This window comes from Paenibacillus sp. FSL P2-0322, assembly GCF_037975315.1.
GTDB lineage: Bacteria > Bacillota > Bacilli > Paenibacillales > Paenibacillaceae > Paenibacillus > Paenibacillus polymyxa_B.
In genome coordinates, this window is sequence record NZ_CP150243.1 from 3,791,781 (window position 1) to 3,849,451 (window position 57,671).

A 57,671-nucleotide genomic window follows, 5' to 3' on the forward strand; every position below is an offset into this window, starting at 1 on the left:
CGTCTTGCGTTAATGATATCGTCCATGCTCACACCTTCCACGGAGGCAAGTCAGAGGCGGTTTCTTCAACCACAGAAACGTCCGGCAGTTGCAGAACTGTCCCGGCAGAAAAAACAGAAACGTCGATGTAGTCCAGATTCAAATTCATGATCTGTATCATCAACGTTTCATCGCCAAACACCTTATAAGCAATCATGTCCCAGGTATCGCCCTGGATCGTGGTATATTTCGTCATAGGCTTGTCCTCGCATCTTGACGCTTCATTTGCTTGTACTGCTGACGGAAAGAAGGTTCTGCAGCTTTGACCGCCTGCGTCACTACTTCTTTATCCGCGTTCCCTTGGATTACAATATTAAAGTTAAGATTCAGATTGTCACCGTTTCCGCCTGGGTTGTAGCCCATGAGTCTATTGGTTTTTTCCAGTAGATTCATGGATCTAGGCTTGTTGTTGATCGGAATTGCGGCTTCCCAGCCAGCCTCACCCATAATGGACGGACGGTTGGTAATATCTCCATCCGCAAGCATTGGAATTTCGGGTATGCCTAAACTTCCTATTGTCTCGCCTCCGAGTAAATCGGGCATAGTGAAACTAAAGCTGTTTACTTTCTGGATGGCTGAATTGATAATTGCGATGACATTGTTAAATGCCGCTTTCACGGCTCCCGTGATACCTTCCCAAATGCCCACCGCAACCTCTTTTATACCTTGCCATGCTAGATCCCAGTTACCCGTGAAAACACCTGTCAAAAAGTCAATCACACCGCCCAGTACATCAATAATTCCACCTATAACAGGCTTGAGAATGTTGATAGCACCAGTTACAGCAGTGGTGATAACGGGCCATGCCCATTTAAATATACTGACCAATCTATCAATTACAGGCGCAATACCTGTGTTGTATATTGCCATAATCAGACCACCGACCTTGCTAAACAGAGCTCCTATTTTAGGCAACCATGCAGCCAGTACAGAACTGACCTGAGGCAACAAAGTTTTCGTCAAATATCCAAAAACTGACGTAAACACAGGTCCAAGCTTGGAAGAAATAGAAGAAGATAGTTTCATAACCAAAGGGATTATCGCATTGAACGCTTGCTTACCAACCTTCATAAGTGGAACAAGCAGAGAAGCAACAGAATGCAATGCTGGGCCGATCCCGGTGACGATAGATTCTATTACAGGCGTGATAGATTTGCGAAGATCACTCAATCTGTCTACAATCTCTCTAAAATCCAAACCAGCCCCAAATGTGAAAGCTTCTTTAAAATATCCTTTAATATCGCCCATGATTGGCTTGAGACTTGCAACAAACACTTCCGCCTTGCCTCGTATATTATCGAATATATCAACCGCACTATTTGATATTTGAATAGCCTGATCCGGGCTGAATCCAATGGACTGCAAACCTTTATTGATTTGTTGTACTCCTGATATATCACCAGTACCAATTGTGATGTTGTAAGCTACATCACCTAATCCTTTAAGAATATCAACATAGGGCTTTAATCTGGACAATCGATCATTTATATCGGTAATAGCACCGGATAGCTTGTAGGCATTCTCCTCACTCAGTCCTATTTCCCTACCGATATTGCTTATTCCGACCGCAGCAGTATAATATCCTGTACTATCCCATGTATTTTGAAGTAACTGTCCAGTCTTCATAATGATTTTACTAACCCAACTCAAACTGGTTCCTACGCTTGAAAAAAATTTGTTAATCATCGGTCCTGTTTGATTAAACCAGTTACTAAATTTGTTGAAGGCTGGCAGCAGCAAGTTAGAAACAGGAATAATGATCGACGTTAATAACTGCCGACCAATGCCCTTGAAGGCATCGCCCATGCTGCTATATTTTATTTTCGCCATCTCGTCAATCGTGTTTTTTGTCTTATCGAACTGCTTTTTAACATTGCCATAAGACTTGATTACGCGAGCTTCCAAATCTTCGGCTTGGGTACCAAACAACTGCACAGAAACAGCATTCTTCAAAACCGGGTCCTTCACAGCTTCAATAGCCTTCACGGTTTTCAGGAATGCTTCCTGTGCGGTCTTACCGCCTTTGGCGAATGCTGCTGTCATTTCTTTACCGCCGAGCCCGATGGATTTGTATGCCTCTAATGATGATTTAGATCCGTCTTTTGTACGGATACCAAATTCCTTAATACCGTCACCGACTTTATCACATACTGTTCAGCAAGGCTCGCTACGCCTTACCCGCCACTAAAGGCAGCTGCATGTTTCCATGCAGATCAGACTATATCAAGAACTCCTAAGAGTCCCCTCCCATTTCCACGCGCTTGCGTGTACTCGGTTTCTCACCGATAGTCGTTGCACGTTCCCGTATATCACGGTCTTCGCTCATGATTTCCCTCGTCTCAACGTTAGGGTTTCCCATGAATTAGAGAGGTTTCGGTATGGCGTCGCCGCCATAAAGCCCTAATAAAAAGGTTAAAGGCCCCGGCATCCAGACCTGCAGAAAAAATATCGAACATACCTTCTGCGCTGAATCCTAATTTTGCAAAGTAGGCCGAATATTCATTGGCGCTGTCCAACAATTCGCCGGACTTGTCCAGCCCCTTCTGTGCGCCCTGTGCAAGCAGATTGTAAGCCTGCTCCGATGTGATACCAAAGTTTTTCATCATGGTATCGACGGTCTTAATAGACTCATCAACATCCAGATTTTCGAAGGTGTCTCGAAGGACAATCGCGCCTCGTGCTGATTTTTCTAGTTCAGGCCCGGTTTGCTTCAAGACGTTTTTCGCCTTACCGACGACAAGCGCTAGATCGTTCCAATCCTCACCTAGCTTCTGATTGTACAGATTCTTGGCAATGTCTTTCATGCCCTTCATTTGGGCCTCTGTCTGCCCTGTGCTGGCCTGAATTTGAAGCATGGCCTTCTGGTATTCGTCCGCATATTTAAACGCAAAAAAGCCGCCCGCAGCCACGGCAGCTCCCGCCATCATCCCAGCTCCACCAGCGGCAAGTAATGTACCGCCGCCCCCTGAATCATCTCCGCCAGATCCACCGCCACCACCGCCCGAAGGACCGTTAATGCGTTGGATATCTCTCATTCGCTTCTCTAATTCTTTAATCTGCCTTACATACGCTTCAATGTCGTTTCCGAATTGGTTTGAAGGCATGCGAATGCGGGCTATGTCTGCAAGAAGCTTCTTCATCTCTCGCAGATCTGGAATAACAATTTTCAATTCGCTAATCATGTTCTGGAAAACGTCTTTGGGGCCGTTTATTCGCTTGATATCTTTAAATTCATTTTCCAGTTTTTTAAGATCTTCTCGGATATCTTTGACGATATCACCTGTGATCCGCATAGATTGAATGACTCGTATTTGCGCCTCGACTGCTCTTGCGTCTGCCATCATCGGTTCGAATACTTTCGCGCCTATCCTCAAATGTCCAAGAGCCTTGAGCTTGTGTTCAAGCCCCTGCACATTAACCTCTAGCGCACGGGTTATGTCTCCCGACAAGCGCATGGACTGGAGCCGTGTAAGCTCCGTCTTCACGTCCCTGATATCATCTTTGAGAGGCTTAAAGACGTTTTCCCCAACCCGGTTGGCATTAACGCTTTGCAGCTTAGTATTTAACTGCCCAACTTCTTGCTGCAAATTGGTAATCGCTCCAGTAGGCATCTGGATATTTTTCAGTTCTTTAAAGCTATTTTCAAGACCATTTACTTTTTGAATCGCCTTATCAAACGCACCAAAGAAGCTCTGGTCCAAATTAGCCGCGAGCTTCATCGCCACATCATATTCGCGTCCCACTATCTCACCGCCCTCTCTTTCGGGCCTTTTCAACTTCCTCTAGCGCCTTCTCTTTTTTAATTGCATAAGCAGAAAAAGCGTCCTGCCATTTAGACAGGTCGCTTATCGGTTGATCCAACCAAAAATCAATGCTGTTTCTGGTTTCTATTGATAAAGTCAGTACAATTTCCCGGATATCAGATGCAACATCTTCACTTGCATCTATAGCAGCAAAAAATTCTGAGCCATAACAGTCACTTTAGAAAAATAGTTGCCCGGAAGTTCGAGAATCAACTCCATCGGAACACTTGCAGCCTCAGCACATACAGCAGCTTGCAATTCCATACTAATTGCCTTGACAGGAGTTTTCATATCATCAAGATCCAATCTTTTAGTAAGTGCAATCATCTTACGACCATTGATTTTATTAAAATCAAATTTCAATTCCGTATATTTTTCGCCTTCAAAGTCCCAAGGTTTATCGAATTTAAGCGTATATTGTGAAGTATCTTCTACCTTCTCCACTGGTTTCAATTCTGCCTCTTTAGCGATATTAGTCATGTTATAATCCTCCATATTTTAATCCGGGTCAACGCCCGGAAATGATTAATTCCCAAGCGCCTGACGGATTTTTGCGTAGTAATCGACACCATTGATAACACAAACAGAGTTGTATTTATCAATTTCCACCTTGACCGCTCCATTAAGTGTGATCTTGATATAGGTCACTTCAAATTCCACAGAATTGTCGGACGTCGCTCCTGGTTCCAAGCTGCCCAAAGACATTGTTTTGGGATTACCGCGAAATGATACCTTGTACGGTACAACATCCAACTGCCCGGTTAAACGGTTCTGCACCTGGATAGCTGCCCGTAAATCTATGGCGTGGATCTCTTGAGCAAAAAGGGAATAATAACTTTCTTCGTGAGTCCTGAAATTCAGGGTAGTAGACATGGCATCGAATTGGGCCATAGTCGGAGTATTGACAGTACCGTTAATACCCCCGCCTGTCACGTCCTCAGCTAGTAATGTGATTTCGGGAAGGTCTACGGTTGTAGTCCCCAAATACTCCGAACCATTACGGTAAGCCTCATATTGTATCGTCCGTTGACTGATCTGCTCTTTAGCCAATGTTCAAACCTCCTTTAAGCTGCGAACAACGATGCAAAGTAAGAAGCATCGTATTCCAGTACAAAATCAATATCCTGACCCGGAGACGGCGGCGTGATGTACACATGAAATTTCATTTTGCCATCAATCAGATTTTCTATTGGGTTTTCCGAAGCGTTAAATTCAACACGTCCACCCAGCAAGTAACCTGCAGCTACCAGACCATTGATCCAGACGTTCACTGAATCAGTGATTGCCTCGATCATCTTCTTATTGGTTGGATCATCAAGGTACTTCCAGTAGGTTAGAGTCAGCGTATTACCAATCCAGTTGAACATACGGCGTACCGGTATAAAGCTAGATTGCGGGTCTTTAGCATCCGGGTAAACTCCTGTCCGGTTACCCCACACTACAAACCCTTCGACAAAATTGAGTGCTGTTACGATCCCTTGCGCATTAAGATACTGCGCTTGCTGTGGACCAAGTAAAAAATCACGATCTGTCAAAGCAGTACCGTCAATATTCGCGTTTGTATTCGACGGAGAAGTCGAAGGAATGCCGCCATTATCAACGTCAGATTTAACGGTTGCTGCAGCCACAACCGTAGACATGTGGTATTCCGAACCGTCCTTGGTAGCCAGCGGATAGGTGTTAATCTGCTGTGGGTCCGTATAAGCATTGTCCTTCTTCCACTTCGCAATCTCGGTATATACAACGTTGGATGGCAGATCTGTGAGGGCCGTTGCTTTAAAGTGCCCACCGTTAAGCGAGTTGGCTTTTGCAACCATAATCGCACCGACCACAGGATTATGTGAAAACCCCGGTGCAGCAATTAGACCGGGAACAATTCGGAACAGCGGGAAAATTTGATCCAGCAATTCCAGCCCCGTAGCAATACCTGTGTCAACATCCATACCGCCGATAATATCCGCAGATGTAACTTTGCTTTGGTCCAGTTTGCTGTAACCAACTTTGACCTTTGCACCAGATGCCAACGCGCCGGAAGCGATACGAGATACCACCAAATGACCAGCTTCGTTAAAGGAAAGAGCGTAATCGGTGCCTAGTATATATGTGGTCGCCCCATCATCAGATGTGACCAGCACAGAAGTTTTAATGATCCCCTGCACCGCAACCGTAAGCGTGCCATTAACCAACGTATAAGAAGCCGCCGTGACTGAGGTTGCATGCTTCACAGGGTCCAGAACGTTAATAAAAACGACTGGCGATTGTTTCGAAATTTTAAAATGGAAATGCATGAATTCAGAAAGGGTAAAATCATCCCAGTCGTCCGAATATCCGAACGCAGCAACCGCGTCAGCCCACGATTCGCACAGAATCGGCTTATTTACTGGTGTAGCATCAAGCGTACTAAGGTTGATCGGAGCTGTACCGAATACAACAGGCAATGTGACATTGAGCCGCACAGGGGTTATGACAGATGCGGGCTGTTCAGTGATAAATACACCATGACGTTCAGCCACTTAAATTCCTCCTTTTTGGATCGCCTCAACCACAGCGGCATAAGCAATGTTATGAGTAGTTCCCGGCTGGTCCATCGCCACTTTAGCGGCTGCCAGATTAGTAACCGGGACAAACAGTTCCGTGATGGCAGGGACTTTGTCTGAAATGTCACTTAGATATGCCGGGAACCCACCCAGTGAAATGAAATACTTCGCCAGTCTTCCACCCGGAAGATTGGGACCAATGTAAATCAGTTGTTCGCGCTCGGTTGTTTGGACCGGCTGAACAGGAACTACAGACGAACCGTCTTTCTTATCTTTTACAGGCGGCTTTTCCGCCTGTTTAACGTCTTGAATTTCTGTTTTTTCAGTAGTCAATCTGAACACCCTCTCTTATTGCAGGAATGATCCAACTCATGTCCACATAGCCGAAAAAGTAAGGGTACATATCTTCTTCCTCGAAAAGTGAACATGTGAGCTGAGGTTCCAAAATAAATTGCTTGTCCAACGTTCGGTTGGAAAGAAAGTGCTGTCTGATACGCTGTGTGATATTAAGGACAGTATCTTCACCGCGCATGTCCAGCCCTTCATCAATGATTCCAACGCTCAACATAATGGCGCACGTTGAGTTTTCGGTGTCCGAAACATCGACAACATCACCCACACGAACAAGAATGAACGGGTAATGATCGTCATCATCTTCTTGGCTTTTTGCAGGCAGGTTCTGCGCGTAAATGTTTAGTTTGGACAACTCACCACGTGCATTCAGATATGTTGAGTCAGCAAAAAGACGCTCCAGTTCTTTGACCAAAGCGTCTCTAAGCATAAATGGGGTCATGGTTTCAACTCCCTATCCAGTTCGTGCATAATACGTTCCTCGAAGGTTTCTCGGGCTTTCTGCTCAACAGGAGTACGCACTTTTTGCTGATTGAACATTTCTGGAGCTGGAGGACCGTACAGACGGCGAATAGGCAGCCTCTTCTTTCCTTCACGGACGAATATCTTTACTCCGTTTTTGTCTGCCACAAACGCGCCCTTGATCCCCTTTACCGCTCCCCCTTTTTTAACAGCCGCCTTCAAAACTTTAGGCCGCTTTCCCGTTGCTCGTTTCGGATTGAACTTGTATTTATCCAGTCCAGTTCCCCGGCTGGTCGAACGCACTACGCTTGAAGTAGATGAAGCGCTGGCCTTGGTGGTTGACAATGTTTTATTTACATCGCCTGATTTGATCACATATTCCTTTGCGATTTCTTTTTTTACATTGGTTCGTGCATTAGATGCAACACGGTTCATCGCTCGGGACACAGCCGTTTTAGCTTGAGCCTTGACCTTCTCGTAGCGCTTCTTCATCACCGCAAGCTCTTTGACATCGACGCGAATCATGAGCCTTTACGCCCCAACGTGATAGTAACCATATTTTCATCATCTTGGATATCTGTGACCGTATAGGTACGTTCGTCGAATCTGATTTTGCTCTGCAGCACAGGTAACCTGCCAAAGTTCAGCAGGAAGTCGGCACGCTGGGCATAAAACAAAAGATCGGCATCGTAAACGCCATCTGTTGGATTCGAGGCGCTACTTTTCCGATCTCTCAGTTCATCATCATCAACAATAACCAACATTTTGACAGGCGGTTCAGATGTGGCAGGCAGTCCGTTTTTCGGCGGACTCATAAAGGCGATTTCATGCCAGTCGGCAAACTCACGTTCATTCAAGAAAACGGACTTCACATCCCGCTCGATCTGATCCTTAAAACTGAACGGTTTTATCAATTCAGTTTGAATATCGCTCATGACGCGCCTCCTAACCCCTTATTCCGCAGGCTTGGCGGTATTCTTCTTGTCATCCTCTACCATTCCAAGATCAATCAGTCGTTGAATCGCCTCTTTGCCAATACTAACAGGGACCTCTTCACCAATTTTGTAATTCTTATCGTTGTGACGGATATTCCACGTTGCTATATGTGCCATCTCTGTTTTCCTCCTTTTTAGTTAAGAACCTTAGCTACATACCATCCGTCCACATTTTGCGGAACGACGATAGGACGGGCCAACATTTGCAAGTAACGAGCTGCAGGTTCTTTAGTAGTCCATGATTGCGGCGTTACCTTTGCCTTGACATACTGGAACTGACCGTCATCCCCCATGATCAAGTTAGCTCCATAGTTAAACTCAAACGGTTTTCCGTCTGGCAGTAACGCAAGTGTTCCAGCAGGAATGTAATCCTGCTCTTCACCTTCTTCGTCGGTGTATGAATTGGTGTAGGACCAGATATGAATAGCAGCCTGACGCAAATAACCATGATATACAACGCCCTCTGGCAGAATGTCTTGGTTCAAATTACCGACATCAAGGGTTTCTTTTTCTGCTTTGATCATTGCAAGCAAAGTAGGATGACTAGTAATTGCAGATCCAACTTCAAAAGTGGTCAACACCCTACGCATGGTCAAGCCACTTTTTCGCATGACCTTCATTTTCTTCTCTGTGAGATAAGCAACAACATCAAAAGTTGGGTCCGAGAAGTCTTTTCCTGAAAGAACTTCCTTGTTGGTAAAATCCCAATCCAATTCCTGATTCACACCTTCACCGATTTGCGTTGTCTTGCCCGTAAACATGGTTTCGGACAACTGTTGAATCTTTCGGCGGTCGATTGTGCTTAACAATTCAGCCGTGTCTTCGATCAGGAGTTTCTGCGCCCGAACATCCGGAGAATCCGGGTTATACAAAGTCTCTCCAGCACGTCTTACTTTAAGATCGTTCCGAGTGATGACACGCATAGGTTTAACTAGCGCAGGCTTGTACTGTTTGGCTGTAAATCCAGTGCGCAGTACAACCTTACCTGGCATCAATTCATTGACATAAGGAGCCAGCGGACGGTGACCTTTTTTAGTCTGGATTTCAATTTCATCGGAGTCGAACGTTTCCCCTTCGGATGCGTATGTGTCCAGTAGGTAATAAGAATCCTGTGGAAATGATTCGACTACACGGAATAACTGCGGAAATGCGTAAATATCTTTTGCCATAATGTATTAATCCTCCCTATTTAACTACTCGTTTTGTGATAAGACCGATGTTACGCATGGCGACTTCGTGTTTTGCAACTGTATCAGTGCCGCCGAACTTGAGAGCATCACGATTAAACTCACCAGATGTGTAAGCCACGGCCCGAGCATCCTTGGTTGTAGCGTCGACCTCTTCGTCTGCCAAGATGCAGTATGGATTCTCAATACCGCCCGTCTTACTCGAATCTACTGGCACAGTGATCGGTGTTCCTGCGTACGGATCTGTTTCAGCGAGTTGGCTTTCTCTGCCCAAGACAGTACCACGTTTAACCACTCCAGACCCCGCTTTGACGATAATTGCAATGACCGTTTTCGGTTCGACTCCACCTGCGTACAGATTGTCATACGGCTGGCTTTCATAAGCTGGCATTATTTACGACCTCCCTTTTTGTTTTGGAGCTGCTTTGCATACTCAATCATGTTGTTGACGGCTTGTTCGTTTTCAGCGTCATCATTTGATGCACCGACAGTGATTACAGGCGCTTCTGGGGATACATTTTTCACACCGCTGTCGTCCGAATCTTGTTGGCGTTGCGTCCCCTCTTGGCCCACACGCGTAATTGATGCTTGAACGATTTTCATAGCCACATCACCGGCGGTTTCGCCATTTGTGATGGCATCTTTAATAAAAGGCTTGGCTCCAGGGGCGCCCTCCATATTTGTCAGTGCGCTAATACGGCTGCGTTCGGCTGTAGTAGCCAGACTGACCACCTCGTTGTACAAGTCTGGGTGCTCGTTTTTCAGTTGGTTTAAATCCATCGGTTTGTTTTCTCCCTTCATTTGGCTTATCTGATTTTTCAGTCTTTCTGCTGTTAATCCAGTAGGTGCGCCACCTCTATTCGTGTTGACGCTGGCTAATGGAGTCTTGGCGTTCAGGTCAATAATACCTTCTGGTCCTCCGTCACCAAGAGCTGGAGACTGTGAGATGAACCCGCCTTTAGAAAGGAACTCGTTGCGTATTTTGTTAATGACTTCTTCGGGTATAACCTGACCTCCAGCGGCGCTATTCGTCGTTTGTGGGACCGTCTCAGAAAACATGATCTCATCAACGAACCCTAATTCCTTCGCCTTCACCGCGTCCATCCAAGTTTCCTGATCCATCAGGCCAAGCAATTCCTCTCGACTCATGCCCGTTTTGTTGACATAAGCGTTGGCAATAGAATCATCAACAGACTTGAGCATGGTTGCCGTATCATTCATGTCATTGCGGTCACCCCATGCGGATGTAGATGAATTATGGATCATCATCTGCCCAGCAGGAGACATGAGGACCTTCTTGCCCCCCATAGCGATAACAGAAGCGGCAGAGGCGGCAAAAACAACCTTAACCGTGGAGTTTCCGTGGTAATCTCGGAGAGATGTGTAGATTTCTGCGCCGGAATAAACATCACCCCCGCCTGAAATAATTGTAATTTCAACATCTTCGCCGTTTGCTTCATCCAAAAAATCCGAAACAGCAGCAGGGTTAATGGTTGCAATGCCGAACCAGTCATAAATCCAAACCACGCTTTGACTCACAACAGTTCCGTTAAGTTTGAGCTTCTTCGCCATCTTTTTCTTCACCCCCTTCCTCATCGTCGTTGTCTTCGTCGCCCTCATCAGACGGTTCAGATGGCATAACTGGAACTGGTGCAGCTCCTTCGGTCAGTCCCAGTTCCTTGAGTCGTGCTTTCTCATACGCACGCTGTTGAATGTTTTGTTCCCATGATCCGCCGTTCAGCTCGACCGTTTCCTTTGTGGCTGTACTTAAATTGTTCTCAATCCGGGTAACAGCAGCGCCTACTTCCTTGGTTGGATCAAGTAAACCCTGACTTGGTCCATGCCATTCAGCCCGTGTGTAGGCAGCAAAAATAGCCGGGTCATCAAAGATGCCAGGCGCGTTTATTCTACCTTTGGTTACAGCCTCAACAAACCATTCTTCATAAATAGGCTGGCAGAGCGTTTTAGCCAGCCAGGAACGGCGCATGCGGTACATTTTCCAAGCTTCCAATAGTGCTCCACGGCTCGCTGAGTATGAAGATGTGAATTGCTTGGTCAGTATTTCATATGGCAGTTCAAGAGCTGCTGCAATCTGTTTCAGCAGCGCCCTGACGAAAGCCTCGTAGTTCGGATTCGGCCTTGATGGGTCAGCGAACTGAACGTCCTCACCAGGGTCCAGATAAACAATTGCACCGCGACCCATTTTTATATTGTCGCCGCCTGTTCCCGGTATAGGTTCTTGATACTGATTGTCAGTTTCCGGTTCATTCATACCATACGGATCTTGCCCATCGTCTCCTGGAGTTTTTACAAACACGGTGTACATTGACGTTATAACAGCAGCCATCAATTCCGCCTCTGTATACTGGTTGAGGAGTTTTAAAGATTCAATAATAGGCGCAATAATCGGTATGCCCCGGCGTTGCCCTGGTCGCTCCGCTTCAAAAAGATGGATTACATTCAATCGCCCCGTCTGCTTGCCATACTTCTCGACCCGGACCCATTCCCTTTCACTTGTCAGGTCAAACCTACTGCTACCCGGATGACGGTTGCTGAAATAGTACGCAACCACCATACCGTCTGCGTCAACCTCAACGCCAGATTGGACCCGATCCAAATCGTCCAATTGCACATTAAAAGGAGTATCACAACGGTCAGCTTCAACTAGGTTGATTCTGAGGTCATAAACCGCATGATCTCTCGGCAGCATTGGCAACAAAGCGAATACGTCCCCGCTCATGAGGGTTGACAAGAAAGCTAGGGCTTGCAACTCGTAAAAATCATTGAGCCCTGCCGCATCGCATTTGCTTGTTTCAGCCCACAATGCCCATTCCCTGTGTATGCTCGCCCTCAAGTCTTCGCTTTCCTGATCGCTGAGTTTTAGAAATTTGGAATCAAAGGCAGGGTTGAGGCGTAAGCCAGTACCAACGATGTTCGTTCGCAAACCCTTGTGAGCTGCTGCAACAACGTCAGATCCCATGTGTAAGTCTCTGGCCCGGGCTCTAAGCTCGTTAATATTCTCATGAATATCTGCATCAGCGTCACCAACTGGCGTTTGCCACATGACCATTGACGATTTTGTGCGGCTAGCTCCATGCCTGCCGTATCCTTTTCCACCAAATGACTCTTTGTAGCTATTAATAACTGCCTGAGCTGCTTCATGCCTTGCAACATCCAGGCGGGACGCCTCTCTTTTAGCCGCAATTCCCGGAGCCACAAAGTTTAGAGTCTTGTCCAGCCAGTTCATCGGTCAAACGGGGTGATTCCTCTTACTTTGCTTCTGCGTTTCACTCCCGGATTCTCCAAATCGTCAACGATGCGACCATAATATCTCTTGCGTTCCAATACCACGTTCATGTCTGTCCGTGTCATAGACCGACCAGCGATGGTGTATGATTTTCCTGTAGCGAGTGCCGCCTCAGCGTCACACCAAAGCTTGTACATCATTTGAGCCTCGGCTAAAGTCATTTTTGGCATATCCCCTGTTCACCTCCTTCACATAATTTACAAGCTGCTAGAAACATTCCTTTTCTTCTTCCGCTGTTGTGGCCTTACCGGACCAGTAACCACGCTTCCCGGCTCAGGTAACGGCAGGTCAAAGTTCGGATTCATCATTTCAATTGCTGCACGGTTATAAACAGCAAGGTCAAGGGCTTCATTCCGCGCCCTGGTCTGAACCCAAACGGTATAAGGAATCCCGTTTTTGTAGCGGGTGACCAATTGCTCTGCCGTCAACTGTTTGAAATATTCTTCGTCATATACGAACGGGTCCGGGTTATCTGGATTCGGAAGTGGAAACCGACATGACCCAGGCTTTCCAGGTTCGATTGTAAGCGACGAAAATACCTTAGCCTTACCTTCGGCTACCCCAAGCCGGATAACCGTAGCACGGTGGACGTTGTTGTCTGTGGTGCCATTCAGAAGTGGCGTATGTGTACCGTCGCCGCTGTCCTCACCTTTAATCGCGTATATACCGCGTGAGGCACGAGGTTTGCACCACTTATAAACCTCGCGTGTGAAGTGTCCACCTGAGTCCATCAATGTTCGACGTATGCGAAACTTCCTGCCCGCTGCATCCTGCCATGTCCGGGACAGAAATTCGTCCAGATCATCCCAAACGTCCTGCAATTTCAGGTCACCATATACCCGGTGATACTGTATTCTCCAGCTAGAATAATCTTTTCCCCAGCCAATGACGTCAATTTCGAACCGATTGTCCTGCGTGTCCACCGCCGCAGTGAGGAATTTCACGCCCTCTGGAACCCGATGCATGTACATTTCACGGCGATTCAGGAGCAATTCATGTTCGACTTTTTCTCCTTCTTCCTCCCATGTCTCAGCCATCTTCGTGTTGAAAAAAGTTTTAAGGAGCTGCGGACCACCACGATGAGCCTTTTTGAAGTCGTTAACGATCTTCTTCCAGGTAATGTTGATCGTTCCCGCCAAGCTGTTCAAATGGAATCCGCGCGTGGTTGGGTGTTGTTTGCGAGCAACCCACTTGCCACGGTTCGCATAGTCCCGTTTCCACTCATGTTCCTCATGCATCGCGCCGCATTCTTTGCATACGTGATGTACAGACGTGCAGCTTGACGTTTCCTCGTCATACTTGAACTTGATCTGTTGCCATTTGAACGGCTGGTAAGCTTCGCATGAGGGGCAAGGCACACACCATTCTTCCATAGTGCTATCGTTGTAAAGTGTTTCGATCCGTGACGCGCCCTTGATGGTCGGGGTAGATACAAACACAAGCTTTTTGTTGTAGAACGTCTCAGTACGGGCAGTCACTAGGGAAACCGGGTCCCCCTCCTTACCTGCCGACACCGGGAAACGGTCGATTTCATCCGCGATGACCACTCGGATCGGCTTGGAAGCCAGGGAAGCGGGTGAATTCGCCCCTGCGATGTTGATCCTGCCGCCAGGATAGGACTTGTATAGGATTGTGTTCCGGCTATCTCGGCTTTTATCTTTTGTAATTAGCTTGGATAATTGCGGCGAATCCCGATACATCGGGGTCAAGCGGTCGTTGGAAAAGTCCTTCGCAACGGTTAAATCAGGCTGCACCACCATAATTGGAGCCGGATCATGGCCCGTAAAATAACCAATTGTATTGAGTTGGACAGCCGTTTTTCCGAGTTGAGCCCCCCACATCATAACGACCGACTCCACATTCTTGTCTGAAATGGCTTCCATCGGCACTTTCTGGAACGGAGAACGGCTTGTTTTCCAAGGTCCTTTCTCTGCCGAATCCTCGGGGGACAGAATCCGGTGTTCGTCTGCCCAATCTGCGATACTGATAGGTTCGGGAGGGGTAACCAGGCGTACGGCTTGTTGCAGGACCTTGAATGTCTGCCTGCGCTGCGCGTTCATTCTTTCTCCGCCAAAGGATCGTATTTACCAAGCTCGGTCAAAGCTTCATCAATCCTATTCTCAAGCAAGATTCTGATCGCTTTTTCATCCGTCATGTAAGCTAGTTCATTCGCAATCCTCGGCGGCAGTCCGCGCAGCCGTTCACGGAACGAAACAAGCAGCTCCCCCCAGGCATCCAGCACATCCCCCGTCGTATGCAGGTTGCCTCGCATCTTTTGCAGGTCCAGCATCGCCATTTCCTTTTTTATTTGCTCATGCGCCGCCTTTTCTTCTGCGAAACTTACCTTACCTTCCTCAGATGTCCCCGTCACATGCCGAATATATGCCTGAACGGAAGCAGCAAGGTCGTATTTTCCCCGACTTACCTGTGTAAGCACTCCATCTCGGGTTAATTGCCCGATCCATTGCTTGGTTTTGCCCACAATTGTTGCAAGTTCACTGGTCCCGACGATGCCCTCCGGCCTGTTCTCTCCTTTCCCCATATCTGACCACCTACTTTCCATTTATTCATCAAAATCACGGCACGCTATCAGACGCATTTTAAGCACCTTTTTAGCGGCGCATTAATAGAAGGGATAAATTATACAAGCACAATATAAAAAGCCCTCAGCAGGGATTACACGAAGCCTGCGGGGCTAAAAAAGGAAAGTGTTTTTCAAAATTAAAATCTGGACGTTTTTCGGGCTCATGCGCACCCGTACCCATTTTTAAGCTCCAGAAGGACCCGTTTTCCTCTCAGTCAGCCAAATTCGATTCACGCGCGCCCCTCCTCCTTTTTAATCTTTTAATCTTTAAATCTTTAAGACCTTGGTATAAAGGGTTAGGGCCAGCTTATGTTCATGTGCATCGAAGGAAGTGGTTGATGCACGAGTATTTTGACTGACTGTACATCCACCTTGTTGTCTTTAGCATACCGTTCCACCTTATCTGCTATCTCACGTTTTAATTGATCAAGGGGTATGTCATTCTTTAAATTAACATCCACTCTCAGTTCTCTGTTCTCCAATAGATTCATCTGTAAGTAGTAATTCTCTTCATGTTCCACAATCATCGTTATCATCCTTTCTGTTTTATGTATGAACAACAAATACACCGCCTTTTATGCAATGGGTCTTGTCCATTCAATAAAGCGGTGTATGTAATATATATATATTTCTTTAATTTTCTTTAAATCTTTCTTTAGAGGATGCGCTCTAATGAAGGAAAAGTTTCAGATAGTGTCATGGGTGTCACTATTAATAGTGTCATGGGTGTCACCAATATAGTGTCGTGGGTGTCACCATTAAGTATTAATTGTCTAGGGGGTGTATTATACCCCTCATATTTCACAGGAAACACAGTTAATCATTACTGCACATGGGATATAACTATATACTTACTAATGCGGTGTATATTCGTACACCTATGCAGTTAATATCATGGTCCTTCTATGATCTCCTCGTTGAATTTCAGAAGATTTTTGCGGCCCTCTTTCCCCTTCACCAAGAAACTCGTATCCACCAATGTTTGAATATCCCGTATAATCTGTCGGCGGCTACAACCAGTCAATTCCGACAGCTCAGTGAGCGACAGACTACAGTATTCACGATTCCAACCGTAGGTCCAGCGGCACACAGCTAAAACAATTTTCAATTGTGTTGCTGTTAACTCTGCTCCTAGGATGTAATCGTAACTCCGATTTGGGAAGCGTGTGAAGTGCTCCATATTATTCACATGCTTTTCTTATATTTTCACGGTGAATGACGTACCAATCACCATCAACAATTATCAATTCTCTTTCAACCAGACTGGAAATCAAATTACGGATCGTATCCAAACTCCAAAACGGAAATATTTCAACCCATTGCGCTTCTCGAACCACAACCCAGTGGCGACCATTTGAAAGGTTTGTTTTCATCGCAGCGTTATTGCTTTCCCAATCTATCAGGAACTGAATAAATATTGACTCTTCTAATCCGATTGATACTGCAATAAGTATCTGAAACGAAAGTCCAAACTCTCGAAAATCAGGGCTGATTTCAATTGAACGTTCAACCTTGAACAAGTCGTCAAATTCCATGCCAAGAGCGGAACAAATCTTCTCGCAGAACTTAATCCCGGGATCTCTCTTCTGATTGCATACCTGGTTTAAATAAGACTGCGTTACCCCAGCCTCTTTGGCTAGGGCAGACTGAGACAACCCCCTCTTGGCAAGAATGCTGGAGAACTCGTTAACATCTTTAAATACTATTTTCATATCAATACCCCCATATCAATCTATATACTTATTATATACTACAAAATATATTAAGTAAATTGATATAGAGGTATTAATGATAGTTATTACGGTGCCAAGACACCCGCAGTACGTAACTTACCCAGCAAAGAATTAAAGTCTCCAACAAGACCAGCCACATCCGTAGCTGTGCTATTGGCCTGTGCTGCTGCCTGCTTCACTGTACCGTTTGCTGCTGTTGTAGCTGCACTAACAGGCGTGCCTGCTCCTATAGCTGTGCGAGCTGCAGCCGCGTCTGCCACTGTCATGAGTTGCTTACCTAGTGCGGTCGCTCCTGATATATCCGCAACTGCTGGAGTGTAGTTGCCTGCCTTGGCATCTGTAACTGCTGTACCAACCTTTAGATTCGATGTACCTGCGCCAATGGCTGTACGGGCCGCAGAAGCATCAGCTACTTTCAGGAGATTCTTACCAACGTCACTTGCGTCAGTAATGCTGTCTACTGTTACAGAACCACCGCCACCACCTGACAGTCCAGCCACAGGCAATGGGTTATTCTTGCCCACAAGTGACAGCTCGCCGTTCTCTCCTTCAATGTAAATGCCCTTGCCTAAAAAGCTCTTATAACCATCCAATTTGCTCAACTCCGCTTCTATGTTATTGGGATTTGATAGATACTGAAATGCTTTGTTCTTTTCAGTACCGATAATGCTCATTTCCTTCTTGGCCTCAACCAAGTGATTCACATCTACCACCAACTCCCGGATTTCTTCCACTTGCATGAGCGGTTCAAGAAACTCCGGTATATCTCCGACAAAGCTTCCATATTGAAATAACCCGCGCGATGGAATCGGCGGGCCAATGTAAATTAATATGCTTTCTTCTATTGTTAACACCTCCTTCCTGGTGGAATTAGGGCAAAGAAAAAAGCACCTTTTGGGGTGCTTTACCATCATTTATTGTTTTTTAGATGTTCATCGTACTTTTTTAATAAACTCACTGTCGCGTTTAAGGAGGCATTAACAGCAGTACTTAAAATACTTGTCATTAAAATACTCTGTTCGTTCTTATCTTTTTCAGCTTTTTTAAACGTCTCGTAACTATTCAGAAGCTGTTCTTTTATCTTACTATTAACTTCTTTGGAGACCTCTGTAACAGCCTTTTCAAAATCGAATTCCAAGTTCATCACCTCCCATTTCCATCTATTGGTAGATGGAAGAATGGATTTAATAATATAGGATTCAAGACAGCAGTCGCTTAGGAACATTTTATTCTCTGATAGAATCTTTATCCCTAATTAATTTTCTCAAGGTTTTCCTCTTCATATAAAATTTATTACCTATCGAGTCATATGCGTATAGTCGCCTTACATTAACATCAATAGATTCAAAATTTTCAAAAACAGCTTGATGCAGATCACCTGGTTCAAGTTTTTTAGGAAGGCCAGGAACGTTAATCAAGAAACGGCTCATACCATCGATTTTTTTTGTGAAATCGCCCCCAAAACCCGCTAGGTATACAGCTTTTGTCCCATAATTAACAAATTCATAATAAAGAACTTCATATGGATTATCATAGATATTTGTTGTGAATCCAAAAAAACCTGTGACTCTAATTTTACCCTTATCTCTAATTGTATTCACAACATTCCATATAAAAACTAAAGTAGAGATAAGGGCTGCATAGCCAGCAATAATTAATGTAATGATATCTTTTTGAGTCATCCTGTCTTCTCCCTTGAAAAAACGCTGTTAAGCAAACTACAACTTTAACCAGTCTCGTACTTCCTTGAGACCTTTGTACGCTTTTGATAAGGGGCTATTATCTTCCAAATATTCAATACCTCTTAAAGTGATTTTGGAGGCATTTAACCAAACAATTCTGCCTCCTGCTATTGCAACGTTCGTTAGTAGTCCTTCATCCTTGATAATTTGAGCAATGTCAGCAAATTCATTTTGGGATAATCCATAATCATCTGCTTTTGGATCGTTGCCTTCCTGCACCTCTTTTAAAATACTGTAAATAACTTTTTTCCTATTCATGATCTCCCTCCTCATTACCATATAGCCTTCCTAAAGGAACACTTACTTTGAATAGTGAATAAGCACCTCGAAGGTTCTATCATTCGAGAAGTATTTAATATCATGAACCATCTCATCGGAAAGAGTTTGGAGAAAAGTATTTATTTCTTTCTCTAGCTCAGAGTAATTTCGGTTACAGAATATCTTTACTTGCGCCTTTTTACTCATAACATTCACCTCCCTTCGACACAACATTTCGACACATAGGAAGGATATTCCTTTTTATGCGCCGAAAGTATTAGTTCGAAAGGAGGTATGTCTTTTGTTGCAATGGATTGAGAACAATTTGAAAACTGCGATCATAGCCGCTATCGCCCTTGCTTTCATCATTTCTGCAGGAAACTATGTGCTGCAAAATGTCCCTACATTCACGAACAAACTGGGACCATCTTTTGAAATGATGGATTCCAAATAGCGCCCTGCGGACTTGAACCGCACATTTACCTTTAGGCGCTGTAAAGTCCCCGGAGCTGATCCGGGGATAAACACTACTGCAGCTCTTTGACTACCTTGGCAATATGAGCAGGAATCGTAAAACCTTCGCTTTCCGTCAATGAACCATCCGCATGCAGCTTGATAGCTAACTGGTCGTATTCACCCGTGCCTGTAGGGACAACAGGGTTGCCGTATGCGTGTGGACCTGCAAAGCTTACTACTTTACCAGTGGGGCTATATTTAAGGGCCTCAGCCTCGGTGTTAGCCACCTTAAAGATATTATCCGTACCAAGATACCCATAACCACCATTACGTACTGCGCTTGCTTCTGTACTCATTACAAAACACTTCCTTTTCTATTATTTTTGCGCACAAAAAAGAGCAGCGTATCTACGCCACTCTCTGTGCGTATACTCCTTCTTGGATTCGAACCAAGGACCGCGGCTGTATAAGAACCGAACTCTAACCACTGAGTTAAAGGAGCATATAAGGACGGTAATTATTTCACGGCGGTTACCGTCAATCGCTATAGTCCGTATTACGTACGGATCAAAATGCCGCCCTTATTTATGGGGTATTATGACCCACTTTACGGCTGTCTCGAATTTGTTGTAATTAGTTTCGATGTGGGCGAGGCGTGTATCGCGGCCTTGCGTCTGTTCCGCCACCACATCATGATATAAGCTTTGTTGGAATCCGGTACTTGCTTACGCGCCCGGCTGCGCTCCTGATCCACTCTTTAGCGGCTAGGATCACCGCCTGCATGAGGAATGCGCTCGTCAGGCGCACATTAGCAAGAATGGAGTAATGGAAATAGAAAGAGTAGCATACCCGCTTGTCCTACCCTTGCGGCTCTCTGTAGGTCTTATAGCAAGGGGCTAACTGGTGCCGCTCGTCTTACGCCTACCACCGTCAAACAGGTATATGTTTGTGTCGGGTGCTGCTCTCTCTTTGTTTTCCATGTTACTAATTTACCATGCGCAAAACCTAATAGATCACAATTATTTTCATTTTACGATCAATTTTCACGTAATTTTTTTTCAATTCAAAAGTTTGCGAGAATACTATTTCTTTGATAATGTAAAGATATGATTTATATATGTAAAATAAATATCTGGGATGGTGTTAAAATGGGCTTTTCGTACAAACCGCTTTGGAAGTTGTTAATTGAAAGGGATATGAACAAAGAGGATTTACGGCTTCAACTAGGGATATCTACTACAACAATGGCGAAAATGGGCAAAGATGAAAATATATCGTTTGAAGTGTTGAACAAGATATGTACGCATTTCGGCGTGCAGCCAAGCGATATAATCGAGCATAAGGCTGGTGAACAATAATGCCTGTATATAAGAATGATGAGACTGGAAAATGGGACTTCAAAGTAAACTACAAAGAGAATGGGAAGTACAAACAAAAGATGCGTCGTGGTTTCAGAACTCAAAAAGAAGCAAAAGCGGCGATGAGCGAAATGGAGAACGATCTAAACAAGGGTACTTTTATTGAACAGTCAAAGACACTCTACAAGGATTTCATGGAAAGTTTTTTAAACGATAAGAAGATGCATGTTAAGCGAGGCACTATGACTACATATAGCAGCATGATTAACAATCATATTCTGCCCGCACTTGGACACCTTACCATTAGCAGTATCACACCACGCCACATCCAAGACTTTTATAATGATTTGCATTCTAATGGGAAACTATCGGATGAAAACATTCAAAAGTGCCACACAATTATTAATGAATCCATGAAGAAAGCAGCTTCTTGGGAAATGATCAGCAAAAATCCTGTTTCGTTAGTTGAACGTCCTAAAGCTCGAAAAAAGGAAATGCAGGTATGGACCTTGGAACAGGCACATGCTTTCCTAGAAGCTTCAAAAGACGATATGTATTATATTGTGTTCCTTCTTGCTCTAACTACCGGAATGCGTAAGGGAGAGATATTAGGACTTCGCTGGAAGGACGTGGATTTCGATAAGAGAACTATATCAATTACTCAGATTATGAGTAGTGACGGTAAGGATTTTCAAGTTGGTGCTAAGACGATCTCGGGCAGCAGGTTAATCCGCGTGGATTCAGAAACAATGGAGGCTTTACGACTTCATAAAATACGCACCAATGAAAAGAAGATGAGTAACAAGCTTGTTTACACCGACCTTGGGTTAGTGGTGTCAACATCATTAGGTACTCCCGTATCTCCTCGAAACATTAGCCGCACTTTTGACAGAATAATAGCTAACTCAAAGTTGAAGAAAATAAGGTTCCACGATCTGCGACATTCACACGTTACCTTTCTTATAAAGAATAGAGAAACGCCTCAGGTTATTGCAGAACGAATGGGCTGGTCTGATACTCGCATGATCGACAATTACGCCCATATCTTGCCCGACATTCAGGAGGATACTGCTGACATGTTTGGACGATCATTTTACAAGAAAGCATGAATCATATTTTGATACGAATTTTGATACGAAAGTAGGTTCCTAGACATACTTAAACCTACTGAACATCTGTTCGTGCGAACACTATAAACCCTTTATTTCATTGGTTTTTTACCGTAACCTACCGAACGTTACTTATCAGGGTATGATCTTGACAGGGTAAGGGTCATGGGTTCGATCCCCATCCGTCCTATTCGTCAAAAGCCTTGATTCTCAAGGCTTTTTTTATTTGTCTAGAGATAAAGCGAGTTATCCTGAGAAAAGAAGATAGGTCATTGACTAAGATTTAGTCAATAACCTATTTTTTAATTAAAATCATACTTATAAGATAAAAAAGCCGCCCGGAAAAATAGGGTCGACTTTTCTGTATACTCAGATCATTTGCACTTTAACAGCACCACTTCTTCAACAAAGCCTTTCACCTTGATCCTTCTATTATATAGAGGAAAAAAAGCAGAACCATCAGCACAATACGTATAGAACTCTTAGATTACGATATAAACCGCCCCGCTCTCACTATCAATCTCCGTGGGGTAAGCAGTCACACATCCAGTATCCGGCTCTTGCACCCGGCCAGTGGAAAGGTCAACTTTCCAGTCATGGAGCGGACAATGGACCGCTGAGCCACATATCATTCCTTCGGATAACCGCCCCCCTTTGTGCGGACAACGATTCTCAAGCGCATGCACGCTGCCATCGCTCAGACGGAATACAGCTATCTCTGTATTATGAATGCGAACTGTCCTTGCTCCACGTCGGTCAATTTCGTTCAGATCAGCTATTCTGACTCTGTTGGTTGTCGTATTGGTCTCCATTTTGTCAGCCCCCTATTCCGTTACTGCCTTAAGTTCCGGCAACTGTACAAAATTTTTGCGCAGCTCTTCGTTGTGAATAATTTCGTGCCACGGATCAGTCGTCGTGCTTAACGTCTCTTCAATTCTGGTCACCAGTTGTTTCCTCGTCTCTGCATTCGCGAGTGCCTGTTTGACGGATTCAACTCCGACACGTTCCACCCAATGGGCTGTGCGTTCGTTCCAATTGGCCTGCTCGCGATAATACTGCAGATAGGCACCGGTCCATTCCATTACTTCATCCTCGGTTTTAACGGTACAAAGCAGTTCAGCTGCCCGAACCTTAATACCGCCGTTACCTCCAACGTAGATCCCCCAGCCACCGTCAATAGCAACGACGCCTAAATCCTTTATCGTCGCTTCAGCGCAGTTACGCGGGCAACCAGATACAGCCAGTTTGACTTTGGATGGCGCATTCAGCCGTTCAAATGCCTTTTCCAACCGAATGCCCATACCCATAGCATCCTGAGTGCCAAAGCGGCAAAAGGTGTTACCTACGCACGTCTTAACCGTTCGCAGCGTCTTTCCATAGGCATATCCAGACGGCATATCCAACTCGGCCCAGATCCCCGGCAAATCCTCCTTTTTCACACCAAGCAGGTCAAGACGTTGGCCACCCGTAAATTTAACCAGAGGCACATTGTATTTTTCTGCGACAGCAGCAATTTTCTTCAGGTCGGCAGGTGAAGTAACTCCTCCATAAATGCGGGGCACGACAGAATAGGTGCCATCTTTCTGTATATTGGCATGGTACCGTTCATTCGTGAATCTGGATTCCTTCTCATCCTCATAATCGATCGGCCATACCATACCTAGATAATAATTGAGGGCCGGACGACATTTCGTGCAACCTTCCGGTTCGTTCCATCCCAGCACATTCATCACTTCTTTAACGCTCTTCAATCCCATCTCTCGAATGCCATCAATGATCGCTTCCCGGTCAAGCGTCGTACAACTACAAATCCCCTCTTTCAGCGTTTCTCCGGCTTCTGCACCTGCGTATAGCTGTAAGAGTCCCTCCACTAATGGCTTGCAGCCGCCACATGATGCCGATGCCTTCGTACATGCCTTAATCTCCCCGACACTCCGGCAGCCAGCCGCAACCGCCTCTCCAATGTCACCCTTGGATACACCATTACATCCGCATACAATTTCGTCATCAGGCATCTGCTCCAGCATCATGGCGCCACTAGCTTCAGGTTGACCGGGATTGAAGCCAAGTAATAACTCTTTCTCTCGGCCAACCACCGACTCGCCACTTTTGATCAAAGAAAACAGCATGGCTCCGTCAGACGTATCCCCAAACAGAACGGCTCCGATCAGTTTTTCGTCCTTGATCACGATTTTTTTGTAGACGCCGCCAATATCATCCTGATACCGCAGGGAACGTGTTCCCGGTTCATCCTTGTAATGCCCTGCTGAAAACACGTCGACACCCGATACCTTCAACCTTGTAGAAGTGACGGAACCACTGTAGCCGGGAGTCTCCATTCCCGCGAGCCGCTGAGCCAGCACACCACCCTGCTCGTATAATGGAGCTACCAGTCCGTAAGTGATTCCCTGGTGTTCTGCACATTCGCCAACGGCGTATATGCCAGGGACATTCGTTTCCATGTAATCATTTACGATGATGCCACGGTTTACAGGAATTCCCGCCGACACCGCCAGTTCAATGTCTGGTCTGATGCCTACCGCCATAACGATCAAGTCTGCTTCCAGCTCACTGCCATCGGCAAATTTCAATCCTTCCACGCGACGACGGCCCGTAATAGCCGCCGTTCGCTTATTGACCAGAAAAGTCATTCCCTGCTCCTCCAGCTCGCGCCGGAGCATAAGGGAAGCAGCCTCATCCAGCTGCCGATCCATAATATATCCGTTAATATGAATAACTGTGACGTCCATCCCCAAGTTAAGCAGCCCCCTAGCTGCCTCTAGCCCAAGCAATCCGCCGCCGATAACAGCTGCTTTTTTGTGCGTCTTTGCCGTCTCCATCATCGTTTCACAGTCACGAATATCCCTAAAACCGATAACACCCTCCTTGTCGGCCCCTGGAAGCGGCAGAATAAAGGCTTTAGAACCTGTTGCCAACAACAACAAATCATAAGAGATGCATACGCCGGAGCGCGACGTCACCTGCTGCTTTTCCGTATTGATGGCTGTGACAGGATCATCGGTATACAATCGAATATTGTTGTCTTCATACCAACTCCAGTCGTTAATGACAATATCCTGCAAACCAGCCCCTCCCGCCAGAACGGAGGACAGCATGATCCGGTTATAGTTTGGATGGGGCTCGGCCCCGAATACCGTAATCTCATAGCTACCTGGTGCAAGCTTCAGCAAATGTTCGAGAGTGCGTATCCCCGCCATTCCGTTGCCGATCAACACTAACTTTTGGATATCGTTCATCAGGTCACTTCCCTTCCATTTGTATCCTCAAAACATAAAAAGCCTGCTTCACATATGGGGATTCAAAATATCCCTCCACATGAGAAAACAGGCTCCATTGCCGTTTCATCGAATACGCCGTTGTATCCATCAGAGTATGGAATTAAAAAGTATTGTAGCTAATATATAATGCTTCAAATGATATGTCAACATTCCTTACGCATTAACTTATAAAAAATTATATTTTATCACCATGTAACATATCTATGACGTATAAAATATCACTCCCCTACAAAATTAGGATTGATTTTCAGTCCAAAACACGCCAAAATGGTTTAAAAGTCCGTTTTAGCTTGATGATGATGAAAAAAATAAGCAGGCAGACAAAATCTTATGTCATATTTGTTATCAATGATTACTATCCCCATCGCTAACTACCCTTCATGTTACAGAGAGGAGGAGCCCGCTTGCGTTCCTTGTTGGTAATTCACTTACATTCTGACTATGTATCTGAGCAGACACACGCCGTTTCCTCATGGCAGGCAGGACCTGAGCACCTTTTAGAGTCCAACGGATACCTAACCCTGCCCTGCCGCAATGAATCTGAAATCAAACAGCTAATTCTTAATGCAGACGCGGCGGTACTAAACATACCTGTCGGCACTATCAGCATATGGAGTGGCAGGCTGGAGCAAGCCAAAGCGATCCCATTGCTCTGGTGGTGCAGCGCAGAATCAGCGCTATCATCGACAGAGGCCTGTGAAGCTGATGTCACTGTCGATGGCATTCTAACCCCTTCTATGGCAGCCCATGAGCTGAATTGGGCTCTTCATTTTAGCGCCAAACGCTTTTTTGAACGCCAGCACTGGCAAAGTGAACGCAAGCAACTGACCGCTCGGCTGGAAGAACGCAAATGGATTGATATGGCGAAAGGAATACTTGGGGAAGTAAACGGTATCCCGGAAGCGGAAGCATATGATGTGCTACGCAAAAAAGCAATGAACGAACGCAAACGTATCGTTGATGTGGCCATCTCCATCGTCAAAGCACAGCAAATGCTAAAAGCATAAATCTGAAAGGGGCCCGAACATGAATATCATTGAAATATTAAAAGAAGTTGGTCGCGGCAAAAGGGGCGCCCGGGATCTGAATTACGCCGAAGCCGAAGCTGCTGCCGAACTTATTATGACCCAGTCAGCAACCCCTGCTCAAATCGGAGCTTTCTTTGCCGCGGAGCGCATTAAAATGGAGAGTGTTGCCGAGTTGGAAGCATTTGTAAACATCTGCCGTAAATATACCCATCGCTTTCCGATGCAGGAAGGGATTGATTTCGCCGGTCCGTACGATGGCAGAAAGTCTTCATTTATCGCCACCTTCGCAACGGCCTTTCTACTCGCCTCATGCGGAATTCCTGTAACGATGCATGGCAGTGCACCTCTCCCTCCCAAATGGGGTGTTACGCTCCCGCTTTTGCTGCAGGAAATGGGGGTAACGTCCCGGAACATGACACGTGAAACCGCCATTCATGCCGCGAAGCTGACTGGTGTACTGTTCGTTGCCTCCGAACAGTGGTGCGCGCCCCTGCGAGATATGCGGCCCATTCGCGAAGAGCTGGGGCTTCGCACAGTGCTGAATACTGCCGAGAAACTGGTTGATTACGGTTCTTCCCCGTATATTGTATTCGGCGTTTTCCACAATACTGTGCTCGAGAAGACGGCGAAACTCATGCAAAATCTGAATTACCGCAGGGCTCTGATCGTCCAGGGGAGCGAAGGATCGGAGGATCTGTTCATCGATCGGCCGACCCGGACTTACCTGCTTGCTAACGGCGAGGTATCACTACAGGTTATTGATCCGGAAATGTACGGGCTGGATTCGGTGGTACCCGAGCATAACTGGACCCCCGCTGAACAGCTGCGCATTACGGAGGAAGTGCTGCAAGGCACAGCTTCTATAGCCTTTTCGAATCAAGTGTTACTCAACAGTGCGGTCCGACTGTTCGTTGCAGGGCGAGTCGACTCCATAGAGGAAGGTTTGTATACCTGCAAACCGCTGCTAGAAAACGGGGACGCCTGGGGTTTGTATTGTCACTGGCGGGAAGCTATGCTCAGAAAAGAAATAAAAACAGGAGCAAGCAGATCCGAAACCCGAATGCATTTTTAATTATTGGCGTCACGCAGTCTAGGGATTGCGGGCCCTAAACTGTCCAACCCAAAAAGGCCAGCTCCCTCACTCATACAAAGGGGGCTGGCCTTTTATGCAAAGAAAAAGTCACTTACTCAGTCCTGCTCTAGAACTCAGACCATTCCCCATTATCTGCACTGGTCGCGGCTACGGCCAGGTGAAGGGGACGGATGCGTACAGCAGTCGTTTTGAAGCCAGGCATCCGGCAGAACGGATCAAGATCGGGTCGGGTCGCCCGATTTACATTTTGTATCCCACCCCAATGCATGGGCACGAAGAGCGTATCTTCGCGGATATGTGGTTTGATCCGGCCGCGGACAGTGAAGCTGCCGCGCTGTGATGCTATTTCTACCCACTCCCCGTCCCTGATATGCCAGCGTCGCGCTGTCCGCGGATGAATTTCCACATAATTCTCAATCTCTCGTGCGGCCAGCGACGGACTTCTGCGCGTTTGTGCACCGGTCAAATAGTGAGCCAGCACGCGGCCGTTCGTCAAAATAAGCGGGTACTCCTCGGATATCTCCTCTCCTGCTCCACAGCTTTCAACCACCGTAAAAACAGCCTTTTGATCGGAATGGGCAAAGGTTTCCCGAAACATCGTATCCATACCGGCTCTGTCCGTAGACGGGCATGGCCAATATACCCCTTCTTCACGACGCAACCTGTCATATGTGATCCCATAATAATCGGCAGGACCGCCCCGGCTGGCAAGCCGCAGTTCTTCAAAGATATGCTCAGCATCCCTGTACGAGAAATAGCTGCCCTTGTTTAGCTTTGCAGCTACCTGACACAAAATGTTCCAGTCATCTCTAGCCTCGCCTGGTGCGGACCTCGCCGCTTCCCGTAGCAGAACGCGGCCCTCCAGATTGGTCATCGTCCCCGTATTCTCCAAATAAGACGTCACAGGCAAAACAACGTCGGCCATCCGCGCGGTTTCAGTGAGAAACATATCCGCCACAACCAGCAGATTCAGCTTTTTGAGGGCTTCCTCCACCAGCCGGACATTCGGGTTAGATACAACAGGATTAGAGCCCATCACGAACAAAGCTTGGATTTCTCTCTGATGGACAAGCTCCATCATTTCATAGGCGGACACTCCCTTACCCGGTAAACTGCTTGGTTTTACTCCCCACACGGACGCCACATAGGCTCGATCTTCTTCATCCTCAATTGATCTGTAACCAGGAAGCTGGTCAGCCTTTTGGCCGTGCTCTCGCCCCCCTTGCCCGTTTCCCTGACCTGTAATAGCTCCATAACCGCACCCTTCCCTTCCAATCTTGCCAGTGGCCAGCACCAGATTAAGAAATGCACGCACCGCCATATGTCCATCTGTCTGCTGTTCAACACCCCTGGCCGTAAAAACGATGCCGGTCTCCACACTGCCAAAGGCATGTGCTGCCTGCCGGATCATTTCTACTTCAATTCCACACAGCGCAGCTGATTCGTTCAGATCCACACCCTTCAAATGAGTCAACAGCTGATCATAGCCGTTGGTCCGCTTGCGGATAAACTCTTCATTCGCAAATCCTTCGTCCATGATGACCTTTAGCATGGCATTGGCCAGTACAGCATCCATACCTGGCTTGATTTGCAGGTGCAGATCGGCGGCCGCCGCCGTTGGCGTCACGCGCGGGTCAATTACAATGACAAACGCACCGTTTTCCTTCGCCTGATGAAAATAAGGCATTAAGGTCGGCTGGCATTCAGCGATATTCGTGCCTGCAAGCACAATACAACGAGCCAACGGAATATCAGCCAGTCTGCAGGTCAGTCCGCGATCAACGCCAAACACTTTACTGCCAGCGGATGCCGCTGCCGACATGCAGAAGCGCCCGTTATAATCGATATATCGCGTACCTACAGCTACTCTTGCAAATTTACCGAGTAAATAAGCCGTTTCATTGGAGAGTGAACCTCCACCGTAAATTCCGATTGCATCGGGACCCTGTGTGGACAGTAGCGTAGAGAAACTGCTAGCTATAGTATCCAACGCCTCCTCCCACTTGACGGGAACAAGTTTGCCCTCTTTGCGTATGAGGGGCTGTACCAGCCTTTCCGCATGAGTCGCATGCTGATGCGCATTCATTCCCTTGATGCACAGCCTACCCTGCGAGGCTGCATTAGCCTTCCCTTCCGCCTTATACACTGTACGGATGATACCCGCAAGTGTCTCCGTACCCGCACTAACGGTCATCTTACATTGCACGCTGCAAAACGGGCACTGCGTATCCATTACTGACGATACATGTAGCCCAGCTTCCGGTTTGCCTTCTCCTGACTGACGCATCAAAGTCACCTCCCCTTCGCCATTTTTCGGAATTTTATTGTCTGCACACGATAGAATATCGCCACAACTGAACTCAACCCATCACATCATCCTGTCAGCATTGTGGTCCGCAGGCTACCCGCCAGTCCACTTCGAAGAGCAGCGTCAAGCACACTTTCCCGTAATGCCAGAACGCCAGTCCTTTCAATCCACTCCCACATTTTCTCCCCATACTGGGCACTATGTCGGTATATTTGCAAGCAGGCTACAGCCATCAGGACCGCTTCTGCCGGGTCTTCCTCCAATCCAAGCAGCTGCCCCTGGCGAACTGGATGCTCTGCATGGCCACCGGCATAAACCTCCCAGCCTACTGGAGATCGAGATATTCCAATATCGTGGACAAGTACACCTGCCGGATACGCCGATCCAGGACAAATAGCAACTGTAACCAACGCGGGCAATGCGAGACTTCCCCATAAAGTTGCCAACCGCTCTCTGAGCCAGGCTACTTCTACAAATGCCTGATCCATCAGGTCCGACTCAACAAAAGCCTGATTCTCGACATTTAGGTTCGTAAAGCGCAGATCCTGAACCGCAACGCCAGCACCTAATGGATTTGTCGCAGATCTGTCGCGCAACCCAAGGGATTCCAAATAATAAAGTACAGCCGAACGACACAATTCACACCCCTGTTGTCTAGTCCAACCGAGACGGGACACTACTTCATCTGGAGTCTGACAAGCTGCGTCCACCATAGCTGTTTTAAGCGAATCATGATCGTAATGCGTACATCCACACACAGGGACTACTTCTTGGGCGGTCGGAGTAACTACAGGTCCGGAAACTGTCGATCGGAACAAACTATTTTTGACCAGTGCAGCCACCAGCGGCCGACAGCCCCCACAGGAACCGGATGCTTTGGTCCGGCTCTTCACCTCTTCCACCGTCTTCAGCTTATCCGTAGTGATCGCTCGCAAAATAGCCCCCTTACTCACGCCGTTGCACGCACATACCGTTTCCTCTTCCGGCAGTGCGGCTGCCGCATCCTCCGCTTTGCTTCCGCTGTTATCCCGGGATGTAAGCTCTGTAGCGGGCGCTCCGCGCTGTACCATTCCGAGCAGCGAGGTACTTTCCGCCGTATCTCCGAACAAAATGGCGCCAGTGACAGCACCGCCGTGCATCATCACTTTTTTATAAACCTCCAGCATCCCGTTATATTCCATGACTGCTGTCTCGTTTCCCTCATCACGAATGTCTCCTGCGGAAAACACATGGATTCCCGCTACCTTGAGCTGCGCATACGGAACCGTCCCTTCATAGGGAGCCGTTTCACGACCACAAATGACTTTTGCCAGCACTTTGCCCTGCTCATATAGCGGCGCCACTAGCCCGTATGAAATCCCGCGGTGCTCAGCACATTCGCCGACGGCATAAATACCGGGAATACTCGTGCGCATATAATCATCCACGACAATGGCACGGTTTACGGTCAGACCGCTGTCCTGAGCTAATTCGATATTCGGTCGGATACCAACCGCCAGCACAACCAAATCCGTTTCCAACCTGTCTCCGTCCGCAAACATCAATCCATGCGCCCTATTTCGGCCTATGATGTTGACCGTTTCCTTCACCAAATGAAACCTCATGCCCTGTTGCTCCAGCTTTCGCTGCAGAAGCACAGCCGCCGTCCGGTCAAGCTGACGGTTCATAAGATACTGCGCATTATGAACAACCTCAGTTTCCATCCCTAGATTCAGTAGGCCTTGAGCGGCCTCAAGTCCTAACAGCCCCCCTCCGATAACCGTGGCCTTGCGGTATGTTTTGGCATATCTCGCCATGGTTTCACAATCATTCACATCACGAAAAGCGATTACTCCCTGTTTTCGAGCTCCGGGAATGGGCGGCATGAAAGGCAATGAGCCCGTTGCCAATATGAGCATGTCATAAGGTTCTTTCATACCGGATTCCGTTTCCACCATCCCGGCTGCAACATCAATACGACAGACGCGTTCACCCGCGTACAACTTTACCCCGTTCTCTTCATACCAGTCCCAGTCATGGGTAACGATATGTTTAAATGAGCTCTCCTCCTGAAGCATTTTGGACAGGAGCACTCGGTTGTACCCGGGACGGGGCTCTGCACCAAATATCGTGATTTGGAACCGCTCTGGCTCCAAAACGAGTATTTCCTCCACACATTTGATGCCTGCCATACCGTTGCCGACGACGACCAGTTTTTTCATCATATTAAACCAGCCCCATTCTCCGAATAAAATAAGACAGAAAAAGCCCTTCTCCATTCAATGGAAAAGGGCACCGTTGCCGTAAATGTCGGCACATCGTTGTGCCGATATGTATCTAAGATTACTGAATTGTGAATGTCATGTCAACATTTAATACATGAATGCTATATTTTTCGCCTTATATTTAATTTTTTTTGCGATTTTGTGTTACGTATATTGACATAAAACAGATCCTTTTTTATAATTTGATTAAAATCACTCCAACGTGATCATACCAAGTCGACTCACAATGAGGTGTGTCAACCACGGCAATGAAGCCGCAAACCGTTTCCTAGATACCATGTAGGGGCGATTTGCGGCTTTTTCATGTTCAAATTACATTTTGCAGACAAAGAACAACAATTAGAACAGGAGAGATGGAGAATGAACAAAAAAAATTTCTGGAAAAGCGGACACAAGCCCACCCTATTTGGCTCCTTTCTGTATTTTGATATCAGTTTTATGATATGGGGAATGATCGGACCGTTGGCCGTTGTAATTGCTAATGATTATCCAATGGACCCTGTACAAAAAGCCAATCTTGTCGCCCTACCCATACTCGGTGGTTCCCTGCTGCGGCTCGTGCTCGGATTCATGTCAGATTATATCGGTCCGAAACTCACGGGACAGATTGGTATGCTTGTTACGATAATCCCTCTCCTGCTCGGCTGGCTGTGGGTTGATTCGCTGGAGCACTTGTACGTTGTTGCCCTGCTCCTGGGCGTAGCCGGAGCATCATTTGCAGCTGCGCTGCCGTTGGCCAGTCAATGGTACCCCAAAGAGCATCAAGGCTTGGCTATGGGAATTGCCGGTGCTGGTAATAGCGGTACCGTCCTTGCGACTTTGTTCGCCAACCGCATTGCTCAACATTTTGGCAGTTGGGAAGCCGTTTTCGGATTGGCTATCCTCCCCATCTTAACCGTCTTCATTCTGTTCAGTATTTTTGCCCGCAACAGCCCTCACCGCCCGGCACCAAAAAGTCTGTCGCAATATGCTTCGGTGCTCAAACAGAGGGATGCCTGGGTATTCTGTGCCTTTTACTGCGTGACGTTTGGCGGATTCGTTGGCCTTTCTAATTATTTGACTATTTTCTTCAATACCCAATATGGCCTCTCCGCGGTACATGCCGCCGATTTTGCAACCGTTTGTGTGATTGCCGGAAGCTTCTTTCGTCCTGTAGGCGGCTTTTTGTCCGATCGGATTGGTGGTTCACGCATGTTAATGTACTTGTATGCGGGAGCCGGGATTATGCTCGCTGGCATTGCGTTTTTACCGCCACTTACCGTGGTAGTTGTGCTGCTGTTCGTAGGCATGATGTGCCTTGGCGCTGGCAACGGCTCCGTATTCCAGCTCGTTCCGCAGCGGTTCGGCAACGAAATCGGGCTCATGACCGGCATTGTCGGCGCTGCTGGTGGCATAGGCGGGTACTTCCTCCCCCTTATACTGGGTCATCTGTACAAATCAACGGGTTCCTATATGCCGGGCTTTATCTCTCTGAGCCTAATCACGTTCTGTGCCTTTACCCTCGTCATCATAATGCAATTGAAATGGCGTAACAGCTGGATGCGACGCTCTGCTACAGTTACTGATGAAGCCGTCAATCGCATCGGAGAATTAAATGCCTGATGTTCATTAAACATTGAGCTGCGAAGCATTGAATTTTGTCCCTCAACCATCCCTATAGCCAAAAAATAGCTTAACTTCGTTTATATAAAATGAAGTTAAGCTATTTTTCATGCACGCTTAATCGAACTACACCTAAAAAACTATGATAATTATCACATTCAATCAAGATTTTCCGAAAATATCATGAAAATTAAATGAAATTTTCATTCAAAAAACATTGAAAATCGCTTTCATTTTCATAATTTTTCTTATGTAAACACTTATATAACCATTTTTCACACAACATACTTGTTCACTTGGTTTAAAATAAGGCGTATACTTGTTCACGAATTGTTCAAGGATTAATTAAATGTAATTTTTTAGAAAGAAGGAATTGGAAATGCGTGCTTTTCATTTTACGGAAGACGGATCTATCGAAACTAAATTAACCGGAAAAGATCTACTTGCCAACCCACTGCTGAATAAAGGAGTAGCTTTTACCCTGGAAGAACGGAAACAGCTTGGACTTGACGGTCTCCTTCCTCCTACGATATTAACTATTGAGGAGCAGGTTCAACGGGTTTACGAGCAATTTCAGAGCCAACCAGATAATTTGCGTAAAAATGTTGCGTTAAATGATCTTTTTAACCGGAATACGGTCCTTTATTATCGTTTGCTCTCTGAGCACCTAAGCGAAATGCTCCCGATTGTCTATACACCAACAGTAGGCCAGGCTATACAGGAATACAGTCATGAATATCACAAACCTGGTGGTATGTATTTATCTATTGATAATCTGGCGGGTATTGGAGAGGCTTTTAAGAATTTGAACCTAGACCCTGATGATATCGACCTGATCGTAGCCACAGATTCCGAGAGTATTTTGGGAATCGGGGACTGGGGAGTCGGAGGTATTAATATCTCTATTGGTAAGCTTGCTGTGTATACTGCTGCTGCTGGTATAGATCCTAGCCGAGTACTGGCAGTTGTTCTTGATGCAGGTACAAACAACGAGAAGCTATTGGAAGATCCTTTATATATGGGGAATCGTCATAAGCGTGTACGTGGAGAACAATATGACCAATTTATTGACACTTATGTTCAAGCTGCACTTTCCTTTTTCCCGAATGCCCTGCTGCACTGGGAAGATCTGGGCAATGTCAACGCACGGAACATTATCAATAAATACGGAAATAGTATTTTGACTTTTAATGACGATATTCAAGGTACTGGAGCGGTTACGCTCGCAGGTGTAATGTCCGGTGTTCAATTGTCCGGAATCCCACTGAGCAAGCATCGGGTTCTAGTCTTTGGCCCAGGAGCTGCTGGAATCGGCAATGCAGACCAAATTAGCGCAGCCATGATGCTGGAAGGACTGTCAGAAGCAGAAGCAAGACGTAACTTCTGGGCTTATGATTACCGTGGCCTGCTTACCAACGAAACAGAAGGACTTTTTCCATTCCAAGTCCCTTATATGCGTGATGTTGCAGAATGCCGTGACTGGGAACATGCTGAGGATGGCAAAATCCCACTGCTTGAAGTCATTCGCCGCGTAAAACCGACGATTATGATTGGTACTTCCGGTGTTACTGGGGCATTTAGTGAGGAAATCGTTAAAGAAATGGCCAAACATACAGAACGTCCTATTATTATGCCTATGTCCAACCCGACTCCACTGGCAGAAGCAACTCCGCAAGATTTGATCCACTGGACCGAAGGAAAAGCCCTCATTGCAACAGGAAGTCCTTTTGAGCCGGTGATCTATAACAATATTAAGTTTGAAATTGGGCAATCCAACAATGCTTTCGTGTTCCCGGGTCTTGGTCTTGGCGCAATCGTGGTAAAATCCAAAATTATAACAGATAGCATGTTTGCAGCAGCTGCCCATGCAGTAGCTCAAATGGTTGATTTGTCGCAGCCTGGTGCTTCCCTGCTGCCAAAAATCAATGAATTACGCGAAGTATCTGAAGCGGTAGCCGTGGCTGTGGCCAAGGCAGCAGTTCAGGATGGAGTAGCGCGTCATCAACCGGACGATATCGCACAAGCGGTTCGAGATGCGATGTGGGACTGCAAATATAAACCAATCAAACAATATGGTCAGGAAGCGGTCCTGGTTTAAAAAATAGCGACAACATCAAATTTGTACTTGCATACGCAAAGTGATTATTTAACTGATGTCCGCCATTTTTGGCGGACATCTTCATTGGAGGCGACATCATGGCTACAGGTCATATTTTTATTATCTTAATTCCTATTTTCTTTGTCATTTTAATTGGTTATTTCGCAGGATTGTTTAAGGCTTTTAACCCTGCTTCTTCTAAGGGATTAAATACACTCGTGACGAAGTTTGCTCTACCTGCACACTTGTTTATTGGTATTACGACGACACCAAGAGAGACATTGATTCAAAAGTGGCCCTTTCTTGTGGCTTTGCTACTTGGTGTAATCGGCTTTTATATTGTATTGCTCATTGTTTATCGCTTAATTGCCAAAAAAGGCCTGACTGAATCCTCCATGTTCGCATTGAATTCAACACAGCCTTCTTTCGCATTCATGGGAATTCCGGTTCTGGGAAGCTTGTTCGGAAGTGCGGCAGTCGCCATCCCTATTGCGATTACTGGGATCGTCGTTAATGCCATTCTTGATCCGCTTGCAAGTATTTTGGGAACGGTCGGTCAGCGCAAAACAACAGAATCCGACGGCACTAAAGGCAACTTATTTAAAGTCACTATGAAATCAGTCCTTCATGGACTCAGCGAGCCGCTTGCCTGCGTACCCTTGTTTGGTGTCGTATTGACTCTATGTGGATTCCACGCTCCGAAACTTTTACAATCCATGTTTGATCAAATCGGCAATATTACTGCTGGTACAGCCCTATTTGCCATCGGGGTAACCATTGGTATCAAAAAGATTACGTTCAGTCCAAAAGCACTTAGCATCGCTGTGCTGAAAGCCATCGTGATGCCTATTGTTATGCTCGGTATTGCTGTTCTGATAGGACTATCCCATGAGGATGTAACCAAAGCCGTACTGCTTGTCGCTTTTCCCGGCTCGGCTGTCGCCGCTATGATTGCTACCCGTTATGAAACACTGGAAACGGAAGCTGCATCTGCATTTGTTATTAGCTCAGTCTTATCGCTCATTTCATTACCTTTGCTCATTTCGCTTCTTTTATAAGTGACAGAAACTCAAGAATCCTCAATGCAATCCAGGTATTTATAGGTATAAAGCATACCCGTTCGCCCTCATTTATCTTATTTTTTAAATATTGTTTGAACAATAAAATGATTTAGTAAGATTATTCGGAAAAACAACATAAAATCCAGTTTTGCCGACAAGCGGCGGTCCCATCGTTTCATTCACTAGGGGGCCGCCGTTCTTTTTAAATAACCTTCTTCTCTCCCTTTTAATAAATACCTAACATTTAGAAAGCAAATTGTCGAAATATATATGGGGTAGGTTGTATATGAAACTAAATTGCTAATTCAAAGGAGAAGAAAACGTGAAAAACTTGAAGTGGAGAACTATGTCCTTTTTTGGTAAAAATCTATTAATCTCTTTTCTTAACATCGTATTAATAGGTGCTATTCTCATCACATCCAGCTATATACTTCAAAAGAATATTCTCACCACGCAGCTGCAAGACCAAGTTAAAGTATTGACTAAAAAATGGGCAGAAGATGTTGACAAAACAAAAGTACAACAAGCATTAAGCGAAAAAGATTATAACGGTTCTGCTCAACAGGATTTACGCAAATTCCTAGATTCTATCCACACATTTTATCCTAATGTTGCCCAAGCTTACATATTTGGCACAGAACTAACAGAAGGAAATCAAACTTCCATTATTGGCGTTCCCACAAATTTAGTCCAAGCTTTCCAAGACTCGAAGATGAATATTGGGGATATGTACACTCTTCCAGACGAAAATGTACAAGGTGTAAATAAAATGCTTCAATCTAAAGACTCAGCGTTTAGCAGCTTTTATACTGACGATTTTGGTACATGGACGACCATTGTTTACCCAATTACAGATGAAAGCGGTAAAATCACAAGTGCGATATACTTTGACGTAGACGCGAGCTCTGTACCTAACGGACTTCATAAATTGCTTGTATATGGTGTTTCATTGCTCATTCTGTTCCTTGCGATCTTCTTAACGGTCCAATATTTACTGGTAAAACGTACCCTCTCCCCGATTCGTAGCCTGATGAAGGGCATTGAAGAAGTCAGCGAGGGGAATCTGAATGTAAAAATCAAGACAGGCGAGGACGACCTTGGCATTATCAATCAAAAATTTAATTCTATGATCAAACGCCTTAACGATACCATGGTGAAAGTACAGGATACGACGCAAGAGGTTACGGGATCTGCCCAGGAATTGTTAAGCATTAGCGAGAAAAACAGTACGAATACGAACGTCATTAACAGCAATATTCAGGAAATAACCCAGGGGCTTGAAGCTCAGGATCACGCAGCACTTGAAAGCTCCAGAGCTATGAATGAAATGTCGACAGTTATCCAAACGATTGCCGAAAGCTCCTCTTCCGTAGCCGATCAAGCTTATTCTATGGAAAAACGCTCCGTTGAAGGCAATCAGGTAGCCCAAAAGCTTTCCGCTCAAATGGACTCCATCTCCACTACAATGGAAAGTACAGCTGATTCCGTTAATGCGCTGCAGAACCGTTCTAACGAAATCAGCAATATCGTCAGCATCATTACAGGCATTGCCAGTCAAACGAATCTGCTTGCACTGAACGCTTCTATTGAAGCTGCCAGAGTCGGTGAAGAGGGCAAAGGTTTTGCAGTCGTAGCGGGAGAGGTGCGTAATTTGGCTGAACAGTCTCAAGAGTCTGCCAAACAAATTGCAGAGCTCATTGAAGAAATCCAAAGAGAAATTGAGCAGACTGTAAAAGGCATCAGCCTTGGTACAAAAGAAGTTCACATTGGGCTGGAAGTTACGAAGCAGACAGGCGAAATGTTCTCTGAAATTTTAGATGCGTCTAATAAAGTGTCGTCACAAATTCAGGAGGTATCCAGCGCAACGGAGCAGATCTCGGCCAGCACGCAGGAAATGTCAGCTACCTCTGACGAGCTGTCTTCGACAGTTAGCAAAACAGTCGGCAGCAGCAAACAAATCGAGCATACCATTGGAGAACAGGCTGAGTCTATGGCTTCTATTGTCCAAGCTTCTGACAAGCTTACATTGATGTCCGGGGAGCTGGAAGAGCTCATTTCGTTCTTCAAGGTGAACCGGGAAGCCTAATTTTATAACTTCCAAGTAACTCAAGATAACAATAAAGAACCTCTAGTCTGCATAGACAGCGAACTAGAGGTTCTTTGATATACTCTTACATACTTCTTTAGTTTAAAAATCCTTCCAAAGCTGAGGTTGGTTTACCGTCAGCCTGCCAAGCACCTTTGTTATAACCTTGATTGTAACCTGGAGTTGCAGCCGGCTCCCAATAAAATACCCCTGTACCTTTGCCGCCTCCGATGTTCCGAACCTTTGTTTTGATTGCAGAAATAAATGCCTTGGAAGCTGCAGGTTCGTTATATTCCATCCCGATTTCACTGATGACAATACCTTTACCGTATTTGGCAATGAGGTTATTGGCATTGGTAATCGTCTGATCCACCTTGCCCTGCCAGTCAGAAGGAGACGGATACAGAGACAGCCCGATGAGATCAAACTGAGCTCCATTATCAATCAGCCCGCCGATATTCCAGTTCAACACGGAACCGTTATCCCCGTTGGCTAAATGTACGATCGTTTTGGTACTGCTGCTTACCGATTTTACAGCATTATTACCTGTATTGACGAGCCAGGCATAGTTTTTCATGTTCACCGAAGCTTTGCCGTCTTCCCAGAGCATTCCATTGTTCGTCTCATTACCGATCTGCACCCAGTCCGGTGTTACCCCCTTGCTTTTCATCGTGTTCATAACATAGACCGTATGAGACCAGACTGCATCCATGAGTTGTGTAAATGTGAAATTGCGCCACGCATAAGGTTTGTTCTGTTGCCCTGGATCTGCCCAGGAATCACTATAATGTAGAGTCAGCATAACGCTCATACCCAATTTTTTAGCTCGCTGCGCCAGTTCTGCTGCCTTTTCGGCATTCATGTATCCGCTTGCATAATCTTTCATGTCAGGATTTACCCACACACGGATACGTACCGAGTTAATCTGATAGTCATCTCGCAAAATTTGCAGTATATCTCGACGAACACCCTTTTTATCCTTCCAAGTCATACCTTGCGCTTCCATTCCTGCTACCCAGCTTATATCTGCTCCTTTGGCGAAAGCAGGGGCGGCCGAAGCCGCACCCAACCCTACAGAGCCGAACGGATACAATAAGCTGGATAGCAAGATCAACATCGCAAATACCATCGTGCGGTTACCTGTTTTCATAAGTCATCTCCCATCCGAATTGTATACTTCTCATTGCCTCTGACCAATCTACCAGTTCCCTCACTCGGGAAAACGACAGAGATCACACTTTAATATCATGTTCTATTTATTGCGCTCTGTCTTTAAAACCTTAACAGCGTAGGCATCCAATTGAACGCTGCCGTCTTCTATCTCATGATTTTCAAGCATATCCACATAGGTTCGTCCATCCAACGTAATCTTTTGCGGCTCATGCGTGAAATTCAGTATAAAAATATAATCATGAACCCCATCGGTACGAATCGCCGTATTCACTCCATGAGGCAACTTCACATTGAGCGCTTTACTAATTCCTGCATCATCAATTAAACTTCTGTAAAAATGACTGTGGAACAGTCCGGTGTTGCGTGATGCGATGTAATAAGCCTTTCCTTCTCCCAAACGGTTCACCGTCAAAGCCGGGCGTCCTGCATAAAAGTCTGAGCCGTACACAGCCAGTACCTCTGCACCCTCCGTATGAATGAGATCACACAATTCTACAGCTTCATACTCCCCTTGCAGATCCAGCTCATTGCCTTCAACCGGTAAAATGTGATTACGGTCATGATCATGCAATCCGTCAATCTCTTCCGACCAGATCCCCAGCGTCTTACGAAGCGGACCCGGAAAGCCTCCAAGGAAGCACAAATCATGTTCATCTACAATACCAGACCAATAAGTTGCTACGAAAACACCACCGTTTTCAACAAACTTCTGTATACGCTCCCCCACACCGCTGCGGACCATATACAACATCGGAGCTACCAAAAGTTTGTATTTGGAGAAATCTGCATCCATATGAATGACATCTACGGGCACTCCCTGCTCCCAAAGTGCCAAATAATGCGCTTCAGCTGTCTCCTCATATTTCACACCTTTGTTCCGCGGTCCCTGTGAATCGTTGATTCCCCAACGGTTCTCCCAGTCAAAAATGACTGCGGCCTCCGCCGGTACAGAAGTACCGATAACCTCCTCCAATTTTTCCAGCGCATTGCCAACCTCTGTCACATCTCCGAATACACGAGTGTGCTCATGTCCAACATGATCGACGACTGCACCATGCAGCTTTTCACTCGAACCGCGGCTTTTCCGCCATTGAAAATATTGAACGGTGTCTGACCCGTGTGCCACAGCCTGTAAAGACGATAGCAGATGCATTCCCGGCCGCTTCAGCTTGCTAACGTCTTGCCAATTCGTCAAACTTGGTGTACTCTCCATGAGCATCCAAGGCTTTCCTCCCTTAATTGAGCGAATAATATCGTGCATCATGGCCACTTTAGCAGCCTGACGGCTATCATCTCCCTCACGGTCATGCCACGTTGGGTAACTATCCCAGGATATAACATCGAGCAGATCAGCAAACTTCCAGTAATTCAATCCTTCAAAAAACTCCATTAAATTGGTTGTGACCGGAATTGCTGGATTTGCAGCCTTGAGCGGCACAATCTCATGTTTGATAAAATCTGCGGTCTGATCGGTCACAAACCGTCTCCAGTCCAAATTCAGGGCATGGACCTGTGTTTCACCGTGAGGTGCCGGGGACTCAACTTGGCTCCAATCTGTAATCGTATGACTCCAAAAGGTTGTCCACCATGCGTGATTAAGCTTGTCCAGCGTACCGTATTTATCCTCGACCCAAGCACGAAATGCCTCCTGACAATAATCACAGTGGCAATCTCCACCAAATTCATTGGAAATATGCCAGCCAATCACAGCAGGATGGTTAGCATAACGCTCGGCCAGCTTCGTATTCATGATACGTACTTTTTCCCGGTAAACAGGCGATGTAGAACAGTGATTATGGCGAAACCCGTGCAGGTTACGGACACGGTTAGCCTCCACACGCAGCACCTCAGGATATTTTTGTGACATCCAGGCTGGTCTTGCTCCACTAGGAGTGGCCAAAAAAGCATAGATTCCGTTCTCAGCAAACGAATCCAGAATACGATCCAGCCACTCAAACGTAAATACACCTTCCTCAGGCTCCAATGAAACCCATGAGAAAATACCGACAGACATCACGTTGCATTTGGCTAGTTTCATTAGACGGATATCCTCCGCTAACACGTCAGGGTAATGCTGCCATTGCTCCGGGTTATAGTCCGCGCCATGCAGCATACGTGGAACTCGCTCACTAATGGGAGGGTACTTGATTATGTTTTGATTCGTCACTACAAATCATCTCCTTCTATGAATTCTGTTACTCTTTGACGGAACCTAGCGTCATACCTTTAACAAAATACTTTTGTAAAAATGGATATACAATGAGAATAGGCGCTGCACCAATGAAAATTTGCGCAGCATTAACCGTCGTTTGAGAAAGTAATTCCATCTCTTTGGGACTCATGCTCATGGAACTCATGTCCTTCTGAATAATTACAGTTTGCAGGAACGTCGCCAGCGGATAGTCCTTCGCATTGCTCAAATAGAGCAGACCGTCAAACCAGGAGTTCCAATGAAATACCATACTAAACAGCGCAATCGTGGCAATGGAAGGCAGGGATATCGGTAAAAAGATACTAAACAATGTCCGAAAATGTCCTGCTCCGTCGATCAATGCGGCCTCTTCCATCTCTTTAGGAATTCCTCTAAAAAAGTTCAACATAAGGATGACCAGAAATGTGTTGACCGCTCCTGGCAAAACAAGTACCCAGAAGCTGTCCATAAGATGGATCTTTTGAATAACCATATAGAATGGAACCAGACCACCGTTAAAAATCATGCTGAATACGAACAACCATGAATATACGTTTCTGCTACGGAACACAGATGTTTCCTTTGAAAGTGGATAAGCAGCTAAAAAGGTAATAAGCAATGTTAAGCCGGTTCCCAATACAGTCCGACAGACAGAAATCCAGATAGAGTGCAGAAAAATTGGGTTATTCATCGTCTTCTTATAGGCTTCTAATGAAAATTGCACCGGCCACAGCCCAACCAGATTGGCATCTGCTGCTGATTTAGCACTAAATGATACCGCCAACACATGAATCAGCGGAACGATACACATGATGGACAAAATCACAAGCAAGCAAATGTTAAACACATTGAAGATGCGATATGGCGTTGTTTTATGATACATGACTCTCCCTCTTTCAGCCTCGTGGAATCAAAATATGCGGTAACCTGCCCATTTGTAAGCAAGTCGATAAGATATCAGAATGAGAATCATACTGATAACGGATTTGAACAAGCCGATTGCGGTGGCAAAGCCCATTTCCCCATTGATTAACGCTGTCCGGTAGACGAATGTATCAATAATATCGCCTTTTTGGTAAACCAGCGGATTATAAAGGTTGAAAATCTGGTCAAAACCGGCATTCAGTACATTGCCAAGTGCAAGCGTTCCAACAACGACTACCATCGGAATTAACGAAGGTACAGTGATGTGCAGCGTCTGTCTCCAGCGGCTCGCTCCATCCATTTCAGAAGCCTCATACAACGAAGGATTAATACCCGCCAGTGCAGCAAGAAATACGATGGTGTTGTATCCGAACTCCTTCCATATATCCGATACAATGACAGTAAACCGAAACCAGTTATTTTCTCCCAGAAAAAAGATAGGCTGGATCCCGAAACTACCGAGAATACGATTCATAAATCCATCTGTAGCCAACAGGTCAATCAGAATTCCGCCCAAGATGACCCACGAAAGAAAGTGTGGCAGATAAACCAGTGTCTGAATGGATCGCTGAAGGCCGACCTTGCGAATTTCATTCAGCAGTATAGCAAAAACAAACGGAACCACCAGATTGAAAAACATCTTTAACACAGCAATAATTAGTGTATTCCAGACGACTTGAAGACTGTCCTCCCGTTGAAACAAAAAGCGGAAGTTATCCAGTCCAACCCACTCGGAACCAGTTATGCCTAGCCAAGGTTTGTAATTTTGAAAGGCCATCACGATGCCGCCCATCGGAATGTAGCTGAATACAATTAAGAAAATGATGGCTGGCAGCAGCATGATATGAAATGGCCACGTACGTTGCAGACTTCTCATTGCAGTTCCTCCTGTAACTCTCATGGTATACTTCAATTATAAAAGCGTTTTCGCTGTCCCAACAGTTCAAAAAACCAACATACATGGCACAAAAGCAATCATTTTTTAAGTTCGCCAAACGAATGAAATTTTTTTCACACACATCATAATAGCGCATTCATTTCTACTCAATCCTGATAAAGCTGTAGTAAAAAGGCTGTCCACCTTGGGACAGCCCCCCTAACTATTACAACATCATGATTTTACTTTTCGACGCTTTTATACCATTCGTTTACTTCATTTGTAATTTGTTCGCCACCAGCTGTTTTCCACGTCTGTACAAAGGTATCAAAAGCAGAGATCGGCTGCTTGCCATAAATAATTTCATTGAAGGTCTGACTTTCAATCTTATCCAGATAGTCCTTTTTAGCCTTCATGGTTGGCGTAGTAGGGCCCGTGAACTGATCTTTCATGGAGATATCCTTCTGTTCCATAAGCACTTTGGCAGCTGCAGGAGTATCTTTCCCGTAATTCACCATTACATCTTTCTCCAGACGGGTCTTCGGTTCTGCGCCGTTAGCCAAACTTAACAAAGCCTTCATTTGGGCATCAGGTATACGCGCGCCATCACGAACCAGCAAATAACGAAAAGAGTTTACATAACCGCCTGGTATTTTATCGATAGACATTAGCTTTCCGCCCGCATCCAAATCATAATCGTAGCCCTTAAACAGCCCATTCGACAAATCACCGTCCGGTTTAGCATTAGCATAATGGTCAAACAAATAATTTTGATAAGTGAAAAAAGCTTCAGGATGCTGCATTTGTTTGTTGATTAGTACAACACCATTGGTATATTGCGTTCCGTGGCGCATGGCTTTGTTGTCAGGACCCACTGGAATCTTGATCGGCTTCCACACGGCACCCGGCGCATTTTTGACTGTATCCTGAAGCGGCCAGCCGCTCATCCAATATGGTCCAGGAATCATACCGGCTGTTCCTGCGACTGTAGGTTCTGACGTTTTATTTTCATCCCACAATGCTGCTTCCTGAGGAATATATCCCTTTTTGAGCCACTCGCTCAGCTTTTGCAAACCCGGCTTCATACCAGGCTGCACGGAGCCATATTCCAAACTGCCATTCGTGCCTTTGTTCCACTGCTGAGGTAGTGTGCCATATGCCCCGAAAATCCAGGACGGGTCACCCATCCAAGTGTTCATGGATGTTTTGAAACCGATGCTGAGCGGAATCACTTTGTTCGGAGCCAGTCCGTCCGGATTTTTATTTTTAAAGGCGTCCATCACTTTTTCCAGGTCATCCATCGTCTCAGGAGCCTTCATACCCAGCTTATCCAACCAATCTTGTCGTACCCACAATACATAATCATGGTTATAAGCGAAATCAAGCACAGGAATACCCATTTTTTTGCCATCTCGGCTATACTGATTCCATACGTTTGTATCCTGATTCATCGCCTGCTTCCAGGAATCCGAAGCGTACTTGTCAAACAACGGACCAGCCTCTGCAAACATACCGGAATCGATCATGTCCTGTGCCAGTTGCTCATTCTCCGTCCCCAATACAACCACGTCCGGCATCTCCTGACCGGAGGACATAGCCAATCGCAGCTTCGTAGCAAATGCGCCATTCGTATCTGTGACGGACCAGAGTGATTTGATATTAATACCGAATTTCTCTTTAGCCCATTTTGTCGCAATGTTATTTTCGATAGATTCACCATTTTTAAATTTTAAGGCGGGATCTACACCCCATACCGTGGAAATTGTGACTTCTGGATTGTATTTTTCTTTGTATACGTTTTCAGTTTTAGCTGTGCTGTCCGCATTCCCACCATTTCCTGCTCCTGAGCAGCCCACAAGGCCAACTCCTAATACCATAGTTGCGGCGAGCAACGACAGCAACTTTTTTTTCGAATGAACTCGCATATTGTTCCCCCTCTAAAAATCATTTTCTACTCTTTTATTATAAGAGGGCTTTTCTTCGCAGCCTATGTCACAAAATAAATATTTCTGCACCTTTCCCAACTGATCTTTGTTGGTTTCGTCCTTACTGGTCCCATCTTTACTGGTCCCGAAATTCATGCGGAGTCATTCCGTAATGCTTTTTGAACATCTTACTGAAATATTGGGGATTCTGATAGCCCAGTTCCGTCGTAATTTCGTATATTTTTTTGTTGGAATATTTAAGCAAATAAAGAGCCCGCTCCATTCTCATTCGGATAATGTAGTCACCCAAACCTTCTCCGGTTTCAGCTTTATAAATTTTAGACAGATAGACTGGATGAAGATAAACCTGATCGGCAATCGTCTTAACAGACAGCTCCTGACCTTTATCCTGGGAGATGAGCTCCTGAACTTGCTTGACCACATAGCTTTTAGCGCTTTGCTCGCTTGCGGACCATTCAGATTTAAGTTTGTTCATCATGGAAAGTATCCACTCTTTGAGGTGGGGAAACGAATGAACCATTTTCTGCGCATGTAACGGATCGAAGCCTACTTGGTCCATCTGTGTAATGAAACGTCCTTGTTTGTGCGCTGTATACATAAAGGCACTCGTCACCGAAATAAACAGCTCATATAAATGTTCGCGTGTATATCCCACCTCTTCCATTTTTCCAAATACACGGTTCACTTTCGCTTCGGCCTCTTCCCATTGCCTGGACTCTAGCAGATGAGTAAGCGTAGGGTGCATATAAAGCCCCTCCAGTGACTTAACTGAGCTGTGTGGCTGTTCTGCCTGTTCTTCTATGAATAGCAGTGTATCCGTCTCCTCGTGATGGTTCCAGTATAAGGATCTAATCGCTGTCTGATATAGCTTAGGCAGCTCCTCTGGAAACTTAAACCATCCGGTTAATGCAACGTAAATTTCCCCTTTCAAGTAATTGCTCACATTTTTTCGAAAGGTCTCAATCGCCGCACTCAAAAAACGATTCTGCTCATCCGCGCTCCGTTCAGGAAATGAATTCCAATTACCTTCTATTAATACAATTAAGCAGTCATGCGGCGCTTTGCAATGCCAAACGTGAAAATCAGGTGCGAACACTTCTTCGGCAATATTTCCAATCGCATACTCAATTAAGGAGACTGAATGATAGTCCATATCAGAAAAATGCTTCCCTAGCTGAATAAGCAGCATACTGGCAGGATGTCCCGTGCGTAGCTTGATTTCGTACTCAGACATTTTGCTCTCTATTTTTGGTACTGGCAAATCACGCCCGAGTAGCAAATCATGCATCAAATGGGTCCGCAGTACACCAAAATCGTTTCTGCGGCTATATTGTAATTGATGAACCTTGTCAAATGCTTCCCATTCTTCCTTTAGCGAATCCATGGCAGCTGACACACATTTGATAAACTCTTCATCATCCACCGGCTTTAAAATGTAATCAAAAGCCTTAAGCTGGAGCGCTTTTTTAGCATATTCAAAATCGGCATAGCCTGTCAGTAACAAACTTCGGATATGTGGCCATCGTTCGTTTACCTCAACAATCAACTCCAGTCCCGTCATGCCAGGCATACGAATATCCGTAACCAGAATATCAATATCGTACGCTTCCAGCACATCCACCGCTGCTAATGCGGAAGCCGCTTGATGAACCCTCTCGATGCCTAGCGTCTCCCACGGAATGGTAGCTGCCAGACTTTCTGTTACATAACTCTCATCATCTACTAGTAATATCTGAACCATCTGGTCCCTCCGTTTTAACTATATTCGAATTTGGCGAAGGCTCAATTAAACCATTCGCATGCTCTCCTTCTGTTGAGATCGACCATTTTAAAACTGCACGCAATCCTCCCAATGGAGACAAAGAGAATTCCAGTCCTGCATCTTCCCCAAAATGTAATCGCATGCGTTGATGCACATTCCACAAACCGTATCCATGATCCTCTTCCACAGGCTTGTCAAGCGTTGACGTCAGGGCAGTTATAGCCTCTCTACTCAAACCGAGTCCGTTATCATCCACAATCAGGTACATATACGAGCCAACACGCTCGGTTAAAATATGAATTATACCATCCTCCGCTTGAGGCTCTATCCCGTGCAGCACCGCATTTTCCACCAGTGGCTGCACTACAAGCGGCGGAATCAGTAGACTGCTGGCTTGTGATGAAACATGAATTAAGAACGTTAGCCTTGGCATACGCATCTGCTGTATGTTCAAATAATATTGAACAAACTCGACTTCCTCTGACAATGGAACCAAATCCCGCTCCTGTCTTGTCGTATACCGATAATACCTGGATAAATTATGGGCCATGGCTACAACCGCCTCATGATTGCGCAGCTTTGCCATACTTGTAATAAACGAAAAACAATTATAAAAAAAATGCGGATTGATTTGTGATTGGAGTTGCTTTAGTCGCGCTTCCTTGACATGCAGCTGCTCAACATACACCTTCTCAAACAGCTCCTGAATCTGTTCGACCATCAGATTAAATTGACTAGACAGGAAAGCAAACTCGTGACTCCCCCTTAGACTTAATCGAACAGCATAGTCCCCATCCTTTAGTCTCCGAAATGCCCGCACAAGCTGAAGAATCGGCACTTGTACCTGTGAATGAAGCAAGTAAGCGCCAATCAAGCCTACCAGCAGCGAGCCAACAACAGTTATATAAAACAGTCGATTCGATGAGTAAATCGGAGACATCATATCGGACAAAGGCATGTAATCAATCAAATACCAACCAGTCGTTTGCGAAAGAACGGCATGAACCAGGTAGCTTTCTTCTCCAATTTTCACAGTCAGATTATCAACTTCATGGAGTCCCATTTTTTCCAATTTAGAAATCAGCTTTCCAGACAGCTCTTCATTTGCAGTACGATTAAAGATCACTCCTACGCCTTTTTTATAATAAAAAGGCTCCTTTCGACCATCACCTTTGAAGCGGTCAAGCATGTCCTGAATATTACTGCTGTCAAATTCAACCTTAATAATCGTGTTAGCGGTTTCTGGATTACCAAGTGAAGAAAACGGGGATAATGTATACAATGAAAATATAAATTGGTCCTTCCCGTATGATCTTTTTTTGGATACCTGCCAGCCGTCTTTTATCAGCTGATTTAGTTTTTTCTGGTCATATAAACCTGCTCCATTCTCCGATACAACCCGTCCAAGCGAAGGAGAATAGATACTCAGCCCGGTTCTCCAATTAGAAGAGCTTTCCTGAAGCCCAAGCTTGGTTTGGATCCGTTTGACAAGGTTAATTCCATCCAGATTGAGAACCTTGTCCTTCAAAAAAATCGCTTGAAAACTGGCTACATCGGGATCATGAATCAGCAGATGCGGCCAGGAGGAAATCATTTCAATATTCGTATTCACCTGGTTTTGAAAAAAAGTCAGCTGATTATAATTAGATTGATTCAGCTCCTCACGTAATACACCTGTCGTTGTCTGATTAGAATAGACATACAGGATCAGCATAGGTATAAGCAATACGATAACGATGGAGACGATTTTAGTATAAAAATTAAATTTAAACATGAGTTCTACACATCCTCTGCACAAAAAACAAGCATACTTAAATGGTATGCCAGAGCCCTGACCTTCGTTGCCGTCAGTACATACTATACATTATCAATGGTTGGCGGTGATAATATGTTTGATGCTAAGCAAATGGAATGGTTTAACCAACTATCCGCTGAAGACTTGGCCATTTTAGGTGCCGGCTTCAATACACTAGGTGATTTTTTTGATTTTCTGGCGTTGATTAAGGCCAGACAGGAAACAGCGCAAGGTAATAAAAAGTAATAGCACTATTTCACAACAAATTTCACACGAGTTCCATCCTCATACTCATCCAATTGGTGACTGACCCATGATCCTGCCCCACGATTATCCTTAGGGGCTATGTATTTGATATTTGCACCTTTGCCACCTTCTGAGCACATAGCCATCGGCCATTCGTCACGATCGTATCCTTTACGAGTGGGAACACCTGCAAGCGAATGCTTGCGATTTTGCTCGGCTCCTTCACGGTCAATTGTGCATACCGGTGATTTTCCCGCCTGAATGGCTTCCTTAATATGCTGCGCCGTTTCAGGGTAACGACCTGACGGGAATTGCAGCGTAACCTGAGCCGATGAAGGCGGGTTCTCTCCTGTCATTTTTGTAAGAAGATTGCCTCCTTCAAACCAGTACGCGCCCAAAGCTAGCAGCACTAAAGCTATAAAACTTAGCAATTTTTTCTTCAATTTCCCTCTTCCCTTCAAGCTATTCCAGTAGATGCCTTCAACTAAGGTAATCCCTGGATTTTATTTTTTGTAACCCCTTACTGACTATAAAAAAAGGTTGAATATTCGACGACAAATAGTATAGAGAGGAGGTTGTACGAATGAACGATGAGATCAAACTGGCCGTGAGCCAAATGCAAGCCGTTGTAATCCGATTACTGAATGGAAGTACCGTAATTGGCTGGCCTAAGCTCCTATCTGACCAAGAAACTCAGCAATTCAAGCTCTATGATGACGAACACGTATATACGATTTCCGTTAATGACGTGGATACAGTCGCAAGAGTTATTGTATAAGATACAGGAAGCGACTTAATGAGACATCCAGCGGACAAGCCCAAACAAGGCACACCACAGGAGAAGACTGATCAGAATCCCCCAAAATAAACCTTTAAAAAGCTTCATACCATACTGACAACCTTTCCTACTGGGCTTTCCCCCCATTATAACATGTCAGAAAGACAGCTGTCGCAGCTTACTCTTATATCATCTTCGTGTCATATATATTAAATTTTAAAATCACGACACAAAGGAAAGAATGAAATAATTCCGAAAATTAGGCCTGATCACCAGTGAAAATGCAATCATGACATAATAAAAGTCACATTTTAATCAAAATTTAATGAAAGTTTTCCGAAAATAATGTATAATTATTGACATAACAAAACGCACGAGGTGATCATCATGGCATTATTAAACAGAGTTCATGAATTAAAATTGCAACTGCCTAACGAGCATCATAGCATTTCCCAATACGTGGAGCATGCATTGCATTCGATTGACAGTTTTGTGGAGCAACATCGTCAATTTATAGCCGCTCAGGCTCTATATGGTGAAAAAATCAATGGTACGGAAGAAAGACTGTTCCGAGACACAATTTCTGAGATTAAAGCCCAACTGGTAGCTACTTTGGAAAAGACAGTTGAAGACTTCGCACACAAAGGCGATAAGCACTGGAAAAATCATTATCAGGACGGCGTAGAATAAGCTGAAAATAACCCCCGGTCTTTGGACCGGGGGTTATTTTGTATAAGTGGATGTGGCAATATACGTAGACTATTTTAACACTCTGGCCGATGTCGCTACAGTCTTACCACCATAGACTACTTTGATACTGGAACTTCCGGTATCAATCGCCTTCACCTGACCGCCAGTAACCTGTACGATCGACGGTTTGGAAGATGTCCATACCGCTGAGCTTGTCACATTGGTAGTAGCGCCTGAATCATAAACTGCATTCACACTAAGCACTTGAGAGGAGCCTTTAGGCAGCTTCAGGTTTTTATTGCTCAATACCAGTTTGAGCAGCTTAGGTGTGACCTTGATCTCAACGTTAAACGACTTATCTTGATATGTGCCCGTAATTGTTGCTGTTCCAATTCCAACGGCTTTAATGGAAGAGCCTTTTACGATCGCTACGGAAGCATTCGATGATGTCCATTTCACTTTACTGCTCAGCGTAGCTTTTTTACCATCCATATATATGCCGATGACTTTGATGGACTTACTTCCTTTCAAATTCATATCAGCACTCGAAAAGCTTGGTGTCAATGTAGAAATGGCTCCTTCCACAATGACAGGTACTTTCACATATTTGTTCATATACATAGCCTTGATTCCAGAGTTACCGCCATTTACCGCTTTTACTTTACCATTTGCTACTGTAACTGCGGCTGTTGTACCTACCCAGCTTACCTGATTGGTAACATCCAGGATTCCGCCACCAGCCATGTGTGCTTTTACTGTCGGAATACTTGCTTCTTGGCCTGCAACCAATACATATTTTTTCTCAGAAGCGGTCAGCTTGAGCACTTTGTATTGCACAGTCACTGGAATATCCAGTTTGAGTGCACCTACCGTTGCTGTCAATGTTGCACTGCCTGGGTTCACTGCAATCAGCTTACCATTTGCTATTTTAACTGCACTTTCACTGCTTAAGCTCCATTTTACATCGGATTGAACTGCTTTTTTAGCCCCATTGACCAAATAAGCAGATATACTCGGAAGAGAAGTTTTGCCTCCTGTTTCGAGAGTCAGACTGGCTTTGCTTGAAACCAGTTTTTCAACCGTCGGAAGTACATTAATCTTCAGAGTCTTGCTCAAACCGTGATAGGACGCTGTAATCGTCGAATTGCCTGCATCCATCGGTGTGATTTTACCTTGCTCGACTGTGGCAACCAACGGATTGGAGGAAGTCCATTCTGCCGTGTTGGTCACATCTGTCTTGCCGCCAGTCAGGTTGACATCGGTTGCACTAACCTGAATTGGAGAGCTACCCAGAAAGACCGATTTGGACCCAGTTGCATTCAATACTAATGCCTGTGAAGAAGAACGCACATACACAATCGTTTGTGCTTTGAGTTCATCTTTGCTTGCTTTAATGTAAGTCACGCCTTTGGCAAGTGGACGAACCAGACCATCTTCAACGGTAGCAACAGCCGCATTCGAAGAAGTCCATTCGACACCGGATACATTTTCCGTCCCACCTCCAGTAAGTACACCTTGAGCAGTCAATTGCTTTGATTCTCCACCAATCGTCAAATTAATGGGACTAGACGGATTTAATTGCAGCTTGCTGTAAGGCGATTTTACTGTAATCGTTGTACTTACCGTTTGCTGCTCATATGTGGCAACAATCTTAATCTGCCCTTTTGACACAGGAGTAATGAGTCCCTTATCTACCTTTAAAATGCTTGAATCCCCAGAGATCCATTCTGCTTTTTGTGTAACATCTTCTTTGCCCTTTTCTGTCAATGACCACACTTTTAATTGAGCGGGGCTTCCACCCAGATTCAATGTAGTCGGATTTTGACTGTCCCACTGTACCGTGGAAGTCGTGCTCTCCTCAGCCCGGATCAAACCCGCTGGCCATGCTGCAAATACAAACATCAGCAAAGCAAGTAAGAAGGTACTCCGTTTGCTCATACGTTTCATACGCTCCATTCGTTTCTCTCCCTTAGTTTCATCTCTATAAAATAGGATATAATTAACAATCCCATTACTTTTATCGGTTAGCAGCTTACTAAATTGAACCCTTCATCAAAAAAAGGTGAATAATTACAGTTAAAGTTCTCCACGCAGTGACCTTACCACAAACAGATGCTCTTCTTTAGATAAGGTTTGTCCATCTTCAAGGATTACATTGTGTGCCGAGTGACTAACCAGCTTTACATTATAAGCAATCAGCTGATCTTCTCTCCAAATCGTCACCGCCGACTGAAAATGAATGGCATTATCAAACTGTAACGGAACGCTCATTACATAACCGATAGCGTTCAGCTTCGCCGGATGGCGGCTTCTACGCTCACGCCCCGGAGGAAGCATGGTAATATGCGTAATATTTTCAAAAGGAATAGCCAGCATTTTCGGGCCTAAAATAACACACTTTCGTATATCATCCCATTTTTCAAGCGTGCCGCGCACCTTCTGGGTATGACCGTTGTTGCCGTGATATAAAATGACCTGACGTCCCTTCCACTGACGCATGTCCTCACCTCCAGTGCTAGCGGTTAGGAATCTCCCACCGAATAGGCTCCATTCCATGCTCCTGCAAAAATGCATTGGTACGCGAAAAAGGCTTGCTGCCAAAAAAGCCTCTGTGAGCCGCCAATGGGCTTGGATGAACGGATTTCAGCACCAAATGCTTGCTGGTATTCACGAAGCTTGCTTTTTTCTGAGCATGGCTTCCCCACAAAATAAACACTGCTGGCTGCTCACGTTCATTAATCGCTTCAATGACAGCATCCGTGAAACGTTCCCAACCTATTCCCTGGTGAGATTGCGGTTGTCCTTCACGCACGGTTAACACGTTGTTTAGCAGCAGCACACCTTGCTCAGCCCAAGGAACGAGGTATCCTTGATTGGGAATAGGAGTGCCAATATCATCACGCAACTCTTTATATATATTTTGCAGAGACGGCGGTGTACGCACACCTGGTCTTACGGAAAAGCTCAAGCCGTGGGCTTGTCCCTCTCCATGATAGGGGTCCTGTCCCAATATAACCGCTTTGGTCAGATGAAATGGCGTTAATTTAAGTGCGGAAAACAAGTCTTCTTTTGGAGGATATACCTTATGTAACTTGTACTCTCTGGCTAACGTATACCTTAATTCATTAAAGTATGGCTTTTCGACCTCTTCTCGTAGTACATCATCCCAGTCATTTCCAAACATACCCCTGTCTCCTCTCAATATGTAGATCTGTGAAAACGGTAAGCTTTTTGATCCAAAAAAATAAGCTGAACTCCTCATCCGGAGCCAGCTTATTTATTCGTTACCTGTGTTATATGCCGAAGGACCAGGAAAATATCCTTACGGTAATCAGCTACCGCAGGTCTAAATTCGATTTCCTTATTATAACATTAACGATAATGATGTCAAGTAACTGAAAGCTTAATTCTCTCAGAAGAAAAGCTCTTAATTGCTGTATTTATGACGATTTTGTATGAGCATTCAGGTATTCCAATGCATTATATAACATAACAGCAGCTTCGGCACGTGTAATCTCGCTTTTTGGATGAAACTTTTCACTTGCATCCAAGGTATTGACCTTGTAGACTAGCGAGCGTTGAATGCTACCTTGGTAAGAAGGCTCCAGTTCGCTGTCATCCGCAATATTCGCAGGTGCGATTTTAATCATCGGAAGAGCGCCTGCTTTTTCCATGCCCTGAATCAGCATGTGGGTGAACTCTTCCTTAGTCAGGGTTTTTGAAGGAACGATATCCTTTGGAATAACCACACCATTATAATGAGCGTTGATAAAGGCTTCGGCATACCATGCAGTATCCTTAACATGGGTAAACAGTCCGCTGGCCTGTGGCGCCTTATTAAAATCAATAGCGGCCAAACTGAGCTGGAGTCCGCCGGAGATCAACTGAATGCCCTGGGCAGCGGTCACTTTAGATGACGGGAGAAACTGCGTGTCAGAGGCACCTTTGAGCAGACCCTGATCTTTAAGGGATATAATTTTTTCTTTGCCGCTTACGTTGTCCAAATCCTTGAATTGACGGTCTGCCGCAGACATTTGACCTCCAACGGAGAAGGACAAAATGGCTACAGTTGTAATGGCTGCAAATGCACTTTTTCTCATGTTCATGTCAAGTTCCACCTTGTAGTTGAATTAGGCCGCCTGGCCATTAACAACCTCTTTGACGTAGTTCAGGATGGAAAGGTTGCAAGCGATATCTAACAGAGATTTGAATGAAGATTGCCCGAATGCTCAATTCTTATCTTTCACGCCAATCACGATGACATCCCCCTCAAAATTATGCATATCAATAACCGTTACATTGCCCTGAAACGCTACCGAAGCTGCTGCAAATCGGCGGTATTCCAGGTCGATAATCGTAAAGTCATATTCTCTGAGATCGGCGTCTAGCTTCAGGACCGTGTTCACCGGCACATAAATAGCAATTTTTTCGAAGCCTCTGGTTGAGGCAACTCGAATCTCTTCCGTGTTTTTAAGTACTATGTTCCAAGGCTGCAAATCTACCAGTCCGTACATCTGGAACAGCCACTTCGCGAATCCATAATCCCACGCTCCCTCAAATTTAAGGGCAGCCTGCCATTCATAGGGGCTATCAAAACCTTCCCCGGTAACTCCAAAGCGTTTCCCTTTTTTGTGCCAGCTCCATATTCCATGTGCTCCGTAGGTTACGCCGGCTTCCGCACCGGACAAAAGACTTTGCCATGCAGCTTTACGCACGTCGGCACGGCCGAAACGACCGTATTCTCTCCGGCTGTATCCCATCATCTCGTAGCAAGGTTCCGAGTTTAGCACAGGCCGTGTTACCCGCTTGTTGTAGAAGTCCAACGCCAAGGTGTAGGCCTTGGACTGAAACTGCGAATTGTGACCTGATTGGTACATGTAAAAGTCCAAATTAGGATCGTTAATGAACTCATCCGGCAGATCCGCCAGTCTCCCCTGAATGTGGAGAGTAGTCAAACACTCCGGACTATGTGTCTTCACAACGTGAAGTGTGGTGCGGTAATACTCGTTCGCTCGCTCTGACGGGAAGTCGGTATCCCCGCTCACAATATAGATAGGGTGATACTTTGAGAATCGGTCTGCCGCGTAACGCACATACGGTTCTACCGCCTCCAGAGGCATCTTTTTCTCATCACGAAGCTTGGCCGCCCATGTATCCGGGATATAATTGCACCAAAGCAAAACAAGCGCGGGTACAAATCCCTTGCTCACCGCCATCTCGACCATTGTCTCCGCCCTGTCAAAATAGTCTGGATTCAGCGAATAAAAATCGTAGCTCCCGTCCTCAATCCGTTCGAACGGTTCGTAATCCAAATCACTGCCGCTGGCATCCCACTGCCGCAGCAAATTGATTTGCAGAACATTAAACCCCTGGCTACTTCTGTAGTCAAGATAATCAGCCCATTCCTCCAGTGAGATGTTGGTAAATGCGCTCCAGACGGTATCCGCCAGATAGAAAAATGGAACTCCTTCATTGACAAAGTAACGTTTATTCTCCGCTATGCCAAGCTTTATCATACGGCATCCCCCTTATTGCTGTAATGACAGAAAACGGCGAACAGTTCGCCGCTTTCCCTTTTATTGCTCATTTATGAAGTAACGATACTAGCTTGGGCTCCAGCCGTTCCCTCCTGCTCTGACTTTTCCTGTGCTTCGCGTTCCCTGTTCAACGCTTGTTTATCAAGCGTTCTAAAAAACGGATAGTAAATCAGCATACAAACGGGAATGAGCAAAAGCTGTGCAACTGCAAGTCTCCAGCTCCCCTCAATAAAGCCCAGAGCAAAAATCGGAGTGCCAAATGCCGGGTAAATTCCGATGGGCGCAGGCAGCAAGCCCGCAGTTGTTGCAAAATAACCGAGGACGGCGCAGACGATAGGAGAACTGATAAACGGAATAGCCAGGAGCGGATTCAAAACAACTGGAATTCCGAAATTGAGTGGCTCGTGAATCGAGAAGAAAGTCCCCGGAAGGCCGAGCTTGCCAATCGTGCGTAATTGCTTGCTCTTGGCCAAGAAGACCAGCAGGAGAGCGAAGCCCAGCATCGGCGCATAGTTTGAGAAGATATACCAGAAAGCCAGCCCGATAATGTTCGGTAGCGGAGCTCCCGCCTGGAAAGCGTCGAGATTGGCAAGATCCAGGCTCATCCAGATCGGTTTGACGATGGCAAGCGTTACGATTGCACCGTGGATTCCGAACATCCAGAGCACCTGCATAATGATGAGGGCGACAATCATAGCCCCCAGTGATCCACCCAGTCCTTCCAGTGGCACTTGCAGATAGGTATAAATAAACTCATGGACCGTACCGAATGACGTATGCATGAATAGACCGGAAACGATAACGAATACCATAGCTACGAGTATCGCCGGAATTAATCCTGAGAATGTTTTGACAACGGTAGGCGGTACTCCTTCGGGCATTTTAATGGTCCAGTTGCGATCGACAATCCAGATATACAATCGGGAAGCGAGCAAGCCAACCAACATGGCGACAAACAAACCCTGCGCACCGAGCCACTGAAGTGGAAGCGC

Annotated in this window: 57 protein-coding genes and 1 tRNA gene (2 of these 58 cut by a window edge); 12 read left to right on the forward strand and 46 right to left on the reverse strand. The window is 45.6% G+C overall.

Annotation, left to right across the window (positions count from 1 at the left end; genetic code table 11):
• The 26 genes from MKY24_RS16800 to MKY24_RS16925 all read right to left on the reverse strand — a co-directional run.
• On the reverse strand, positions 1-26 hold the 5' portion of the coding sequence (locus tag MKY24_RS16800) for a contractile injection system protein, VgrG/Pvc8 family (RefSeq protein WP_339200443.1). It extends 1,105 nt beyond the left edge of the window; 26 of the gene's 1,131 nt are visible here — the first part of the coding sequence; its start codon is at positions 24-26; its stop codon lies beyond the left edge, outside the window.
• Positions 27-28: 2 nt separating this feature from the next.
• Positions 29-235 (reverse strand): tail protein X, encoded by a 207-nt coding sequence (locus MKY24_RS16805; protein ID WP_064963706.1) that lies wholly within the window; start codon positions 233-235, stop codon positions 29-31.
• A complete protein-coding gene (locus MKY24_RS16810; RefSeq protein WP_339200446.1) occupies positions 232-2,082 on the reverse strand; it encodes a hypothetical protein in 1,851 nt (616 codons plus the stop codon). Before MKY24_RS16810 ends, MKY24_RS16805 begins: the two co-directional genes overlap by 4 nt.
• Positions 2,083-2,384: 302 nt before the next feature.
• The gene (locus MKY24_RS16815; protein ID WP_339200447.1) at positions 2,385-3,815 is read right to left on the reverse strand and encodes a phage tail tape measure protein; all 1,431 of its coding nucleotides are present in this window, start codon (positions 3,813-3,815) and stop codon (positions 2,385-2,387) included.
• A gap of 168 nt (positions 3,816-3,983) precedes the next feature.
• Positions 3,984-4,322, reverse strand: coding sequence for a phage tail assembly protein (locus MKY24_RS16820; protein ID WP_316243856.1), 339 nt, complete (start codon positions 4,320-4,322; stop codon positions 3,984-3,986).
• A gap of 45 nt (positions 4,323-4,367) precedes the next feature.
• The gene (locus tag MKY24_RS16825; RefSeq protein ID WP_316243857.1) at positions 4,368-4,892 is read right to left on the reverse strand and encodes a phage major tail tube protein; all 525 of its coding nucleotides are present in this window, start codon (positions 4,890-4,892) and stop codon (positions 4,368-4,370) included.
• Between the two features lie 14 nt (positions 4,893-4,906).
• Positions 4,907-6,355: a phage tail sheath family protein gene (locus tag MKY24_RS16830; protein WP_339200450.1), complete on the reverse strand. Its 1,449-nt coding sequence runs from the start codon at positions 6,353-6,355 to the stop codon at positions 4,907-4,909.
• Positions 6,356-6,712 carry a hypothetical protein gene (locus MKY24_RS16835; protein WP_316243859.1) on the reverse strand — a complete coding sequence of 119 codons (357 nt, stop codon included), beginning with the start codon at positions 6,710-6,712 and terminating at the stop codon, positions 6,356-6,358.
• Complete coding sequence (locus MKY24_RS16840; RefSeq protein ID WP_339200451.1) at positions 6,702-7,172, reverse strand: hypothetical protein; 471 nt, start codon at positions 7,170-7,172, stop codon at positions 6,702-6,704. The genes MKY24_RS16835 and MKY24_RS16840 overlap by 11 nt, the downstream gene beginning before the upstream one ends.
• Positions 7,169-7,717 (reverse strand): phage tail protein, encoded by a 549-nt coding sequence (locus MKY24_RS16845; RefSeq protein WP_339200452.1) that lies wholly within the window; start codon positions 7,715-7,717, stop codon positions 7,169-7,171. Before MKY24_RS16845 ends, MKY24_RS16840 begins: the two co-directional genes overlap by 4 nt.
• Entirely contained in the window at positions 7,714-8,127 is a 414-nt protein-coding gene (locus tag MKY24_RS16850) for a hypothetical protein (RefSeq protein WP_339200453.1), read from the reverse strand. The genes MKY24_RS16845 and MKY24_RS16850 overlap by 4 nt, the downstream gene beginning before the upstream one ends.
• An 18-nt stretch (positions 8,128-8,145) precedes the next feature.
• The gene (locus MKY24_RS16855; RefSeq protein WP_339200454.1) at positions 8,146-8,304 is read right to left on the reverse strand and encodes a hypothetical protein; all 159 of its coding nucleotides are present in this window, start codon (positions 8,302-8,304) and stop codon (positions 8,146-8,148) included.
• Positions 8,305-8,321: 17 nt separating this feature from the next.
• Complete coding sequence (locus MKY24_RS16860) at positions 8,322-9,356, reverse strand: major capsid protein (RefSeq protein ID WP_339200456.1); 1,035 nt, start codon at positions 9,354-9,356, stop codon at positions 8,322-8,324.
• 16 nt (positions 9,357-9,372) lie between these two features.
• Positions 9,373-9,765 (reverse strand): head decoration protein, encoded by a 393-nt coding sequence (locus MKY24_RS16865; protein ID WP_339200458.1) that lies wholly within the window; start codon positions 9,763-9,765, stop codon positions 9,373-9,375.
• The gene (locus MKY24_RS16870; protein WP_339200460.1) at positions 9,765-10,913 is read right to left on the reverse strand and encodes a head maturation protease, ClpP-related; all 1,149 of its coding nucleotides are present in this window, start codon (positions 10,911-10,913) and stop codon (positions 9,765-9,767) included. The genes MKY24_RS16865 and MKY24_RS16870 overlap by 1 nt, the downstream gene beginning before the upstream one ends.
• Positions 10,914-10,923: 10 nt before the next feature.
• The gene (locus tag MKY24_RS16875; protein WP_339200461.1) at positions 10,924-12,621 is read right to left on the reverse strand and encodes a phage portal protein; all 1,698 of its coding nucleotides are present in this window, start codon (positions 12,619-12,621) and stop codon (positions 10,924-10,926) included.
• On the reverse strand, positions 12,618-12,851 hold the full coding sequence (locus MKY24_RS16880) for a DUF6148 family protein (RefSeq protein ID WP_322175121.1): 234 nt from the start codon (positions 12,849-12,851) through the stop codon (positions 12,618-12,620). Before MKY24_RS16880 ends, MKY24_RS16875 begins: the two co-directional genes overlap by 4 nt.
• 27 nt (positions 12,852-12,878) lie before the next feature.
• Positions 12,879-14,741 carry a phage terminase large subunit family protein gene (locus MKY24_RS16885; protein WP_339200464.1) on the reverse strand — a complete coding sequence of 621 codons (1,863 nt, stop codon included), beginning with the start codon at positions 14,739-14,741 and terminating at the stop codon, positions 12,879-12,881.
• The gene (locus MKY24_RS16890; protein WP_339200465.1) at positions 14,738-15,223 is read right to left on the reverse strand and encodes a hypothetical protein; all 486 of its coding nucleotides are present in this window, start codon (positions 15,221-15,223) and stop codon (positions 14,738-14,740) included. The genes MKY24_RS16885 and MKY24_RS16890 overlap by 4 nt, the downstream gene beginning before the upstream one ends.
• A 338-nt stretch (positions 15,224-15,561) precedes the next feature.
• On the reverse strand, positions 15,562-15,801 hold the full coding sequence (locus MKY24_RS16895) for a hypothetical protein (RefSeq protein ID WP_339200467.1): 240 nt from the start codon (positions 15,799-15,801) through the stop codon (positions 15,562-15,564).
• A 356-nt stretch (positions 15,802-16,157) separates the two neighbouring features.
• Positions 16,158-16,445, reverse strand: coding sequence for a replication protein (locus MKY24_RS16900; protein ID WP_339200468.1), 288 nt, complete (start codon positions 16,443-16,445; stop codon positions 16,158-16,160).
• Between the two features lies 1 nt (position 16,446).
• Positions 16,447-16,977, reverse strand: coding sequence for a helix-turn-helix transcriptional regulator (locus tag MKY24_RS16905; RefSeq protein ID WP_339200469.1), 531 nt, complete (start codon positions 16,975-16,977; stop codon positions 16,447-16,449).
• Between the two features lie 86 nt (positions 16,978-17,063).
• Positions 17,064-17,852 (reverse strand): head fiber protein, encoded by a 789-nt coding sequence (locus MKY24_RS16910; protein WP_339200470.1) that lies wholly within the window; start codon positions 17,850-17,852, stop codon positions 17,064-17,066.
• 56 nt (positions 17,853-17,908) lie between these two features.
• Complete coding sequence (locus MKY24_RS16915) at positions 17,909-18,136, reverse strand: hypothetical protein (protein ID WP_339200471.1); 228 nt, start codon at positions 18,134-18,136, stop codon at positions 17,909-17,911.
• Positions 18,137-18,224: 88 nt separating this feature from the next.
• A complete protein-coding gene (locus MKY24_RS16920; RefSeq protein WP_339200472.1) occupies positions 18,225-18,680 on the reverse strand; it encodes a hypothetical protein in 456 nt (151 codons plus the stop codon).
• Between the two features lie 36 nt (positions 18,681-18,716).
• Entirely contained in the window at positions 18,717-18,998 is a 282-nt protein-coding gene (locus MKY24_RS16925) for a YjcQ family protein (protein WP_339200474.1), read from the reverse strand.
• 301 nt (positions 18,999-19,299) lie between these two features.
• Here MKY24_RS16925 and MKY24_RS16930 point away from each other — a divergent pair, with 301 nt between their 5' ends.
• The gene (locus MKY24_RS16930) at positions 19,300-19,452 is read left to right on the forward strand and encodes a hypothetical protein (protein ID WP_339200475.1); all 153 of its coding nucleotides are present in this window, start codon (positions 19,300-19,302) and stop codon (positions 19,450-19,452) included.
• Positions 19,453-19,525: 73 nt separating this feature from the next.
• On the opposite strand, the gene MKY24_RS16935 is transcribed toward MKY24_RS16930, so the two are convergent.
• Positions 19,526-19,810 carry a hypothetical protein gene (locus tag MKY24_RS16935; protein ID WP_339200477.1) on the reverse strand — a complete coding sequence of 95 codons (285 nt, stop codon included), beginning with the start codon at positions 19,808-19,810 and terminating at the stop codon, positions 19,526-19,528.
• Between the two features lie 73 nt (positions 19,811-19,883).
• Positions 19,884-19,956 (reverse strand) — tRNA-Ile (locus MKY24_RS16940).
• A gap of 646 nt (positions 19,957-20,602) precedes the next feature.
• Here MKY24_RS16940 and MKY24_RS16945 point away from each other — a divergent pair.
• The gene (locus MKY24_RS16945; protein ID WP_339200478.1) at positions 20,603-20,812 is read left to right on the forward strand and encodes a helix-turn-helix transcriptional regulator; all 210 of its coding nucleotides are present in this window, start codon (positions 20,603-20,605) and stop codon (positions 20,810-20,812) included.
• Positions 20,812-21,921 carry a site-specific integrase gene (locus tag MKY24_RS16950; RefSeq protein WP_229524469.1) on the forward strand — a complete coding sequence of 370 codons (1,110 nt, stop codon included), beginning with the start codon at positions 20,812-20,814 and terminating at the stop codon, positions 21,919-21,921. The genes MKY24_RS16945 and MKY24_RS16950 overlap by 1 nt, the downstream gene beginning before the upstream one ends.
• A gap of 482 nt (positions 21,922-22,403) precedes the next feature.
• Here MKY24_RS16950 and nirD read toward each other — a convergent pair whose 3' ends face one another.
• Both nirD and nirB (MKY24_RS16960) read right to left on the reverse strand, forming a co-directional pair.
• Positions 22,404-22,733 (reverse strand): nitrite reductase small subunit NirD, encoded by a 330-nt coding sequence (nirD, locus tag MKY24_RS16955; RefSeq protein WP_025724005.1) that lies wholly within the window; start codon positions 22,731-22,733, stop codon positions 22,404-22,406.
• A 12-nt stretch (positions 22,734-22,745) separates the two neighbouring features.
• Positions 22,746-25,178 (reverse strand): nitrite reductase large subunit NirB, encoded by a 2,433-nt coding sequence (gene nirB, locus MKY24_RS16960; protein WP_053325727.1) that lies wholly within the window; start codon positions 25,176-25,178, stop codon positions 22,746-22,748.
• Positions 25,179-25,624: 446 nt separating this feature from the next.
• On the opposite strand from nirB (MKY24_RS16960), the gene MKY24_RS16965 reads away from it, so the two are divergent.
• Together MKY24_RS16965 and MKY24_RS16970 are read left to right on the forward strand one after the other, a co-directional pair.
• Entirely contained in the window at positions 25,625-26,227 is a 603-nt protein-coding gene (locus tag MKY24_RS16965; protein ID WP_023989349.1) for an ANTAR domain-containing protein, read from the forward strand.
• Between the two features lie 19 nt (positions 26,228-26,246).
• Positions 26,247-27,320 (forward strand): anthranilate phosphoribosyltransferase, encoded by a 1,074-nt coding sequence (locus tag MKY24_RS16970; protein WP_028540535.1) that lies wholly within the window; start codon positions 26,247-26,249, stop codon positions 27,318-27,320.
• Between the two features lie 127 nt (positions 27,321-27,447).
• On the opposite strand, the gene MKY24_RS16975 is transcribed toward MKY24_RS16970, so the two are convergent.
• Both MKY24_RS16975 and nirB (MKY24_RS16980) read right to left on the reverse strand, forming a co-directional pair.
• Positions 27,448-29,628: a molybdopterin oxidoreductase family protein gene (locus MKY24_RS16975; protein WP_339200480.1), complete on the reverse strand. Its 2,181-nt coding sequence runs from the start codon at positions 29,626-29,628 to the stop codon at positions 27,448-27,450.
• Positions 29,629-29,714: 86 nt separating this feature from the next.
• The gene (gene nirB, locus MKY24_RS16980; RefSeq protein WP_339200481.1) at positions 29,715-31,853 is read right to left on the reverse strand and encodes a nitrite reductase large subunit NirB; all 2,139 of its coding nucleotides are present in this window, start codon (positions 31,851-31,853) and stop codon (positions 29,715-29,717) included.
• A gap of 420 nt (positions 31,854-32,273) precedes the next feature.
• Here nirB (MKY24_RS16980) and MKY24_RS16985 point away from each other — a divergent pair, with 420 nt between their 5' ends.
• From MKY24_RS16985 to MKY24_RS17000, 4 genes are all read left to right on the forward strand, one after another.
• Positions 32,274-33,515, forward strand: a complete 1,242-nt coding sequence (locus tag MKY24_RS16985; protein WP_076159425.1) for a nitrate/nitrite transporter — start codon at positions 32,274-32,276, stop codon at positions 33,513-33,515.
• 379 nt (positions 33,516-33,894) lie between these two features.
• The gene (locus MKY24_RS16990) at positions 33,895-35,613 is read left to right on the forward strand and encodes an NAD-dependent malic enzyme (RefSeq protein WP_338532538.1); all 1,719 of its coding nucleotides are present in this window, start codon (positions 33,895-33,897) and stop codon (positions 35,611-35,613) included.
• 98 nt (positions 35,614-35,711) lie between these two features.
• Positions 35,712-36,671, forward strand: coding sequence for an AEC family transporter (locus tag MKY24_RS16995; RefSeq protein WP_025718424.1), 960 nt, complete (start codon positions 35,712-35,714; stop codon positions 36,669-36,671).
• 325 nt (positions 36,672-36,996) lie between these two features.
• On the forward strand, positions 36,997-38,760 hold the full coding sequence (locus MKY24_RS17000; RefSeq protein ID WP_076264806.1) for a HAMP domain-containing methyl-accepting chemotaxis protein: 1,764 nt from the start codon (positions 36,997-36,999) through the stop codon (positions 38,758-38,760).
• Between the two features lie 97 nt (positions 38,761-38,857).
• Here the strand turns inward: MKY24_RS17000 and MKY24_RS17005 are convergent, their stop codons facing one another.
• The 7 genes from MKY24_RS17005 to MKY24_RS17035 form a co-directional block, all read right to left on the reverse strand.
• Entirely contained in the window at positions 38,858-39,910 is a 1,053-nt protein-coding gene (locus MKY24_RS17005; protein ID WP_339200484.1) for a glycosyl hydrolase 53 family protein, read from the reverse strand.
• A gap of 102 nt (positions 39,911-40,012) precedes the next feature.
• Complete coding sequence (locus MKY24_RS17010) at positions 40,013-42,100, reverse strand: beta-galactosidase (protein ID WP_339200485.1); 2,088 nt, start codon at positions 42,098-42,100, stop codon at positions 40,013-40,015.
• A 28-nt stretch (positions 42,101-42,128) separates the two neighbouring features.
• Positions 42,129-43,007 (reverse strand): carbohydrate ABC transporter permease, encoded by an 879-nt coding sequence (locus MKY24_RS17015; protein WP_023989359.1) that lies wholly within the window; start codon positions 43,005-43,007, stop codon positions 42,129-42,131.
• A 27-nt stretch (positions 43,008-43,034) separates the two neighbouring features.
• Positions 43,035-43,925, reverse strand: coding sequence for an ABC transporter permease subunit (locus MKY24_RS17020; RefSeq protein WP_025718416.1), 891 nt, complete (start codon positions 43,923-43,925; stop codon positions 43,035-43,037).
• A gap of 242 nt (positions 43,926-44,167) precedes the next feature.
• Positions 44,168-45,850 (reverse strand): extracellular solute-binding protein, encoded by a 1,683-nt coding sequence (locus MKY24_RS17025; RefSeq protein WP_069080025.1) that lies wholly within the window; start codon positions 45,848-45,850, stop codon positions 44,168-44,170.
• A gap of 136 nt (positions 45,851-45,986) precedes the next feature.
• Positions 45,987-47,612 (reverse strand): response regulator, encoded by a 1,626-nt coding sequence (locus MKY24_RS17030; protein WP_071558506.1) that lies wholly within the window; start codon positions 47,610-47,612, stop codon positions 45,987-45,989.
• A complete protein-coding gene (locus MKY24_RS17035; RefSeq protein WP_068941464.1) occupies positions 47,587-49,407 on the reverse strand; it encodes a sensor histidine kinase in 1,821 nt (606 codons plus the stop codon). Before MKY24_RS17035 ends, MKY24_RS17030 begins: the two co-directional genes overlap by 26 nt.
• 114 nt (positions 49,408-49,521) lie before the next feature.
• Here MKY24_RS17035 and MKY24_RS17040 point away from each other — a divergent pair, with 114 nt between their 5' ends.
• Positions 49,522-49,674, forward strand: coding sequence for a hypothetical protein (locus MKY24_RS17040; RefSeq protein WP_023989363.1), 153 nt, complete (start codon positions 49,522-49,524; stop codon positions 49,672-49,674).
• 5 nt (positions 49,675-49,679) lie between these two features.
• Here the strand turns inward: MKY24_RS17040 and MKY24_RS17045 are convergent, their stop codons facing one another.
• Complete coding sequence (locus MKY24_RS17045) at positions 49,680-50,117, reverse strand: NucA/NucB deoxyribonuclease domain-containing protein (protein WP_023989364.1); 438 nt, start codon at positions 50,115-50,117, stop codon at positions 49,680-49,682.
• Positions 50,118-50,257: 140 nt separating this feature from the next.
• Between MKY24_RS17045 and MKY24_RS17050 the strand changes: the two genes are divergently transcribed.
• The gene (locus MKY24_RS17050) at positions 50,258-50,452 is read left to right on the forward strand and encodes a hypothetical protein (protein WP_013310963.1); all 195 of its coding nucleotides are present in this window, start codon (positions 50,258-50,260) and stop codon (positions 50,450-50,452) included.
• 387 nt (positions 50,453-50,839) lie between these two features.
• Positions 50,840-51,142, forward strand: coding sequence for a hypothetical protein (locus MKY24_RS17055; protein ID WP_013310964.1), 303 nt, complete (start codon positions 50,840-50,842; stop codon positions 51,140-51,142).
• A gap of 69 nt (positions 51,143-51,211) precedes the next feature.
• On the opposite strand, the gene MKY24_RS17060 is transcribed toward MKY24_RS17055, so the two are convergent.
• The 6 genes from MKY24_RS17060 to MKY24_RS17085 form a co-directional block, all read right to left on the reverse strand.
• Positions 51,212-53,098 carry an Ig-like domain-containing protein gene (locus MKY24_RS17060; RefSeq protein ID WP_339200486.1) on the reverse strand — a complete coding sequence of 629 codons (1,887 nt, stop codon included), beginning with the start codon at positions 53,096-53,098 and terminating at the stop codon, positions 51,212-51,214.
• 120 nt (positions 53,099-53,218) lie between these two features.
• Positions 53,219-53,641 (reverse strand): hypothetical protein, encoded by a 423-nt coding sequence (locus tag MKY24_RS17065; protein ID WP_071558504.1) that lies wholly within the window; start codon positions 53,639-53,641, stop codon positions 53,219-53,221.
• 16 nt (positions 53,642-53,657) lie between these two features.
• Complete coding sequence (locus MKY24_RS17070; RefSeq protein WP_279832453.1) at positions 53,658-54,326, reverse strand: uracil-DNA glycosylase; 669 nt, start codon at positions 54,324-54,326, stop codon at positions 53,658-53,660.
• Positions 54,327-54,582: 256 nt separating this feature from the next.
• A complete protein-coding gene (locus tag MKY24_RS17075) occupies positions 54,583-55,248 on the reverse strand; it encodes an S-layer homology domain-containing protein (RefSeq protein ID WP_023989367.1) in 666 nt (221 codons plus the stop codon).
• A 123-nt stretch (positions 55,249-55,371) separates the two neighbouring features.
• Positions 55,372-56,658, reverse strand: coding sequence for a DUF4038 domain-containing protein (locus MKY24_RS17080; protein ID WP_075154429.1), 1,287 nt, complete (start codon positions 56,656-56,658; stop codon positions 55,372-55,374).
• A 71-nt stretch (positions 56,659-56,729) separates the two neighbouring features.
• Positions 56,730-57,671 carry the 3' portion of a PTS transporter subunit EIIC gene (locus tag MKY24_RS17085; RefSeq protein WP_053325740.1) on the reverse strand. Its footprint extends 363 nt past the window's final position, so only the last 942 of its 1,305 coding nucleotides appear in the window; its start codon lies off the right edge, out of view; it ends in the stop codon at positions 56,730-56,732.

Coding starts and splice junctions, on each gene's coding strand:
- MKY24_RS17015 (WP_023989359.1), bottom strand. CDS start 43,007: ATGTATCATAAAACAACGCCATATCGCATCTTCAATGTGTTTAACATT.
- MKY24_RS17035 (WP_068941464.1), bottom strand. CDS start 49,407: ATGTTTAAATTTAATTTTTATACTAAAATCGTCTCCATCGTTATCGTA.
- MKY24_RS16865 (WP_339200458.1), bottom strand. CDS start 9,765: ATGCCAGCTTATGAAAGCCAGCCGTATGACAATCTGTACGCAGGTGGA.
- MKY24_RS17025 (WP_069080025.1), bottom strand. CDS start 45,850: ATGCGAGTTCATTCGAAAAAAAAGTTGCTGTCGTTGCTCGCCGCAACT.
- MKY24_RS16920 (WP_339200472.1), bottom strand. CDS start 18,680: ATGACTCAAAAAGATATCATTACATTAATTATTGCTGGCTATGCAGCC.
- MKY24_RS16990 (WP_338532538.1), top strand. CDS start 33,895: ATGCGTGCTTTTCATTTTACGGAAGACGGATCTATCGAAACTAAATTA.
- MKY24_RS16975 (WP_339200480.1), bottom strand. CDS start 29,628: ATGCGTCAGTCAGGAGAAGGCAAACCGGAAGCTGGGCTACATGTATCG.
- nirB (WP_053325727.1), bottom strand. CDS start 25,178: ATGAACGATATCCAAAAGTTAGTGTTGATCGGCAACGGAATGGCGGGG.
- MKY24_RS16890 (WP_339200465.1), bottom strand. CDS start 15,223: ATGGGGAAAGGAGAGAACAGGCCGGAGGGCATCGTCGGGACCAGTGAA.
- MKY24_RS16875 (WP_339200461.1), bottom strand. CDS start 12,621: ATGAACTGGCTGGACAAGACTCTAAACTTTGTGGCTCCGGGAATTGCG.
- MKY24_RS16925 (WP_339200474.1), bottom strand. CDS start 18,998: ATGAATAGGAAAAAAGTTATTTACAGTATTTTAAAAGAGGTGCAGGAA.
- MKY24_RS17020 (WP_025718416.1), bottom strand. CDS start 43,925: ATGAGAAGTCTGCAACGTACGTGGCCATTTCATATCATGCTGCTGCCA.
- MKY24_RS16935 (WP_339200477.1), bottom strand. CDS start 19,810: ATGAGTACAGAAGCAAGCGCAGTACGTAATGGTGGTTATGGGTATCTT.
- MKY24_RS16860 (WP_339200456.1), bottom strand. CDS start 9,356: ATGGCAAAAGATATTTACGCATTTCCGCAGTTATTCCGTGTAGTCGAA.
- MKY24_RS16810 (WP_339200446.1), bottom strand. CDS start 2,082: ATGACAGCAGCATTCGCCAAAGGCGGTAAGACCGCACAGGAAGCATTC.
- MKY24_RS16820 (WP_316243856.1), bottom strand. CDS start 4,322: ATGACTAATATCGCTAAAGAGGCAGAATTGAAACCAGTGGAGAAGGTA.
- MKY24_RS17070 (WP_279832453.1), bottom strand. CDS start 54,326: ATGTTTGGAAATGACTGGGATGATGTACTACGAGAAGAGGTCGAAAAG.
- MKY24_RS16840 (WP_339200451.1), bottom strand. CDS start 7,172: ATGACCCCATTTATGCTTAGAGACGCTTTGGTCAAAGAACTGGAGCGT.
- MKY24_RS16885 (WP_339200464.1), bottom strand. CDS start 14,741: ATGAACGCGCAGCGCAGGCAGACATTCAAGGTCCTGCAACAAGCCGTA.
- nirB (WP_339200481.1), bottom strand. CDS start 31,853: ATGATGAAAAAACTGGTCGTCGTCGGCAACGGTATGGCAGGCATCAAA.
- MKY24_RS16895 (WP_339200467.1), bottom strand. CDS start 15,801: ATGATAACGATGATTGTGGAACATGAAGAGAATTACTACTTACAGATG.
- MKY24_RS17030 (WP_071558506.1), bottom strand. CDS start 47,612: ATGGTTCAGATATTACTAGTAGATGATGAGAGTTATGTAACAGAAAGT.
- MKY24_RS17080 (WP_075154429.1), bottom strand. CDS start 56,658: ATGATAAAGCTTGGCATAGCGGAGAATAAACGTTACTTTGTCAATGAA.
- MKY24_RS16845 (WP_339200452.1), bottom strand. CDS start 7,717: ATGATTCGCGTCGATGTCAAAGAGCTTGCGGTGATGAAGAAGCGCTAC.
- MKY24_RS16850 (WP_339200453.1), bottom strand. CDS start 8,127: ATGAGCGATATTCAAACTGAATTGATAAAACCGTTCAGTTTTAAGGAT.
- MKY24_RS17065 (WP_071558504.1), bottom strand. CDS start 53,641: ATGCGTCAGTGGAAGGGACGTCAGGTCATTTTATATCACGGCAACAAC.
- MKY24_RS17055 (WP_013310964.1), top strand. CDS start 50,840: ATGGCATTATTAAACAGAGTTCATGAATTAAAATTGCAACTGCCTAAC.
- MKY24_RS16900 (WP_339200468.1), bottom strand. CDS start 16,445: ATGGAGCACTTCACACGCTTCCCAAATCGGAGTTACGATTACATCCTA.
- MKY24_RS16995 (WP_025718424.1), top strand. CDS start 35,712: ATGGCTACAGGTCATATTTTTATTATCTTAATTCCTATTTTCTTTGTC.
- MKY24_RS17040 (WP_023989363.1), top strand. CDS start 49,522: ATGTTTGATGCTAAGCAAATGGAATGGTTTAACCAACTATCCGCTGAA.
- MKY24_RS17005 (WP_339200484.1), bottom strand. CDS start 39,910: ATGAAAACAGGTAACCGCACGATGGTATTTGCGATGTTGATCTTGCTA.
- MKY24_RS16880 (WP_322175121.1), bottom strand. CDS start 12,851: ATGCCAAAAATGACTTTAGCCGAGGCTCAAATGATGTACAAGCTTTGG.
- MKY24_RS16805 (WP_064963706.1), bottom strand. CDS start 235: ATGACGAAATATACCACGATCCAGGGCGATACCTGGGACATGATTGCT.
- MKY24_RS16855 (WP_339200454.1), bottom strand. CDS start 8,304: ATGGCACATATAGCAACGTGGAATATCCGTCACAACGATAAGAATTAC.
- MKY24_RS16945 (WP_339200478.1), top strand. CDS start 20,603: ATGGGCTTTTCGTACAAACCGCTTTGGAAGTTGTTAATTGAAAGGGAT.
- MKY24_RS17050 (WP_013310963.1), top strand. CDS start 50,258: ATGAACGATGAGATCAAACTGGCCGTGAGCCAAATGCAAGCCGTTGTA.
- nirD (WP_025724005.1), bottom strand. CDS start 22,733: ATGGAGACCAATACGACAACCAACAGAGTCAGAATAGCTGATCTGAAC.
- MKY24_RS16905 (WP_339200469.1), bottom strand. CDS start 16,977: ATGAAAATAGTATTTAAAGATGTTAACGAGTTCTCCAGCATTCTTGCC.
- MKY24_RS17060 (WP_339200486.1), bottom strand. CDS start 53,098: ATGGAGCGTATGAAACGTATGAGCAAACGGAGTACCTTCTTACTTGCT.
- MKY24_RS16970 (WP_028540535.1), top strand. CDS start 26,247: ATGAATATCATTGAAATATTAAAAGAAGTTGGTCGCGGCAAAAGGGGC.
- MKY24_RS16950 (WP_229524469.1), top strand. CDS start 20,812: ATGCCTGTATATAAGAATGATGAGACTGGAAAATGGGACTTCAAAGTA.
- MKY24_RS17075 (WP_023989367.1), bottom strand. CDS start 55,248: ATGAACATGAGAAAAAGTGCATTTGCAGCCATTACAACTGTAGCCATT.
- MKY24_RS16985 (WP_076159425.1), top strand. CDS start 32,274: ATGAACAAAAAAAATTTCTGGAAAAGCGGACACAAGCCCACCCTATTT.